60 protein-coding genes and 1 tRNA gene (2 of these 61 running past the window's edge) are annotated in these 52,966 nt (G+C 67.4%); 32 read left to right on the top strand and 29 right to left on the bottom strand.

Going from position 1 to position 52,966, the window contains the following annotated elements; translation table 11 throughout:
- Positions 1-10, bottom strand: partial view of a glutamine-hydrolyzing carbamoyl-phosphate synthase small subunit gene (gene carA / locus AC1DS0_RS17535; RefSeq protein WP_476815575.1) — the beginning only. 1,211 nt of this gene lie to the left of the window's left edge; 10 of the gene's 1,221 nt are visible here — the first part of the coding sequence; the start codon lies at positions 8-10; its stop codon lies off the left edge, out of view.
- 133 nt (positions 11-143) lie between these two features.
- Here carA and AC1DS0_RS17540 point away from each other — a divergent pair, with 133 nt between their 5' ends.
- Together AC1DS0_RS17540 and AC1DS0_RS17545 are read left to right on the top strand one after the other, a co-directional pair.
- Positions 144-605 (top strand): GatB/YqeY domain-containing protein, encoded by a 462-nt coding sequence (locus tag AC1DS0_RS17540; RefSeq protein ID WP_476815576.1) that lies wholly within the window; start codon positions 144-146, stop codon positions 603-605.
- A 58-nt stretch (positions 606-663) separates the two neighbouring features.
- Positions 664-1,161: a hypothetical protein gene (locus tag AC1DS0_RS17545; protein ID WP_476815577.1), complete on the top strand. Its 498-nt coding sequence runs from the start codon at positions 664-666 to the stop codon at positions 1,159-1,161.
- 66 nt (positions 1,162-1,227) lie between these two features.
- Here AC1DS0_RS17545 and AC1DS0_RS17550 read toward each other — a convergent pair whose 3' ends face one another.
- Complete coding sequence (locus AC1DS0_RS17550) at positions 1,228-1,644, bottom strand: NIPSNAP family protein (protein WP_476815578.1); 417 nt, start codon at positions 1,642-1,644, stop codon at positions 1,228-1,230.
- A gap of 76 nt (positions 1,645-1,720) precedes the next feature.
- On the bottom strand, positions 1,721-2,638 hold the full coding sequence (locus tag AC1DS0_RS17555) for a LysR substrate-binding domain-containing protein (RefSeq protein WP_476815579.1): 918 nt from the start codon (positions 2,636-2,638) through the stop codon (positions 1,721-1,723).
- A gap of 126 nt (positions 2,639-2,764) precedes the next feature.
- Here AC1DS0_RS17555 and dnaG point away from each other — a divergent pair, with 126 nt between their 5' ends.
- Together dnaG and rpoD are read left to right on the top strand one after the other, a co-directional pair.
- Complete coding sequence (gene dnaG, locus AC1DS0_RS17560; RefSeq protein ID WP_476815580.1) at positions 2,765-4,660, top strand: DNA primase; 1,896 nt, start codon at positions 2,765-2,767, stop codon at positions 4,658-4,660.
- Between the two features lie 190 nt (positions 4,661-4,850).
- Positions 4,851-6,866, top strand: a complete 2,016-nt coding sequence (gene rpoD / locus AC1DS0_RS17565; protein ID WP_476815581.1) for an RNA polymerase sigma factor RpoD — start codon at positions 4,851-4,853, stop codon at positions 6,864-6,866.
- Between the two features lie 50 nt (positions 6,867-6,916).
- Here rpoD and gcvA read toward each other — a convergent pair whose 3' ends face one another.
- The gene (gene gcvA / locus AC1DS0_RS17570; protein WP_476815582.1) at positions 6,917-7,810 is read right to left on the bottom strand and encodes a transcriptional regulator GcvA; all 894 of its coding nucleotides are present in this window, start codon (positions 7,808-7,810) and stop codon (positions 6,917-6,919) included.
- A 221-nt stretch (positions 7,811-8,031) separates the two neighbouring features.
- Between gcvA and AC1DS0_RS17575 the strand changes: the two genes are divergently transcribed.
- Positions 8,032-9,219 (top strand): aminotransferase class V-fold PLP-dependent enzyme, encoded by a 1,188-nt coding sequence (locus AC1DS0_RS17575; protein WP_476815583.1) that lies wholly within the window; start codon positions 8,032-8,034, stop codon positions 9,217-9,219.
- A gap of 15 nt (positions 9,220-9,234) precedes the next feature.
- Here the strand turns inward: AC1DS0_RS17575 and AC1DS0_RS17580 are convergent, their stop codons facing one another.
- Entirely contained in the window at positions 9,235-9,480 is a 246-nt protein-coding gene (locus AC1DS0_RS17580) for a DUF2798 domain-containing protein (protein ID WP_476815584.1), read from the bottom strand.
- Between the two features lie 226 nt (positions 9,481-9,706).
- On the opposite strand from AC1DS0_RS17580, the gene AC1DS0_RS17585 reads away from it, so the two are divergent.
- From AC1DS0_RS17585 to AC1DS0_RS17595, 3 genes are all read left to right on the top strand, one after another.
- Complete coding sequence (locus AC1DS0_RS17585; protein ID WP_476815585.1) at positions 9,707-9,982, top strand: hypothetical protein; 276 nt, start codon at positions 9,707-9,709, stop codon at positions 9,980-9,982.
- Between the two features lie 64 nt (positions 9,983-10,046).
- Positions 10,047-10,658, top strand: coding sequence for a LysE family translocator (locus AC1DS0_RS17590; RefSeq protein ID WP_476815586.1), 612 nt, complete (start codon positions 10,047-10,049; stop codon positions 10,656-10,658).
- Positions 10,658-11,083, top strand: coding sequence for a secondary thiamine-phosphate synthase enzyme YjbQ (locus AC1DS0_RS17595; RefSeq protein WP_476815587.1), 426 nt, complete (start codon positions 10,658-10,660; stop codon positions 11,081-11,083). The genes AC1DS0_RS17590 and AC1DS0_RS17595 overlap by 1 nt, the downstream gene beginning before the upstream one ends.
- A gap of 4 nt (positions 11,084-11,087) precedes the next feature.
- On the opposite strand, the gene AC1DS0_RS17600 is transcribed toward AC1DS0_RS17595, so the two are convergent.
- The 3 genes from AC1DS0_RS17600 to AC1DS0_RS17610 form a co-directional block, all read right to left on the bottom strand.
- Complete coding sequence (locus AC1DS0_RS17600; RefSeq protein WP_476815588.1) at positions 11,088-11,651, bottom strand: TetR/AcrR family transcriptional regulator; 564 nt, start codon at positions 11,649-11,651, stop codon at positions 11,088-11,090.
- A complete protein-coding gene (locus tag AC1DS0_RS17605; RefSeq protein WP_476815589.1) occupies positions 11,648-12,019 on the bottom strand; it encodes a hypothetical protein in 372 nt (123 codons plus the stop codon). Before AC1DS0_RS17605 ends, AC1DS0_RS17600 begins: the two co-directional genes overlap by 4 nt.
- 143 nt (positions 12,020-12,162) lie before the next feature.
- On the bottom strand, positions 12,163-12,477 hold the full coding sequence (locus tag AC1DS0_RS17610) for a hypothetical protein (RefSeq protein WP_476815590.1): 315 nt from the start codon (positions 12,475-12,477) through the stop codon (positions 12,163-12,165).
- Between the two features lie 227 nt (positions 12,478-12,704).
- On the opposite strand from AC1DS0_RS17610, the gene AC1DS0_RS17615 reads away from it, so the two are divergent.
- The gene (locus tag AC1DS0_RS17615; RefSeq protein ID WP_326875161.1) at positions 12,705-12,992 is read left to right on the top strand and encodes an HlyU family transcriptional regulator; all 288 of its coding nucleotides are present in this window, start codon (positions 12,705-12,707) and stop codon (positions 12,990-12,992) included.
- A gap of 272 nt (positions 12,993-13,264) precedes the next feature.
- On the top strand, positions 13,265-14,479 hold the full coding sequence (locus AC1DS0_RS17620) for a putative bifunctional diguanylate cyclase/phosphodiesterase (RefSeq protein WP_476815591.1): 1,215 nt from the start codon (positions 13,265-13,267) through the stop codon (positions 14,477-14,479).
- 1 nt (position 14,480) lies between these two features.
- Here the strand turns inward: AC1DS0_RS17620 and AC1DS0_RS17625 are convergent, their stop codons facing one another.
- Positions 14,481-15,497: a 2-dehydropantoate 2-reductase gene (locus AC1DS0_RS17625; protein WP_476815592.1), complete on the bottom strand. Its 1,017-nt coding sequence runs from the start codon at positions 15,495-15,497 to the stop codon at positions 14,481-14,483.
- Between the two features lie 183 nt (positions 15,498-15,680).
- Between AC1DS0_RS17625 and AC1DS0_RS17630 the strand changes: the two genes are divergently transcribed.
- On the top strand, positions 15,681-16,904 hold the full coding sequence (locus AC1DS0_RS17630) for an MFS transporter (protein ID WP_476815593.1): 1,224 nt from the start codon (positions 15,681-15,683) through the stop codon (positions 16,902-16,904).
- 132 nt (positions 16,905-17,036) lie between these two features.
- Here the strand turns inward: AC1DS0_RS17630 and AC1DS0_RS17635 are convergent, their stop codons facing one another.
- The gene (locus AC1DS0_RS17635; RefSeq protein WP_476815594.1) at positions 17,037-17,459 is read right to left on the bottom strand and encodes a VOC family protein; all 423 of its coding nucleotides are present in this window, start codon (positions 17,457-17,459) and stop codon (positions 17,037-17,039) included.
- 82 nt (positions 17,460-17,541) lie between these two features.
- Between AC1DS0_RS17635 and AC1DS0_RS17640 the strand changes: the two genes are divergently transcribed.
- From AC1DS0_RS17640 to mbfA, 5 genes are all read left to right on the top strand, one after another.
- On the top strand, positions 17,542-17,904 hold the full coding sequence (locus AC1DS0_RS17640) for a hypothetical protein (RefSeq protein ID WP_476815595.1): 363 nt from the start codon (positions 17,542-17,544) through the stop codon (positions 17,902-17,904).
- Complete coding sequence (locus AC1DS0_RS17645) at positions 17,897-18,301, top strand: acyl-CoA thioesterase (RefSeq protein ID WP_152012401.1); 405 nt, start codon at positions 17,897-17,899, stop codon at positions 18,299-18,301. The genes AC1DS0_RS17640 and AC1DS0_RS17645 overlap by 8 nt, the downstream gene beginning before the upstream one ends.
- Before the next feature lie 189 nt (positions 18,302-18,490).
- Positions 18,491-18,673, top strand: a complete 183-nt coding sequence (locus tag AC1DS0_RS17650) for a hypothetical protein (protein ID WP_476815596.1) — start codon at positions 18,491-18,493, stop codon at positions 18,671-18,673.
- Positions 18,660-21,059 (top strand): methyl-accepting chemotaxis protein, encoded by a 2,400-nt coding sequence (locus AC1DS0_RS17655; protein WP_476815597.1) that lies wholly within the window; start codon positions 18,660-18,662, stop codon positions 21,057-21,059. The genes AC1DS0_RS17650 and AC1DS0_RS17655 overlap by 14 nt, the downstream gene beginning before the upstream one ends.
- A 132-nt stretch (positions 21,060-21,191) precedes the next feature.
- On the top strand, positions 21,192-22,184 hold the full coding sequence (gene mbfA, locus AC1DS0_RS17660) for an iron exporter MbfA (protein ID WP_476815598.1): 993 nt from the start codon (positions 21,192-21,194) through the stop codon (positions 22,182-22,184).
- Between the two features lie 16 nt (positions 22,185-22,200).
- Here the strand turns inward: mbfA and AC1DS0_RS17665 are convergent.
- From AC1DS0_RS17665 to AC1DS0_RS17685, 5 genes are all read right to left on the bottom strand, one after another.
- A tRNA-Ile gene (locus tag AC1DS0_RS17665) sits at positions 22,201-22,276 on the bottom strand.
- A 70-nt stretch (positions 22,277-22,346) separates the two neighbouring features.
- Entirely contained in the window at positions 22,347-22,625 is a 279-nt protein-coding gene (locus tag AC1DS0_RS17670; protein ID WP_476815599.1) for a GNAT family N-acetyltransferase, read from the bottom strand.
- Between the two features lie 126 nt (positions 22,626-22,751).
- Positions 22,752-23,351, bottom strand: coding sequence for an NAD(P)H:quinone oxidoreductase (gene wrbA / locus AC1DS0_RS17675; protein WP_476815600.1), 600 nt, complete (start codon positions 23,349-23,351; stop codon positions 22,752-22,754).
- A gap of 100 nt (positions 23,352-23,451) precedes the next feature.
- Positions 23,452-24,078, bottom strand: a complete 627-nt coding sequence (gene ycaC, locus AC1DS0_RS17680) for an isochorismate family cysteine hydrolase YcaC (RefSeq protein WP_476815601.1) — start codon at positions 24,076-24,078, stop codon at positions 23,452-23,454.
- Between the two features lie 62 nt (positions 24,079-24,140).
- Entirely contained in the window at positions 24,141-25,007 is an 867-nt protein-coding gene (locus AC1DS0_RS17685; RefSeq protein ID WP_476815602.1) for a pirin family protein, read from the bottom strand.
- A 125-nt stretch (positions 25,008-25,132) separates the two neighbouring features.
- On the opposite strand from AC1DS0_RS17685, the gene AC1DS0_RS17690 reads away from it, so the two are divergent.
- On the top strand, positions 25,133-26,044 hold the full coding sequence (locus AC1DS0_RS17690; protein WP_476815603.1) for a LysR family transcriptional regulator: 912 nt from the start codon (positions 25,133-25,135) through the stop codon (positions 26,042-26,044).
- A gap of 59 nt (positions 26,045-26,103) precedes the next feature.
- On the opposite strand, the gene AC1DS0_RS17695 is transcribed toward AC1DS0_RS17690, so the two are convergent.
- From AC1DS0_RS17695 to AC1DS0_RS17710, 4 genes are all read right to left on the bottom strand, one after another.
- Positions 26,104-26,550, bottom strand: a complete 447-nt coding sequence (locus tag AC1DS0_RS17695) for a hypothetical protein (RefSeq protein ID WP_476815604.1) — start codon at positions 26,548-26,550, stop codon at positions 26,104-26,106.
- A gap of 77 nt (positions 26,551-26,627) precedes the next feature.
- Positions 26,628-27,647: an amino acid ABC transporter substrate-binding protein gene (locus tag AC1DS0_RS17700; RefSeq protein WP_476815605.1), complete on the bottom strand. Its 1,020-nt coding sequence runs from the start codon at positions 27,645-27,647 to the stop codon at positions 26,628-26,630.
- Between the two features lie 91 nt (positions 27,648-27,738).
- The gene (metC, locus tag AC1DS0_RS17705) at positions 27,739-28,923 is read right to left on the bottom strand and encodes a cystathionine beta-lyase (RefSeq protein WP_476815606.1); all 1,185 of its coding nucleotides are present in this window, start codon (positions 28,921-28,923) and stop codon (positions 27,739-27,741) included.
- A gap of 92 nt (positions 28,924-29,015) precedes the next feature.
- Positions 29,016-29,891: a LysR substrate-binding domain-containing protein gene (locus tag AC1DS0_RS17710; protein WP_476815607.1), complete on the bottom strand. Its 876-nt coding sequence runs from the start codon at positions 29,889-29,891 to the stop codon at positions 29,016-29,018.
- Positions 29,892-30,270: 379 nt separating this feature from the next.
- Between AC1DS0_RS17710 and AC1DS0_RS17715 the strand changes: the two genes are divergently transcribed.
- The 12 genes from AC1DS0_RS17715 to AC1DS0_RS17770 all read left to right on the top strand — a co-directional run bounded on the left by AC1DS0_RS17715 (position 30,271) and on the right by AC1DS0_RS17770 (position 41,775).
- On the top strand, positions 30,271-31,725 hold the full coding sequence (locus AC1DS0_RS17715) for a methyl-accepting chemotaxis protein (RefSeq protein ID WP_476815608.1): 1,455 nt from the start codon (positions 30,271-30,273) through the stop codon (positions 31,723-31,725).
- 69 nt (positions 31,726-31,794) lie between these two features.
- Positions 31,795-32,262 carry a response regulator gene (locus tag AC1DS0_RS17720; protein ID WP_476815609.1) on the top strand — a complete coding sequence of 156 codons (468 nt, stop codon included), beginning with the start codon at positions 31,795-31,797 and terminating at the stop codon, positions 32,260-32,262.
- A gap of 116 nt (positions 32,263-32,378) precedes the next feature.
- The gene (locus AC1DS0_RS17725; RefSeq protein WP_159650080.1) at positions 32,379-32,660 is read left to right on the top strand and encodes an STAS domain-containing protein; all 282 of its coding nucleotides are present in this window, start codon (positions 32,379-32,381) and stop codon (positions 32,658-32,660) included.
- A 7-nt stretch (positions 32,661-32,667) separates the two neighbouring features.
- Entirely contained in the window at positions 32,668-33,027 is a 360-nt protein-coding gene (locus tag AC1DS0_RS17730) for a response regulator (protein ID WP_152012417.1), read from the top strand.
- 8 nt (positions 33,028-33,035) lie between these two features.
- Positions 33,036-35,321 (top strand): chemotaxis protein CheA, encoded by a 2,286-nt coding sequence (locus AC1DS0_RS17735; protein WP_476815610.1) that lies wholly within the window; start codon positions 33,036-33,038, stop codon positions 35,319-35,321.
- Between the two features lie 3 nt (positions 35,322-35,324).
- Positions 35,325-35,828 carry a chemotaxis protein CheW gene (locus tag AC1DS0_RS17740; RefSeq protein ID WP_057190852.1) on the top strand — a complete coding sequence of 168 codons (504 nt, stop codon included), beginning with the start codon at positions 35,325-35,327 and terminating at the stop codon, positions 35,826-35,828.
- An 81-nt stretch (positions 35,829-35,909) separates the two neighbouring features.
- A complete protein-coding gene (locus tag AC1DS0_RS17745; RefSeq protein WP_476815611.1) occupies positions 35,910-37,856 on the top strand; it encodes a methyl-accepting chemotaxis protein in 1,947 nt (648 codons plus the stop codon).
- Between the two features lie 21 nt (positions 37,857-37,877).
- Positions 37,878-38,729 carry a CheR family methyltransferase gene (locus tag AC1DS0_RS17750; RefSeq protein ID WP_476815612.1) on the top strand — a complete coding sequence of 284 codons (852 nt, stop codon included), beginning with the start codon at positions 37,878-37,880 and terminating at the stop codon, positions 38,727-38,729.
- Entirely contained in the window at positions 38,726-39,319 is a 594-nt protein-coding gene (locus tag AC1DS0_RS17755) for a chemoreceptor glutamine deamidase CheD (protein WP_476815613.1), read from the top strand. The genes AC1DS0_RS17750 and AC1DS0_RS17755 overlap by 4 nt, the downstream gene beginning before the upstream one ends.
- Entirely contained in the window at positions 39,319-40,428 is a 1,110-nt protein-coding gene (gene cheB / locus AC1DS0_RS17760) for a chemotaxis-specific protein-glutamate methyltransferase CheB (RefSeq protein WP_476815614.1), read from the top strand. Before AC1DS0_RS17755 ends, cheB begins: the two co-directional genes overlap by 1 nt.
- A gap of 113 nt (positions 40,429-40,541) precedes the next feature.
- Positions 40,542-40,928 (top strand): response regulator, encoded by a 387-nt coding sequence (locus AC1DS0_RS17765; protein WP_057190857.1) that lies wholly within the window; start codon positions 40,542-40,544, stop codon positions 40,926-40,928.
- 289 nt (positions 40,929-41,217) lie between these two features.
- Positions 41,218-41,775, top strand: coding sequence for a glutathione peroxidase (locus AC1DS0_RS17770; protein WP_476815615.1), 558 nt, complete (start codon positions 41,218-41,220; stop codon positions 41,773-41,775).
- Positions 41,776-41,913: 138 nt separating this feature from the next.
- Here the strand turns inward: AC1DS0_RS17770 and AC1DS0_RS17775 are convergent, their stop codons facing one another.
- The 7 genes from AC1DS0_RS17775 to fliK form a co-directional block, all read right to left on the bottom strand.
- Positions 41,914-42,177, bottom strand: a complete 264-nt coding sequence (locus tag AC1DS0_RS17775; protein WP_476815616.1) for a hypothetical protein — start codon at positions 42,175-42,177, stop codon at positions 41,914-41,916.
- A 121-nt stretch (positions 42,178-42,298) separates the two neighbouring features.
- Positions 42,299-43,714, bottom strand: coding sequence for a mannose-1-phosphate guanylyltransferase/mannose-6-phosphate isomerase (locus AC1DS0_RS17780; protein ID WP_476815617.1), 1,416 nt, complete (start codon positions 43,712-43,714; stop codon positions 42,299-42,301).
- A gap of 104 nt (positions 43,715-43,818) precedes the next feature.
- Positions 43,819-44,364 (bottom strand): molybdopterin adenylyltransferase, encoded by a 546-nt coding sequence (gene mog, locus AC1DS0_RS17785; RefSeq protein WP_476815618.1) that lies wholly within the window; start codon positions 44,362-44,364, stop codon positions 43,819-43,821.
- Positions 44,365-44,373: 9 nt separating this feature from the next.
- The gene (locus tag AC1DS0_RS17790; protein ID WP_476815619.1) at positions 44,374-45,381 is read right to left on the bottom strand and encodes an NAD-dependent epimerase; all 1,008 of its coding nucleotides are present in this window, start codon (positions 45,379-45,381) and stop codon (positions 44,374-44,376) included.
- A 61-nt stretch (positions 45,382-45,442) separates the two neighbouring features.
- Positions 45,443-46,570, bottom strand: a complete 1,128-nt coding sequence (locus AC1DS0_RS17795) for a GNAT family N-acetyltransferase (RefSeq protein ID WP_476815620.1) — start codon at positions 46,568-46,570, stop codon at positions 45,443-45,445.
- Positions 46,567-46,845, bottom strand: a complete 279-nt coding sequence (locus AC1DS0_RS17800; protein ID WP_476815621.1) for an EscU/YscU/HrcU family type III secretion system export apparatus switch protein — start codon at positions 46,843-46,845, stop codon at positions 46,567-46,569. Before AC1DS0_RS17800 ends, AC1DS0_RS17795 begins: the two co-directional genes overlap by 4 nt.
- The gene (fliK, locus tag AC1DS0_RS17805) at positions 46,842-48,380 is read right to left on the bottom strand and encodes a flagellar hook-length control protein FliK (RefSeq protein WP_476815622.1); all 1,539 of its coding nucleotides are present in this window, start codon (positions 48,378-48,380) and stop codon (positions 46,842-46,844) included. The genes AC1DS0_RS17800 and fliK overlap by 4 nt, the downstream gene beginning before the upstream one ends.
- 119 nt (positions 48,381-48,499) lie before the next feature.
- Between fliK and AC1DS0_RS17810 the strand changes: the two genes are divergently transcribed.
- Entirely contained in the window at positions 48,500-49,510 is a 1,011-nt protein-coding gene (locus AC1DS0_RS17810; RefSeq protein WP_476815623.1) for an aldo/keto reductase, read from the top strand.
- Positions 49,511-49,713: 203 nt separating this feature from the next.
- Here AC1DS0_RS17810 and AC1DS0_RS17815 read toward each other — a convergent pair whose 3' ends face one another.
- On the bottom strand, positions 49,714-50,124 hold the full coding sequence (locus AC1DS0_RS17815) for a DUF2000 family protein (protein WP_476815624.1): 411 nt from the start codon (positions 50,122-50,124) through the stop codon (positions 49,714-49,716).
- On the opposite strand from AC1DS0_RS17815, the gene AC1DS0_RS17820 reads away from it, so the two are divergent.
- Entirely contained in the window at positions 50,123-51,007 is an 885-nt protein-coding gene (locus tag AC1DS0_RS17820) for an AraC family transcriptional regulator (protein WP_476815625.1), read from the top strand. The genes AC1DS0_RS17815 and AC1DS0_RS17820 overlap by 2 nt on opposite strands.
- Before the next feature lie 7 nt (positions 51,008-51,014).
- Here AC1DS0_RS17820 and AC1DS0_RS17825 read toward each other — a convergent pair whose 3' ends face one another.
- Together AC1DS0_RS17825 and AC1DS0_RS17830 are read right to left on the bottom strand one after the other, a co-directional pair.
- Entirely contained in the window at positions 51,015-51,338 is a 324-nt protein-coding gene (locus tag AC1DS0_RS17825; protein ID WP_476815626.1) for a hypothetical protein, read from the bottom strand.
- A gap of 276 nt (positions 51,339-51,614) precedes the next feature.
- On the bottom strand, positions 51,615-52,223 hold the full coding sequence (locus tag AC1DS0_RS17830; protein WP_476815627.1) for a TetR/AcrR family transcriptional regulator: 609 nt from the start codon (positions 52,221-52,223) through the stop codon (positions 51,615-51,617).
- Between the two features lie 100 nt (positions 52,224-52,323).
- Here AC1DS0_RS17830 and AC1DS0_RS17835 point away from each other — a divergent pair, with 100 nt between their 5' ends.
- Positions 52,324-52,966: the 5' portion of an SDR family NAD(P)-dependent oxidoreductase gene (locus AC1DS0_RS17835; RefSeq protein ID WP_476815628.1), read on the top strand. It continues 98 nt past the right edge of the window; only the first 643 of its 741 coding nucleotides appear in the window; its start codon is at positions 52,324-52,326; its stop codon lies beyond the right edge, outside the window.

Genomic DNA, 52,966 nt, shown 5'->3' on the forward strand with positions numbered 1-52,966 from the left:
GAGCGGTCATGTCTATGTCTCGTCCAGGCCGCTGGAAGCTGCGGCAAGCGTGAAGGCTGCGCGAAATGGCGCTGCCGGTCTGGAGCGCGAGCCTTAATCAGGCGGCCGCGCCCCGTCAATGAATGAAGAAGGTTCGTAACATCATGTCCACTCTGCGCGAGCAGTTCACAGCCGACCTCAAGACCGCGATGAAGGCCGGCGAGAAGGGCAAGGTCGCCGCCATCCGCCTGGTCCAGGCCGCGCTGAAGGACAAGGACATCGAGGCGCGCGGGGCCGGCAAAGGCGAGGCCACGCCGGACGAGATTCTCGCCTTGCTGCAGAAAATGATCAAGCAGCGCCAGGAATCGATCACGATCTTCGACGCCAATGGCCGCCCCGAGCTCGCCGACGGCGAGCGTGCCGAGGTCGCGGTGATCTCGTCCTATCTGCCCAAGCAGATGAGCGACGAGGAGATCAAGGCGGCGATCGAGGAGGTCATCGCCGAGACCGGCGCATCCGCCGTCAAGGACATGGGCAAGGTCATCGGCGCGCTGCGCGCCGCCTATGCCGGCCAGATGGACTTCGCCAAGGTCTCCCCTATGGTGAAGCAGTTGCTGGGCGGCTGATCCGCGGGCGGCATTTTCGCCAGATCGACGGGCAGCGTTTCGGCAAAGGAGGTGTCCGATGTCGAAACGATCGATCGTTGTCGTCGCGCTCGGCCTCGCCATGCAAGGCCCGGCTGCGCTCGCCCAGTCGGAGGGCTGGGGCACCGGCTACCAGATGGGCACGTCCTATGCCGGGGTGAGCGGCGCCGACGGGACGCGGCTCACCTTCTATTGCGGCGATGCGGCGGCGGCCCGGGCCAATCCGGCGATCGCGAGCGGCCCCTATCTGATGGCCGTCCTGCCCAAGACGCAGCTCAAGGACGCCTTGCCGTCGGCGATCGAGATCGTGGCCGACGGCAAGGCGACGCGCGTGCCGGTCACGGCCCAGGCGGGTATCGACGAGGTCGAGCTGACCTGGAAACCCGACGGCAGTTTCGGCGCCGTGCAGATGAAGCCGGTTGTGGCAGCCTTGCGCGATGCGAAGCGGATCGAATTGCGGGCGGGCGACGCCGCCGTCCTGCTGCCGACCGAAGGCGTGGCGAAGGCCCTGGCGGACGACCCGCTGCAGTGCCCTTAGATCATCGCGCGTCCGAATGGATGCGATCACGATGATCTATCTGCGATGCTGCGGGGCGCAGGCTGTTCAGGGCGAATAGCTCGTGCGCTGCATCACCCGCTCCTCGATCCCGCCGACCAGGCGGCCGTGCTCGGCGGAGGTGCGGTCCTTGATCGCAGACCATTCCGCGTCCTGCATGAAGCGAGCCCAGCTCTGGCGCATGGTCGCTTCGTCGGGCCAGCGCAGGACGTAGATGAATTCCGTGCGGTCCTTGGTTCTGGCCTCCCACATCGCGGCGATGTCGAAGCCATAGGTCTTCATGATGCGGGCGGCGTGGTCGCGGAAGCGGGCGTGAAAGGCCTCCTTGTTGCTTTCGAAGATCTCGTAGATGCGCAATTGCTCGATCATGGTCGCTCGCTCGGTTGCCGAGGTCGGGATGGCGAAAGGGGCGGCCGCGGTCAGGGCCGCGGTGATCAGGCCCCATCGTCGCAAGCGGTGTGGCATGGCGAAGACACTCCTGCTGTTGCTGTCGAGGAGAGGCTGCCAGCCGCGATCTCTACGGTAAAATATATTGTTCGTACTAGTTTGATATCTGCTGCATATCGCGAGCCACCTGCCTGAGCACGGCGAGGAAGTTGTCGCGCGCCAGCGAATGACGCGTCGCGTCCCAGGCGGCGATCAGCTCGATATGGGTCATCTGCAGTGGCGCCTCGACGGTGATCGGCCGGAAGACGACCCCGGCGCGCGGCATCAGCGCCAAGGAAGCTGGGATCAGCGCGACGCCGAGCCCGCTCGCGACCAGGCTGGCGATGGTCTGCATCTGGCGCGCTTCCTGGACGATGCGCGGCGAGAAGCCGGCGAGCCGGCAGAGCCCGATGATCTGGTCGTGGAAGCCGATGCCGAGCTGGCGCGGCGTGCCGATGAAGTCGGTGCCGGCGAGGGCGGCGAGGGGAATGGTCTCGCCTGCGGCGAGGGCGTGGTCATCCGGCAGCGCAGCCAGGATCGGCTCGCGCAGCAGGGTTTCGCTGGCAAGCTGGGCGACCATGATGCCGGGCTGGCGCATCAGGCCGATATCGGCCTCGCCGGCGGTGATCGCCGTGAGCTGCTCGCCCGTGGTCGCCTCGCGCAGGGTAAGCTCGATGCCGGGGAATTCGGCGCGAAAGCGGCGCAGTGCCAAAGGCAGCAGGTCATGGGCGGTACCGACGAAGCTGATCGCGAGCCGGCCGGCCTGGCCCGCGGCGACGGCCTGTGCTTCGCGGATGCCATCCTCGATCTGAGCGAGGACGCGCCGGGCGCTGACGAGGAAGGTCGCGCCGGCGAGCGTCAGCGCCACGCTGCGGTTGCTACGCTCGAACAGAGATAAGCCGAGCGCATCCTCGAGCTTGCGGATTGCCTGACTGAGCGGCGGCTGCGCCATGTGCAGCCGCTCGGCCGCGCGGTGGAAGTTCAATTCCTCGGCGACGGCGATGAACTGGCGCAGCAGCCGCGTCTCGATCATCGGGCGCGCTCCTGCCTCGCTTCGCCAGCATGGCTGGCTAGCATGTGCTGTGGATTGCGCCAATAAACGGGGGAGTGTTGCGATCGGCGATTGGCAGAGCCCTCCCGCATCGCCAGATAGGAAGCCATGAAGTTCCCGCCCTCCGTCCTTGAGGAGATCAAGGCGCGGCTGCCAGTCTCGGCGGTCGTGGGCAAGCGCGTGCGCCTCGCCAAGGCCGGCCGCGAATGGAAGGGGCTTTCGCCCTTCAACGCCGAGAAGACGCCGTCCTTCTTCGTCAACGACCAGAAGGGTTCCTTCTTCGATTTCTCTTCCGGCAAGAACGGCGACATCTTCAAGTTCGTGATGGAGACCGAAGGGCTCTCCTTCCCGGAGGCGGTCGAGAAGCTCGCCTTAGAGGCCGGCGTCATCTTGCCGAAAGTCTCCGTCGAGGCGCAGGTACAGGAAGAGAAGCGCAAGGGGCTGTACGAGGTCGTCGAGCTGGCGGCGCGCTTCTTCGAGGCTGAGCTGCAATCGGAGCGCGGCGGGCTGGCGCGGCGCTATTTGTCAGGGCGCGGGCTGGAAGGCCAGGCACGCCAGCTCTTCCGCATGGGTTATGCCCCTCCGGACCGCTTCGCGCTGCGCGACCATCTCGCCGGCAAGGGCGTCGGCGCCGATGCGATGATGGAAACGGGGCTCCTGGTGCATGGCGAGGAGATCGCCGTGCCCTATGACCGCTTCCGCGACCGGATCATGTTCCCGATCCATGATGCGCGGGGCCGGGTGATCGCCTTCGGTGGCCGGGCGATGAGCGCCGATGTCCCCGCGAAATATCTGAACTCGCCGGAGACGCCGCTCTTCCACAAGGGCGGGCTGCTGTTCAACCATCACAATGCCCGCAAGGCGGCGCACGACACCGGCCAGGTGATCGTGGTCGAAGGCTATGTCGACGTCATCGCCATGACGCTTGCCGGCTTCCCGCAGGTGGTGGCGCCGCTCGGCACGGCACTGACCGAGGACCAGCTTTCGCTGCTTTGGCGCATGGCCGGCGAGCCGGTGATCTGCCTCGATGGCGACAAGGCCGGCCGCAAGGCGGCGGGCCGGGCGATCGATCTTGCCTTGCCGATGCTGGAGCCGGGGCGCTCGCTCTCCTTCGCGCTGCTGCCGGAGGGCCAAGACCCCGATGATCTCGCCCGCACGGGCGGCAAGCCCGCGGTCGCGGAGGTAATCGGTTCGGCCAAGCCGCTGGTCGACATGCTCTGGGCCCGCGAGTTCGAGGCGAGCCAGCTCGACACGCCGGAGCGGCGCGCCGCCTTCGAGCGCAGGCTGAAGGAGCCGCTCGGCCTGATTCGCGACGAGGCGACGCGCCGGCATTATCGCCGCGAGATCGACGAGCGGCTCGGCCAGCTCTTCGCGCCGCCGCAGCAGGAGCGGTTCGAGGGCCGGCGCCAGAGCGGGTTCGGCGGCGGCAATGCGCGCGGTGGTGGGCGCGGCTTTCCGCGTGGTCCCGAACGGCCGCCGCTGTCGCTGGTGCGGCCGAGCCCGCAACTCGCCGGTTCGCAGATGATGCAGCGCCGGCACGGCGAGAACACGCGTGAGGCGTTCATCCTGCTGGCTCTTGCGAGCCATCCGGACCTCGTCATGCGCTGCGTTGACGAGATCGCCGAGCTTGCGCTCGACGGGACTGCGGCCGAGCGTTTCCGCCAGGCGCTCGTCGAGGCGGCCTTCGATGGCAGCTTCGACCAGGAGGCGTTCGGGCGCAGGCTGGAGCAGACCCGCGTGGCGGAAGCGAGGGCGGCGCTGCTCGCCGTCACCCAGCCGGCCGAGCGGCTGAAACTCGCGCAAACGGCTGATCCTGAATCGGTTTTTGATTCGATTCGTCAGGCTCTCGTCTTGCATCATCGCGCACGAACGCTACATAGCGAGCTGAAGGCAGCCGAACGCGCATTGGCTGACGAACCAACGGAAGCCAATTTCGCCTGGATGAAGGACGTCAAGGCTCGCCTCGAGACGATCGAGGGGACCGAGGCGAATCCGGAGAAGTGACCAGGCCGGCCCGTTGCTTTCGTCGGCAGATTCGAGGACGGCTTTGAGGATGGTGCACGATTCATCAACGATGGTCGGTGCTATCTACGGCGGATGAGTTGGGTGGGTGCGCGGCAGCGATGGCTGCCGCGGCGCCCTTTTATGCGTCGGAGCCAGAGCACCGGCGCGCAAGATGGTGGAGCGCTGATTGATGGCGACCAAAGTGAGCGAGCGGGACAAGTCCGAAGCGGGTTCCCCGGAAGCGCCCCCGAGCACGGACAGCCCGCTCCTCGATCTCACCGATCAGGCCGTCAAGCGGATGATCAAGCTCGCCAAGAAGCGCGGCTATGTCACCTATGACGAACTGAACGAGGTCCTGCCTTCGGAAGAGTTCTCCTCCGAGCAGATCGAGGACGTGCTCGGCCAGCTCAGCGAGCAGGGCATCAACGTCGTCGACAACGAGGATCCGGAAGCGGCCGGCGAAGAGCGCGCGGCCCGCGGCAAGGACGGCGAAGAGGACGAGGCCGAGGGCGGCGATATGGTCGAGGCGCAGCGCTCGGCGCTGCCGGTCGAGACCAAGCGCAATCTCGAGCCGACCGAGCGCACCGACGATCCGGTCCGCATGTATCTGCGCGAGATGGGCTCGGTCGAATTGCTCTCGCGCGAGGGCGAGATCGCGATCGCCAAGCGCATCGAGGCCGGCCGCGAGGCGATGATCGCCGGGCTCTGCGAGAGCCCGCTGACCTTCCAGGCGATCATCATCTGGCGCGACGAGTTGATGGAGGGCAAGGTCCTCCTGCGCGACATCATCGACCTCGAAGCGACCTATGCCGGCCCCGACGGGAAGAACCCCGAGCAGATGGCGGCCGAGGGCGAAGAGGGAGCCGAGGCGGCCGAAGAGGCTGCGCCCGAGGGCGAGACCCCGCCCGAAGGCATGGACGACGACGACATGGAGAACAACGTGTCGCTCTCGGCCATGGAAGCCGAGCTGAAGCCGCGCGTGCTCGAAACCTTCGACTCGATCGCCAGCAACTACACCAAGCTGCGCCGCCTGCAGGACCAGGATATCGCCGGCCGGCTGGAGAACGCCAAGCTCTCGCCGTCGCAGGACCGCAAGTACAAGAAGCTGAAGGACGACATCATCGTTGCGGTGAAGTCGCTCTCGCTCAACAACAACCGCATCGAGGCGCTGGTCGAGCAGCTCTACGACATCAACAAGCGCCTGATTTCTCATGAAACGAGACTTCTTCGCCTCGCCGAGAGCTATGGCGTCGGCCGCGAGGACTTCCTGAAGCAGCATATCGGCGGCGAGCTCGACCCGAAATGGGTGCTGCGGGTCTCCAAGCTCGGCTCGCGTGGCTGGAGGGAGTTCGTCGCGCAGGAGAAGGACCGGATCAAGGATCTGCGCGAGGACATCCATACGATGGCCTCGGAGACCGGCCTGGAGATCCAGGAGTTCCGCAAGATCGTGCTGATGGTCCAGAAGGGCGAGCGCGAGGCCCGGCAGGCGAAGAAGGAGATGATCGAGGCGAACCTGCGTCTCGTGATCTCGATCGCCAAGAAGTACACGAACCGCGGCCTGCAGTTCCTCGACCTGATCCAGGAGGGGAACATCGGCCTGATGAAGGCGGTCGACAAGTTCGAGTACCGCCGGGGCTACAAGTTCTCGACCTACGCGACCTGGTGGATCCGGCAGGCGATCACCCGCTCGATCGCCGACCAGGCCCGCACCATCCGCATCCCGGTGCACATGATCGAGACGATCAACAAGATCGTCCGGACCTCGCGTCAGATGCTGCACGAGATCGGCCGCGAGCCGACCCCGGAGGAATTGGCCGAGAAGCTGGCCATGCCGCTGGAGAAGGTGCGCAAGGTCCTGAAGATCGCCAAGGAGCCGATCTCGCTGGAGACCCCGATCGGCGACGAAGAGGATTCGCACCTCGGCGACTTCATCGAGGACAAGAACGCGATCCTGCCGATCGACGCGGCGATCCAGAGCAACCTTCGTGAAACAACGACGCGAGTTCTCGCGTCGTTGACCCCGCGCGAAGAAAGAGTGCTGCGCATGCGCTTCGGCATCGGCATGAACACCGACCACACCCTGGAAGAGGTCGGCCAGCAGTTCAGCGTCACCCGCGAGCGCATCCGCCAGATCGAGGCGAAGGCGCTGCGCAAGCTCAAGCATCCGAGCCGCAGCCGGAAGCTCAGGAGCTTCCTGGACAACTGAGGCGAAGTTCGAACGGGGCGCTTCAGCGCCCCGTTTCATTTTGGCGGGACCTATCCGGCCTCAGCGATTTCACGTCTGAGCCAGTTCGCGAACATCGTCGCAGCCGGTTTGCCTGCGCCGCTGCCGGGCAGCACTGCCCAGTATCCAAGCCCCGGAGCGGTGGCAAAGCCCGGCAATGGCGCGAGCAACGCGCCACGTCGGAGATGGTCCGCGACCAGAAGGCTCCGGCCCATCGCGACGCCCTGACCATTGAGCGCGGCCTGCAGGACGATGTTGTAGTCCGTCAGCTGCAGCCGGCGGGCGGCGGCGAGGTCGATAGCGGCATGCCGGGACCAGGCCTCCCATTCGGTGGGGCGATGGCTGGTCAGCAGGGTATGGGCGAGAATGTCGTCGGGTTTGGCGAGTGGCTGACGCGCTGCCAGCTCCGGGCTCATGACGGGCATGAGCCGTTCGGTGGCCAGCAACTCGCAGCGCAAGCCTGGCCACTCGCCCACGCCGTAGCGAATGGCAATATCAGCCTCTCCGGCCCCGAGGTTGGCCTGGTTCAGCGTCGGGTCGAGAACAAGTTCGACCTGCGGATACGCGGCGCGGAAATCGTCGAGGCGAGACACCAGCCAGTTGGCGGCGAAGGATGGCAGCAGGCTCACCGTCAACACCTGGCGGGTGGCGTGCGAGCGGACCTCGCGGGTTCCGTCGGCGACCAGGGCGAAGGCCTGCGATATGCAGTCGAGATAGCGTACGCCTGCCGTGGTCAAGGCGATGCTGCGACCCCTGCGCTCGAACAGCAGGGTTCCCAGCGCCTCTTCCAGGGTCCGGACGTGATGGCTGACGGCACTTTGCGTGATCAGCAATTCCTCGCCGGCACGACGGAAGCTGAGGAGACGGCCCACGGCTTCGAAGGCGCGCAGCGCATGGAGCGGCGGCAGGACGGGCGAGGAGCGCATGTCGTCGGTGTCCGATCATCGGGTGCAAAGCCTTAGAGCAGGCTCCACCCATGAGCCAGATCGATCGCAGCGCGGGGCGTTTCGAATTGGTCAGCCGTGAACGGTGCTGTCATCGTCGGGATCGAGAGGATTTCGACCATGATGATCGCCGACCATTCGCGACTGCTCGCCCTTCCTGCTGCCGGCGGCCTCGCCGCGGGCCAGCTGATACGGGTTCGGTGATGAGCAGCCTCGATATCGAAGCGCTCCGCGCCGAAACGCCGGGCTGCGCGACCAGCATCCACTTCAACCATGCGGGCGCCTCGCTGATGTCGGCAGCGACGCTTGCCGCGGTGACCGAGCAACTCCGGCGCGAGGCGCTGTATGGCCCGCATGAGGCCAGCGTCGCGGTCCAGGGCAGGCTGGATCAGGCGCGCGCCGATGCCGCCCGCCTTCTCAACGCCACGCCCGCGGAGATCGCCTTCGCGCCCAGCGGTTCCACCGGCTGGGGGCTTGCCTTCGCCGCACTGTCGCCGTTGCGCGCCGGCGACCGCATTCTGGTCGGGCGCCAGGAATGGGGCGGCAACCTCGCTACGATGCAGCGCGCGGCGACGCGGTCCGGAGCGCGGATCGAGGTGATCCCCTGCCGTGAGGACGGTTCGGTCGACCCGGAGGCGCTCGCAGGCATGATCGACGAGCGCGTCCGCCTCGTCGCCCTGACCTGGCTGCCGGCCAATGGCGGCCTGATCAACGACGCTGCGGCAGTCGGCCGGGTGACGCGTGCGACTGGCATCCCCTATTTCGTCGATGCCGGGCAGGCGCTCGGCCAGATTCCCGTCGATGTCGAGGCGATCGGCTGCGACGTGCTCAAGGGCGCCGGACGCAAGCATCTGCGCGGCCCGCGCGGGACCGCGATCCTCTATGTCCGGGCTCCTTTCCGGGAACGGCTCGACACGGTGTTCTCGGATGTCCTGTCCGCGCCATGGACGGGACAGGGACCCGCATTGCGCGGCGATGCACGGATCTTCGAGACGAGCGAGTACGCGGTCGCCCTGCTGCTGGGGCTCGGCGTCGCGCTGCATGAGGCGCTGGCGCTCGGCGTGCCCGCGATCCGGGAGCAGATCGACCTGACGGCGAAGCGGTTGCGGGCCGAGCTCGCGGCCATTGAGGGCGTCGCCATACACGATCTTGGGCAGCAACGGTCCGGGCTGGTGTCCTTCACCGTCGATGACCTCGACGTCAACGCGGTCAAAAACCGGCTTGCGAGCGCCGGGATCTCGGTCGGGGCGAACGGGCCCGCCTACACGCCGTTCGACATGGAGGCACGCAAGCTCGCCGGCATCGTGCGTGCCTCCGTCAGCTATCTCACGAGCGAGCAGGACATCGAGCGCCTGCTCGCCGCGGTCCACGAGATCGCGCGGACGTGTTGAGCGCGTCGCCCGGGCTCACCCCGCCGGCGCGACGAGCATCGTGGTGAGCCGGCGCGCCATCGGCAGCGCCAGCAGCAGCACCGGGAAGGCGATCAGCCAGGACAGGCCCCAGGCGCCGGGCCAGCCCTGGAGGAAGGCCGGTGTCGGGCCGAGCACGCGCAAGGTCGAGATGCCCGAGACGATCAGCGTCATCAGGCCCGACAGGATCAAGGGGGTGACGAGCGCGCCGTAGCGCGCCGGCAGTTTGCGGGAATGGTTCATGAGAACATCCGTAAGGACAGGCCGCGCCGTCATGGCTTCATTGCATCCCGGCGGCACGAGGCCGTGGTGGATGCGTTGCCTGACGTGAGACGCTTACGGCCGTCCCTTAGGGACGCAGTGCCGCCCATACGGTTCGTTTACGCCCGAGGCAAGCAGAATCGGCCCTGGCCGCCACAGTTCTGCTAAGGTGAGCCTCATTATCGAGGCTTCCTTTGGAGGAGCAGAGATGGCCGGTATCCCGAGCGCCGATGAGATCGAAGCCGCCAAGGCGGCGCTGCAGGCCAATCTTCCGCCGCAGGCGAAGAAGCAGGAAGAGGAAGGCTCAGGCGCCGGAGAGATCGTCGAGGGCGTCCTCGATATCGCCAGCAACGTCTCGATCGAGGCGGTCGGCGTTGCGGTCAAGGCCGTCGGGACCGTGATCGAAGGCGCCGGGACCGCCGTGGTCGCGACCGGCGAAGTCGTCGTTACCGTCATCGGCGGCATCTTCGAGGGGCTGGGCTAGCAAGCTCCCGGCAGCCGGGATATCGATGCGGCTCCGGCAGCGTCGCTGGAGCTGGAGTGAAGCTGTGTCCCTCGAATTCCTGCTGACCTCGCTGATCATCGTCGCTTCGCCCGGGACGGGCGCGATCTACACCATCGCCACCGGGTTGACGCGCGGGGCCAAGGCCAGCCTGCTCGCCTCCTTCGCCTGCACGCTCGGCATCGTGCCGCATCTGATCGCCGCGATGATGGGCCTTGCGGCACTGCTGCATGCCAGCGCGCTTGCCTTCTCGATCGTCAAATATGCCGGCGTCGCCTATCTGCTCTGGATGGCCTGGCAGACGCTGAAGGAGCAGGGCGCCCTCAGCGTCGAGGCTGCGGCCGACGAGCGTTCGGCCTGGCGCGTGCTGGTCGACGGTCTCGCGCTCAACGTGCTCAATCCGAAGCTGTCGATCTTCTTCGTCGCCTTCCTGCCGCAGTTCATCGCCGCGAACGAGGCGAGCCCGATGGCGCGCATGCTCGAACTCTCGGGCGTGTTCATGGCGATGACCTTCGTCGTCTTCGCGCTCTACGGCCTGTTCGCAGCGGCGATGCGCGACAAGGTGGTGAGCCGGCCGGCGGTGATGGCCTGGCTGCGGCGCACCTTCGCGGCGGCCTTCGTCGCGCTCGGCGCCAAGCTCGCGCTGACCGAGCGGTAATGGCTGGCAAACAGACCCGCCTCGCGATCGAGACGCGCGGAGCGGGGCTCTATGAATTCACCGACGCGGTCGCCCGCTTCGTGCGCGAGGCGGCGGTCGATACCGGCCTGCTGACGCTGTTCGTGCGCCACACCTCCTGCTCGCTCCTGATCCAGGAGAATGCCGATCCGGATGTGCAGCGTGACTTGTCCGCCTTCTTCGCCCGGCTCGTGCCACCGGCGGACGATCCGGCCATGGCCTATCTCACCCATCGCGCCGAAGGTCCGGACGATATGCCGGCCCATATCAAGGCGGCGGTATTGCCGGTCTCGCTGTCGATCCCGGTCAGCGGCGGCCGGCTCGTGCTCGGCACCTGGCAAGGCATCTACCTGTTCGAGCACCGGACCAGCCCGCATCGGCGCGAGGTCGTGCTGCATCTCGCCTGAGCCGTCAGCTACTGGCGGGGCGGTGCAAAAGCCGCATGAAGGTGCCGTAGCAGTCATGCAGATCCTGGGGCGACAGGCCGAGATCGAGCTGCTGGAAGCCGATGAAGGCGGCGTATTCGATACGGGCCAAAGCGAGGGCCTCCTGCGGCGCGAAGCGCCCGCTCTCGCCATGGAGCTTCTCCAGATAGCCGACGCGCTCGCGGTCGACCTCGGCACAGGTCGCGGCAACGCCCGGATCGAGCTGGGCGAGCCGGCGCATGCCCTGCTCGACACGAAAGTCGAGCGCGAGCGCCATCCTGTCCAGCGCGATCAGGCGGTGCTGTGTCGCTTCGACTCCGTCGGCCGCCTGCATCAGGCGAAGGGTGTGAGTCTCGCGCCAATGCGCGGCGAGCACGGCGAGATAGGTCTCGATCGCCGGGAAATGCGCATAGAACGAGCCTTTGGTCTTGCCGGCGCGGCGGCAGAGGGCCTCGATGGTAAGCCCGGCCGGTCCCTGCTCGGCGAGGGCGTCGAGGCCGAGCGCGAGCCAGTCGTTCAGGCGGAAGCGGCGCGGGGAAGGGGACGTCACTGCCACAGGCCGATCGTGCCGCTCACCGTGATCGCCGCGAACAGGGCCCATTGCGGGAAATGCGCGATGTGCAGGCGGAACAGCCCGATCATGCCGAGGCTCCAGAGACAGAACAGCGCAGCGCCAGCGGTGGCGAAGAGCGCGAGGTCGCGGCTGCCCTGGCCGGTCGCGACGAGGCCGAAGGCGAGTGCCAGCGCGGCGAGCACGATCGTCACCAGATGCCAGCAATAATACATGGTGAATTTCGGTACCGCGTGCAGCCGCTCTGTCGCCAGCAGTGGCGCTGCGATCTCCCGGCCGCCGAGAATGATGTGGATCAGGGTGGTGACCGCCGCGAGTGCGGCGGCAAGGGCGAGCCATGTGTTCATGTCAACTTCCATAATAGTACCATACCGTATGGTATTATTATGAAGAAGAGCAAGCCCCGCGAGGGGACCTGTGACGAAATTCGGGGAAGGGCGGGCGACGCGCCGGGACGAACTCCAGGACCAGGCCGCCTGAAGTGGGCGGGTCACCGCCCGGCGTAGTACTCCGGCTCCGGCGGCGGCTCCCAGGATTGGCCGGTGGCGATCAGGCAGCTGACGCCGTCGGGCAAGGTCGCGAACAGGGTGAAGGAACCGTTCGGGGCAGCAAAGAGCTCGATCACACTGCCATTCGCTGCGAGGCCGTAGCCGATCCGGCGTTCGCCATAGAGTTCATGCAGCTGGCTCGTCGCCATCCTACGCTCGGCGCAAGGAACGCCCGCACGTGCCTGAGCCTGAACTGCGCCGGGCGACAATGGCAATGCCAGCAGGATCGGCAGGCAGAATTTGAGGAAGCGCATCATGGCAGCTCCTGCGACAGAGCGGGCCAAGGCGGGCACGAAGGGTGGACGGGCTCGGCTTTTCCGCCCTGTCTGACTAGGACATGGTGACGCAGGCGCCGCTGCGCCAGAGGCGAGGAGCGCGATGGAGGATTCCTCGGGTACGGAGGTCCGCCGCCCTTCGCATGCCGGGGCTCTTGGCCAAGCAGGCCGCATCTGCGCTATACAGCGCCGGTCACACGGAGCGCGTCATGTCTTTCCTCAAATCCCTGTTCGGCCGCAAGGATGCCAAGCCGGCTACGCCCGCCGGGCCGCTGAAGACCATCGAGTACAAGGGCTTCACCATCCACGCCACGCCGTTTCCGGAGGGGGGACAGCAGCAATTGTCCGGGGTGATCGAGAAGGAGATCGACGGCGAGGTGAAGAGCCATCGCTTCATCCGGGCTGACCGCTTCCCGGGCGCCGACGAGGCGGCCGACTTCGCCATCGTCAAGGCCCGGCAGCTGATCGACGAACAGGGTGAACGCCTGTTCAAATAGGATTTCGGGTAATTCCTGTTTTAATCATGGAAGTTGTTTCAAATTTCATTGGATCAGTATTGGTTTAAAATTTTAAACATGCGCATCCATTACGTTTTCCTTGGGGCATTGCGCAAATTTGAATCAATTTATACGAGGGTTGCCGCTGTTTTCCGCCGTCATGGGAGTCGTTATTGCGCTGCGGCATCGGATTCGCCTTCGCCATTTAAAACTTTATTCGGTTTTTCCGGCTTTGATGCCATTACGTTGTTCGCCGTATCGAGATCCCTTGCATGCCTCCCAATCCCCCCGGCAGCCAGAAGCCGGACGAGCCTGCGAGTGTGCAGGGCGCCGCCGCTGATGACAGCTGGTTCCGGGAGGTCGTGGCGCAATTGCCGCTCGCGCTCTACGCGACGGATGCCGACGGACGCGTGACCTATTTCAATCAGGCGGCTGCCCGGCTCGTCGGGCGGCAGCCCCAGCTCGGGCAGGACCGCTGGTGCATCGCCTATCGTCTCTTCCAGATGGACGGTTCGCCGCTGGCGCATGAGGACTGCCCGCTGGCCGTGGCGCTGCGCGAGAGGCGCGTGGTCCGTGGCATCGAGGCGCTGGCCGAGCGGCCCGATGGCAGCCGCGTGCGCTTCATGCCGCTGCCGACGCCGCTCTACGATGCGCAAGGCAAGCTCACCGGCGCGGTCAACGTGATGGTCGACGTCAGCAGCGGGCCGCAAACCGGCGTCGATGCGGCTGCGTCTGCCCATCACCTTGCCGAAGATCTCGCAGCCGCGATCGCGCAGAAGCAACTGCATCTGCACTACCAGCCGGTCTTCTCGGCGGCCGGCAATCTGACGGGCTTCGAGGCGCTGGCGCGCTGGGTCCATCCCGAGCGTGGCGTGATCCCGCCTTCCGAGTTCATCCCGGCGGCGGAGGAGAGCGGGCTGATCCTGCCGCTGGCGCGCGAGCTGCTGTGCCAAGCCTGCACCGAGGCGGCGAGCTGGGCAAAGCCGCTGCGCATCGCCGTCAACGTCTCGCCGCTGCAGTTCCGCCATGGCGACCTGCCGGCGCTGATCGACGAGATCCTGGTCGAGACGGGTCTGGAGCCGGAGCGGCTCGAGCTCGAGATCACCGAAGGGGTGATGATCACCGATTTCGACCGCACCATGCTGGTGCTGCACCGGATCAAGGCGCTGGGCGTGCGCATCGCGCTCGACGATTTCGGCACGGGCTATTCCTCGCTCTCCTATCTCCACATGTTCCCGCTCTCGACGCTGAAGATCGACCGCAGCTTCGTCGCCAATCTCGGCGTCGCCTCGGAGGCGGCGGCGATCACGCGCGCCGTCATCGCGCTCGGCCATGCGCTCGACATCGAGGTGGTGGCCGAGGGCGTCGAGACGCGCGAGCAGCTCGACTTCCTGATCGACGAAGGCTGCAACTACATGCAGGGCTATATGCTCGGCCGCCCGCTGCCGGCCGAGCAATATGCCGACCTCACCGGCCGCAAAGGCTGAGCTAGTCCCGACCGGCGCGCGCCGACAACTCCGCCAGCAAGGCCTCGCCGCTCCAGCGCACACTGTCGGATTCCGCCGCCTTGATCAGCGATATCAGGCGCGCATTGACCGGCGCCCGCCGCCCGAGCCGCTCGGCCAGCCTGACCACCTCGCCATTGATCCAGTCGACCTCTGTCCTGCGCCCGGCGGCGAGATCGTCGGCCATGGAGGAGCGCGCCGACGGATCGACCGCCAGCATCTTGCGGGCGAGCCGCGCGAAGAGCGCATCAGGCAGGCGCAGCAGCGCCGGGATCCAGGCGGCCGGTAGTGGCGTCAGCCGAGCTGGCTGTATCCCCGCCTGCTTCAGCAAGGCTAGCGCTTCGGCCTGCGCCAGCGCCAGGCAGCGGCGATAGGCGCGCTGCGCCAGTTCCTGCTGCAAGGGCAGGGCGGAGAGCGCGTTGACGGCGTTGTTGAGGTTGAGGAGCAGCTTGGCCCATTGCACCGGCGGCATGTCGCGGTGCCGGCGCAAGGCGAAACCGGCGCTCGTGAAACCGGTGAGGAATGGCGCGAACGCGGCTGCGTCCTCAACCTCGAGCTCGCCTTCCGAGGCCTGATGGAAGGCGCCGGGACCGCGCCTGATGACATTGAACGGCACCATCCCGGCGAGCACGCTGCGGCCGGGCAGGGCGGCGTGCAGTGTATCGGCATTGCCGATGCCGTTCTGGAAGCTGATCACCACGGCGTTCGGTGCAGCCAGGTCGGCAAGCTCGGCCGCGGCTTGCGCGGTCGCGCCCGACTTCACGGTGACGAGGATGAGGTCGGCCGCCGCGGCGGCATCCGGCTCGGTCGAGAAGGCGATCGTCTCTGGCGCAACGCACCAGTCGCGGCCGTCATAATGCGTCAGCGTCAGGCCGTGCTGCCGGAGTTCCTCGCCAACGCTAGGGCGGCCGATGAAATCGACGTCAGCGCCGCCGGCAGCGAGCCGCCCGCCGAGATAGCAGCCGATCGCGCCGGCGCCGTAGATGCAGATCCTGGCCATTGCGCCTCCAGCAGGATGCCGAGCATGCCTGCCCTGCAAGGCGATGCAAATAGCTCGGGGCATGCGGGATGACCCCACATCCGCGCCGCATCGGCCCGCCGCCCATGCGCTTGTGGCGAACAGGCGTGCTGCCTAATGCTCGAGCAGAGAGAAAATCGTTCTCCGCTGATCCGGCGAGGAAACATGAACGCCCAGGATGCGCGCTATGCGCCGGATTCTGCCTATGCCTGGATGAGGCTGGGGCTTGCCCTGCTGGTCGGGACGATCGCCTGCGTCGGTTCCTGGTCGGCGGTCGTGGTGGTGACGGCGGTTCAGCAGGAATTTGGCGTCCTGCGCGCCGACGCCTCGCTGCCCTATACCTGCGCCATGATCGGCTTCGGCATCGGCAACATCGCCATGGGCCGGCTCGCCGACCGCACCGGCATCGCTGCGCCGATCGTGCTGGGGGCGCTGCTGCTCGGTAGCGGTTATGCGCTCGCCTCGGTCGCCGGCTCGCTCTGGCAGTTCGCGCTGGCGCATGGCTTCCTGATCGGCCTCGGGGCCGCCACCGGCTTCTCGCCGCTGATCGCCGATCTCTCGCACTGGTTCCGGCGCTATCGTGGTCTCGCCGTCGTGTTCGGCGCGTCGGGCAGCTATTTCGCCGGCATGTTCTGGCCGCAGCTGATCAACTGGGGCGTCCAGACCCATGGCCTGCGCACCACGCATCTGTGGCTCGGCATCGCCTGTCTCGTGGTGATGCTGCCTCTGGCGCTGTTCTTCCGGCGCCGGCCGAATGCGGCGAGCATCGCGGCGGCCGAGGCGACGAGCGCCGGCGCGCGCGGCAGCCTCGGGCTGTCGCCGAACCAGCTGCAGCTGCTGCTGGTCGTGGCCGGCTTCTGCTGCTGCGTCGCGATGTCGATGCCGCAGGTCCATATCGTCGCCTATTGCAGCGACCTCGGCTACGGCGTCGCCCGCGGCGCCGAGATGCTGAGCGTGATGATGGCGCTCGGCATCGTCAGCCGGATCTCGTCCGGCTTCGTTGCCGACAGAATCGGCGGCACGATGACGCTCGTCCTGTCCTCGCTGATGCAGGGCATGGCGCTCTTCCTCTACCTCTGGTTCGACGGGCTGAGCTCGCTCTTCATCGTCACCGGCATCTTCGGTCTGTTCCAGGGCGGGATCGTACCGATGTACGCGGTGATCATCCGCGACTACATGCCGCCGCGCGAGGCCGGCATGCGCATCGGCGTCGTCATGTCGGCGACGATCTTCGGCATGGCGTTCGGCGGCTGGGTCTCGGGGCTGATCTTCGACGCGACCTCGTCCTACCGGCTCGCCTTCCTCAACGGCCTCGCCTGGAACCTGATCAACCTCTCGATCGTCTGCTGGCTGATGCTGAAGGCGCGGCCGAAGCTGGCGACGGCTTAGTATCTTCAGCCCTCATCCTGAGGAGCGCTCCAACGGAGTGCGTCTCGAAGGGTGCTCCAGTTGGCTCCGGAGCCTCTTGAAGCATCCCTCGAGATGCCGCTTCGCGGCTCCTCAGGATGAGGGCTTCATTTATCAGCTCGGCTTGTCGCCCGGCCGATACGTCCCGAAGCACCAGACGTGGCCTTCCGGGTCCTTGCAGATGAAGTCGCGGCTGCCATAGGGCTGGTCGGTCGGCTCCATGCAGATTTCCGCTCCTGCGGCACGGGCGCGCTCGCAGAGCTCATCGATATCCGTCGTCGCGATATAGGGCGAGGCGGTGGTGCCGCCGAGCTCGGCTGGACGCGAGACCAGCTTGCCGAACGCGTTGTTCTCGGATGAGCCAAGCATGACGAAGCTCTCGCCCAGGCGCAGCTCGCCATGGAGCAGGGTCTTGCCGTCGTCGGAATAATAGGCGGCGTGCTTCTCGAAGCCGAAGGCCTCGATCAGCCAGTCATAGATGCGCGGCGCGTTCGCATAGCGCAGCGAGATGCAGATCATCGGCGGCTGGACGGTCATCGCATTCCTCCTGTCCGTCATCGCGGCTTGACGCAGCATGCGGGCGCGCCAAGCTGGGCTCAAGATCGGGCGGGACGAAACCATGCTGCAATTCGAGCGCCGTCACGAGCGGCTGGTCCCGATCCGGCGCTTCGCCCTGCGCCTGGGCCGGGCGGTGCTGCTCTGGCTGGCGCTGACCGTCGTCGGGCTCGCCATCGGCATGATCGGTTACGCCGCCAGCGAAGGCATGAGTGGGATCGATGCCTTCGTCAATGCGGCGATGATTCTCTCTGGCATGGGGCCGGTCACCGAACTCAAGACCGAAGCCGGCAAGCTCTTCGCCGGCGTCTATGCGATCTTCTCGGGCCTGTTTGTGGTGATCGCCACCGGCTTCGTGCTGGCGCCGATCCTGCATCGTGTGCTCCACTCCTTCCATATCGAAGAGGGGAAGGCCAACGATGACTGAGCCTGGTGTGAAACCCGCCGAAGAGCCCTGCGGCACCTTGACCGTGCGCACCATCGCCATGCCGGCGGACACCAACGCCAATGGCGACATCTTCGGCGGCTGGGTGATGTCGCGCATGGACCAGGCCGGCGGGATCGCCGGGGTCGACCGGGCGCAGGGCCGCGTGGTCACGGTCGCGGTCGAGGCGATGACCTTCATCCGCCCGGTCAAGGTCGGCGACGTGCTCAGCGTCTACACCTCGGTGAAGTCGGTCGGTCGGACCTCGATGAAGATCCAGGTCGAGGCTTGGGCCAAGCGCTTCCGCACCACGCTGCACGAGAAGGTCACCGATGCGACCTTCACCTTCGTCGCGATCGACGACGAGGGCAGGCCACGCCCGGTACCGTCGGCGGGGTGAAGCCGGAGGCAAAACCCTAACGAGACGTGAACCAGCCCCATCGCCGAGTGATTCAGAAGAATCCGGCAACTTAAGCGTTCTTTAAGCGGACCTCCGCAATTCTGCCGGCGATCGGTCCATCGGGACCGCTCTGCAAGGGGCTGGGAGGTCCTGCATGATCGGCCGCCGTCATCCGTCGGCGCATGAAGCTTGGCTCGCGCCGTCGCCGCAACAGGGCGCCGCGCCGACGAGCCGCTGTCGCTCATCATCGAGATCATTTCCATTCCGCGGCTGACCGTCGTCGGCTGCCTGCCCCATGTCCGCGTCCGATCCCGGCCAGCGCCGCGCTGCCGGGGATGCCTTCAGGAGTACCGCGTCAATGTCGAAGACTGAAAAGCCTGCGCGCCAGAAGGGCTCGCGCATCGGGATCGCAGCGCGGATCTATGCCGCGCTCGGCGTCCTGACGGTGTTGACGATCGCGGCCTCGCTGGTCGCCTGGTTCTCCTATGGCAGGGTCGGCAGCACGGTCGCCGAGATGGTCGAGCGCAAGATGCCGGTGGTCGAGCTGGCGCTCGAACTGTCGCAGGCCGCCACTGCCTCGACTGCGCTGGCCCCGCGCTTCATGGAGGTCCAGACCGTACGCGAGCGTGCGGCGCTGACTGGCGAATTCGACAAGGTCGAGGCCCGGCAGTTCGATCTCGTCCGCAAGATCGGCGAGCAGGGCAATGTCGACAACAAGAAGGCGCAGACCGCGCTTGACGGTCTCTCGCGGCAGATCAACGACATCAACGACCTGACCGGCGAGCGCCTGCGCAACGCCTCCGAGAGCGCCGCCGCGCTGGAGAAGCTCGGGACGGCCTATGAGGCCTTCGTCAAGGCCGCCAGCGGCGAGGCCGAGCAGGCCAAGTTCGCGGTGACCTTCGGTCTCGACGATCTCGCCGCGCTCTCCGGCGAGGCGCTGACCGGCGCGGTCAAGACGCTGATGGACCGCGACTTCGCGATCTTCGACCTGGCCCGCACCCTCCAGGCCAATGTCAACGAGATGGTCGGCGTTCTCCGCGAGATCGCGCAGATCAACGACAAGGAGAAGCTGAGCCTCGCCCGCGAGCGCTTCAACGGCATCGCCTATCGCCTCCGGACGCTGCTCGCAGACGCCGAGAAAATCACCTCCAACAAGGCGCGGGCCAAGACGGTCGAGGATCTGATCGCGATCGGCGAAGGCAGCGACGGGCTGGTCGACATTCGCAACCGCGACATCACCACCCGCGAGGGAATCAATCGCGGCCTCAAGGAGGTCGACCAGGCTGCGGCGCAGCTGCGCCGCGAGGTCGATGCCCTGGTGCAGGGCGCGCGCGGCGAGGCGCAGGCGGCCGTCGGCTCGACGAAAGAGCTGATCGAGACCAGCAAGCTCTGGCTCGGCATGATCGGCCTCGGTTCGCTTCTCGTCGCGCTGGCGCTGTCGCTGCTCTATGTCCGGCGCCAGATCGTCGGCCGCCTCAACAAGCTCTGGGCCGCGACCAAGGCGATCGCCGACGGTCAGCTCGAGACGGTCGTCGACACGAAAGGCAATGACGAAATCGCCGACATCTCGAAGAGCGTGCTGCTCTTCCGCGACAATGCGGTGGCGTTGCGCGCCGCCGAACTCGCCAAGGTCGAGGATGAGGAGCGCGCCCAGGAGCAGCGCCGCCAGATGATGGCCGAGCTCGGCGAAGCCTTCGGCGTCGTCGTCGCCGCAGCGGCGCAGGGCGATTTCAGCCGCCGGGTCGACGCCACCTTCGCCGATGCCGAGCTCAATGCGCTGGCGGGTTCCGTCAACGAGCTGCTCGAGACCGTCCAGACCGGCCTGTCCGAGACCTGCGAGGTGCTCGGCCAGCTTTCTGACGGTCGCCTGGTCGCCCGCGTCGAGGGCCGCTACCAGGGCGCCTTCGCTGAATTGAAGAACGGCACCAACAGTCTCGCCGGCGAGTTCGAGAGCACGCTGGCACGCCTCTCGGAGACCGTCTCTGCGGTGCGCAGCGCGACCAGCGAGATCCTCGACGGCGTCACCGACCTCGCCGAGCGCACCAGCGAGGAGAGCAACGCCGTCTCGGTCGCGACCAACCAGCTCGGCGCCTTCGCCAGCAATGTCCAGAAAACCGCCAAGGACGCCGCCGCCGCCGTCGGCATGGCCCAGAGCGCCGAGGAGCGCGCCCAGCAGGGCGAGCAGGTCGTCGCCTCGGCATTGGAGGCGATGCAGCGCATCCGCACCTCCTCCAGCAAGATCTCGGAGGTGATCTCGATGATCGACGAGATCGCCTTCCAGACCAACCTCCTGGCGCTGAATGCGGCGGTGGAAGCGGCCCGCGCCGGCGATGCCGGCAAGGGCTTCGCGGTGGTCGCCAGCGAGGTGCGCAGCCTCGCCAAGCGCTCGGCCGATGCCTCGAACGACGTCAAGAAGCTGGTCGAGGCCGCCCATGGCGACGTCAAGGTCGGCGTCGGCCTGGTCGAGCAGAGCTCTGCCGTGTTCGGCAGCATCCTGACCTCGGTCAACGATCTCTCGGCGCTGATGAACGGCATCTCGCAGACCGCCCGCGGCCAGGCGAGCGACGTCTCGACGATCAACAAGGAGATCGACGGCATCGGCACCATGGCGCATCAGAACGCGGCGCTGGTCGAGGAGACCAATGCCGCGCTCGCCCTCACCGACGAGCAGACCCGTTCGCTCACCGAGCACATCTCGCGCTTCAGCTTCCGCGAGAGCGGGGCGGAGCACGATCACGAGCAGGCGCGGGCAGCCTGACCGCGCGAAACGCACAAGATATCGCCGGACATTACGACGCCCTCCGCCGCAAGGCGGGGGGCGTTGCGTTTGGCGCGGCTTGCGGGAGCATAGTGCGATCTATATTTTAGAATCATTCTAAAGGAGATTGCGATGCTATCCCGGTTCCTGCCCGCCGGCCTGAGTGGCCGGCGCCGCTTCGACAGCCTGAGTGAGCGCGAGATCCTGGCGCTGGCGATCGCCTCTGAAGAGGAGGATGGCCGCATCTACGCCGTCTATGCCGAGAAGCTGCGCAAGGACTATCCGGCTTCGGCGGCAGTGTTCGACGGCATGGCGGGCGAGGAGGACGAGCATCGCCGTCGCCTGCTCGAGGATCATCGGCGCCGTTTCGGCGAGGTGGTGGTGCCGATCCGGCGCGAGCATGTCGCCGATTTCTACCAGCGGCGGCCGGTCTGGCTGGTCGAGACGCTCGGGCTCGAGCGCATCCGCGAGGAGGCGGCGGCGATGGAGCGCCAGGCGCGCGACTTCTATGTCGCCGCCGCCGGCCGCAGCACGGATGCGCAGACGCGCAGCCTGCTCGGCGACCTGGCGCGAGCGGAGGCGGGCCACGAGAGCAAGGCGGAGGAACTCGCCGAGGACCATCTCAAGGGCGAGGCCGCTTCGACGGAGGACGCCGCCGCGCACCGGCAATTCCTGCTGACCTGGGTGCAGCCGGGCCTCGCCGGGCTGATGGACGGCTCGGTCTCGACGCTGGCGCCGATCTTCGCGACGGCCTTCGCCACGCAGAATCCGTGGACGACCTTCCTGGTCGGCCTCTCGGCCTCGATCGGCGCCGGTATCTCGATGGGCTTCACCGAGGCTGCGCATGACGACGGCAAGCTTTCCGGCCGGGGCTCGCCCTGGAAACGCGGGCTGGCGTCGGGCGTGATGACCGCGCTCGGCGGCCTCGGCCATGCCTTGCCCTATCTGATCCCGTCCTTCTGGACGGCGACGGCGATCGCGCTGGTGGTGGTCTTCATCGAGCTCTGGGCGATCGTCTGGATCCAGAACCGCTACATGGAAACGCCCTTCGCCCGCGCGGCCTTCCAGGTCGTGCTCGGTGGCGCGCTGGTGCTGGCGGCCGGTATCCTGATCGGCGGTGCGTGAGGGCGCTTTTGAAGAGTGGTGGGCCGGGCCGGACTCGAACCGGCACCGGCGCTGTTATGAGCAGCGAGCTCTAACCATTGAGCTACCGGCCCGCGGCAGGCCTAGCATCCGCCGGGCGCAGCGGCAACGGCCCGGCGAGCCGTAAGGCGAGGCCGCAATCCTCTATCCCGCGACGATGTCGTCATACTCCGGATGGCGGCTGACCCAGCCCGCCATGAAGGAGCAGCGCGGCACGACCTTGCGGCCCGAGGCGCGGATCTGCTCGAAGACGCCCTTGGCCAGGCGCGAGCCGATGCCCTGGCCGGACAAGGCCTGCGGCACCTCGGTATGGGTCAGCACGACGCGGTCGCCATCGAGTTTGTAATAGGCGAGGGCGAGTTCGCCGCCGATCGCGAGTTCGAAACGGTTTTGGTCGGGGCGGTCGACGACGCCGGTATCCATCTGACGATCCTCTTTGGCTGCGTTGCCGCCGTTGCGGTTGCCAGCATATCGGCAGTCTGTTCAGCAGGGTGGTCCAAGGCAAGGCGGCCCGGTGGCGATCCCGGGCCGCGGGGTCGGTTGGGGGCGTCAGCCGGCCAGCTTGGCGGCGATGCCGGCGACATGCTTGCCCTGATAGCGGGCGCCGGCGAGTTCGTTCTCTGACGGCTGGCGCGAGCCGTCGCCGGCAGCGATGGTGCTGGCGCCATAGGGCGAGCCGCCGGTGATCTCGCTCAGCGTCATCTGGCCCTGGAAGCTGTAGGGCAGGCCGACGATGACCATGCCCTGATGCAGCAGCACGGTATGGGTCGAGAGGATCGTGCTCTCCTGGCCGCCATGCTGGGTCGCGGTCGAGGTGAAGACGCTGCCGACCTTGCCGATCAGCTTGCCCTGGAACCAGAGGCCGCCGGTCTGGTCGAGGAAGTTCTTCATCTGCGCCGGCATGTTGCCGAAGCGGGTGGGCACGCCGAGGATGATCGCGTCGTAATCGGGCAGTTCGTCGACCGTGGCGATCGGCGCCGCCTGGTCGAGCTTGAAGCCGGATTTGCGGGCGACCTCCTCGGGGACGAGCTCGGGCACGCGCTTGATCACCGCCTCGGCGCCGGCCTCGCGCACCCCTTCGGCGACGGCCTGCGCCATCGTCTCGATATGGCCGTAGCTGGAATAGTAGAGAACCAGAACCTTCGTCATCGGGATCATCCTCTTGTCACGGGAGGCCGCCGGAGCGAGGGAGCTCCGGCAGCCCAAGTTGAGCCTGCTAAGACAGTTGTCCAGTCACGAACGTGACGGTTCAGCCGCGCTGCGAGACGGCGGTGTAGCTGGTGATCAGGTTGCGATAGTCGGGGATGTGGTTCGAGAAGAGCGCTCCCAGCCCCTCGACATCGTTGCGCCAGTCGCGATGCAACTCGCAGGCGACACCGAACCAGGTCATCAACTGGGCACCGGCATCCGACATGCGCTGCCAGGCCGACTGGCGGGTGATCTCGTTGAAGGTGCCGGATGCATCGGTGACGACGAAGACGTCGAAGCCGGCCTCGATCGCGGCCAACGCCGGGAAGGCGACGCAGACCTCGGTGACGACGCCGGCGATGATGAGCTGCTTGCGCCCGGTCGCCTTCACCGCCTTGACGAAGTCCTCGTTGTCCCAGGCGTTGATCTGGCCCGGGCGCGGGATGAACGGCGCATCCGGGAAGGTCTGCTTGAGCTCGGGAACGAGCGGGCCGTTCGGGCCATCCTCGAAACTGGTGGTCAGGATCGTCGGCAGCTTGAAGTATTTGGCGAGGTCGGCCAGCGCCAGCACGTTGTTCTTGAACTTGTCCGGGTCGATGTCGCGGACCAGCGAGAGCAGGCCGGCCTGGTGGTCGACCAGCAGGACGGCGGCCTTGTCCTTGTCGAGGCGGGTATAGGGCTTGGTCATGGTCTTTCTCCTTCGAGAGGGATGTCCGGCATCGCGGCGGCGGACGGCGCCGATGCTGGTTTTCAGGCCGGGATTTTGCCGAAGCGGCCGCTCTGGAAATCGGCCATGGCCTGGCGGATCTCCTCGCGGGTGTTCATGACGAAGGGGCCGTGCATCGCGACGGGCTCGTCGATCGGCTCGCCGCTGAGGACGAGCACAGTCGCGTCGGTCTCGACCTCGATCGTCGCTTCGCCACCGGTACGGTCGAACAGCACGAACTGGGCCTCGCGGGCCTTGTCGGCGCCATTGATCAGGACGTTGCCACGCAGGACGACGATGCCGAGCGTACGCCCTTCCGGCAAAGCGAGCGAGGTTTGCCCGTCGCGCTTCAGGCGGAGATCCCAGATGCCGATCGGGGTGAAGGTCCGGGCCGGGCCGGCATGGCCCCGGAAGTCGCCGGCGATGACACGCAGTGTGCCGGCGCCATCTGGAAGCGCGACCGCAGGAATGTCCCTGTCGAGCAGGGTCTGGTAGGCGGGGGCGGCGCTCTTGTCCTTCGCCGGCAGATTGACCCAGAGCTGCACCATGTCGAGCGTGCCGCCCAAGCGGGTGAAGGCCTGCGAATGGAACTCCTCGTGTAGGATGCCGGAGGCGGCGGTCATCCACTGCACGTCGCCGGGGCCGATCAGGCCGCCCTGGCCGGTGGAGTCGCGGTGCTCGACCTCGCCCTGGTAGACGATGGTGACCGTCTCGAAGCCGCGATGCGGGTGGACGCCGACGCCGCGCGGCTTCTCCGCCGGAGCGAACTCAGCCGGGCCGGCATGGTCGAGCAGCAGGAAGGGGCTGACATGCTCGCCCTGGGTGGCGTGCGAGAACATCGAGCGGACGGGAAAGCCGTCGCCGACCCAATGGGCGGCGGGGCTGCTGTAGATGCCGCGAACCTGTCGCATGGCCTGATCTCCTCGGATGCGCTGGTGCGGCGCCGTGTTGTCCACAAGATTATGAGTGAGACAGTGAGCGCAGTAGCCGGCATAATCCCGCCACTCTGTCCCATCTATAGGACAATGATGGCGCGATGCGGGATCTGAACGACCTCTATTTCTTCGCCCAGGTGGTCGAGCATCAGGGCTTCGCCGCCGCCGCTCGCGCCATGGGCATGCCGCGCTCGCGATTGAGCCGGCGCCTCGCATTGCTGGAGGAGCGGCTCGGGGTGCGGCTGGTGCAGCGCTCGACCCGGCGCTTCGCGGTGACCGAGATCGGGCGGGAATATCACCGGCACTGCCTTGCCATGCTGGTCGAGGCCGAGGCGGCACAGGAGGCGATCGACCGGGTCCGGGCCGCGCCGCAGGGCGTGGTACGCGTCGCCTGTCCCTCGGCCGTGCTCTATTTCCAGGTCGGGGCGATGATCGCCCGCTTCCTCGCTGCCTGCCCGAAGGTCGAGGTGCAACTGGAGAGCACCAACCGCCGCGTCGACGTGATCCGCGAGGGCTTCGACATCGCGATCAGGGTGCGCTTTCCGCCATTGGAGGAAAGCGAGCTGGTGATGAAGGTGCTGACTGAGAGCCGGCAATGCCTGGTGGCGGCGCCGCAACTGCTCGAGGGGGTCGGGCGCGCCCTCGTCCCGGCGGATGTCGGCACATTGCCGAGCCTGTCATGGGGTGGGACGCAGCAGAGCCATGAATGGCGGCTGCAGGGGCCTGATGGCGCCGAGGCCAGCATCCGCCATCAGCCCCGTTTCGTCACCGAGGACATGGTGGCGCTGCGCCATGCCGCGTTGCAGGGCGTCGGCGTGGTGCAGATGCCGACCATGGTGGTGATCGAAGACATCAGGGCGGGCAGGCTGGTGCATGTCCTGCCGGACTGGGCGCCGCGGGCCGGCATCATCCATGCGGTGTTCCCGTCGCGGCGCGGCTTGCTGCCCTCCGTCAGGGCGCTGCTCGATTTTCTCGCGACGGAGTATGCGCGGCTGGACGCCGAGAGCCGCTAAACGAGAGCGGCCGAGCATCTGCCCGGCCGCATCGAGTGCCTTGCTGTCGGCGGTCTCGCCTACTTGAACGCGATCACCACGCCGTCGGCGCCGATCGTGGCCTGCAGGCCCTGGCGACGGGTGTCGAGGCTGAGGGTCACGCCCTTGTCGTTCTTGAGCCAGACGCGGCCCTGGCCGGCGCGGCCAACCGCCCAGCCTTCCTTGAGCTGGACATAGGGACCCGCCAGGTCGTTGCGTGTGGTCAGGCCGTAGACGCGCCCGCTGGCGACGACGCGCGCGGCGCCGATGCCGCCGATGCCGAGCCCGCCGACCGAGATCGGATAGGAGCGGCCGCGATAGGTGAAGGTGCCGCCGCCGAGTTCGCCCGAGGCGATGAAGGCGACGGAAATCTGCTCGATCTTGACCGTGCCGGTCTGCGGGCCGAGCGTGCGGGGCTGGGCCACGGCGGTGCCGGTGACGAGGGCAAGCGCAGCAGCGCCGACGAAGAGGGATTTGATGGCGGGCACGGTCAGTACTCCTTGGTGATGCAACGGAGTCTACAACTGCCGGGAAGCCCGGCAGTTCCGTGCGCCCACCGCGCCGCCTACCGGAATGGCGGGCTGTACTGGATGCCACCCTTGCTCCAGAGCTCGTTCGGGCCGCGCGCCAGCTGCAGGCGCGAGCTCTTGCCGAGATGGCGCTCGAAGCTCTCGCCGTAATTGCCGACGGCCGAGATGATGCGCATGACCCAGTCATTGGTGACGCCCATCGCCTCGCCCATCTTGCCATCGAGGCCGAGGAAGCGCTTCACCTCGGGGTTCGAGGATTTCAGCATCTCCTGGACATTGGCCTTGCTGATACCGAGCTCCTCGGCGTTGATCAGCGCGAGCACGGTCCAGCGCACCAGGTTGAACCAGGTCTCGTCACCGGTACGGACCCAGGGACCGAGCGGCTCCTTCGAGACGACTTCCGGCAGGATGACGTGATCGTCGAGGTCCTGCAGCTTCATCCGGACGGCGGAGAGCGCCGAGATGTCGGTGGTGTAGGCATCGCAGCGGCCGGATTCGTAGGCCTTGAGTGCTTCTTCCGACGTGCCGAAGGCGGCAGCCTCGTATTTCACTCCGAGCTTGCGGAAATAGTCGGCGAGGTTGAGTTCGCTGGTCGTGCCCTGGGCGACGCAGACCGAGGCGCCGCCGAGCTGGGCGGCGGAGGAGACGCCGAGCTTCTTCGAGACCATGAAGCCCTGGCCGTCATAATAATTGACGGTGGTGAAGGTGACGCCCTGGCCGGCATTGCGCGACAGCGTCCAGGTGGTGGTACGCGGCAGCACGTCGATCTCGCCGGCCTGCAGCGCGATCAAGCGGTCTTTCGAGGTCAGCGAGACGAAGCCGGCCTTCTCGGTGTCGTTGAAGATCACCGCGGCGAGCGCCCGGCAGATGTCGATGTCGAAGCCACCCCAGCGGCCGTTGGCGTCCTGCGTCGAGAAGCCAGCGACGCCGGGGCTGGTACCGCAGATGATCTTGCCGCGGTCCCGGATCATCTGGAGCGTGTCGGCGGAGGCGGGCGCGGCGAAACCAGCGGCGAGCGCCAGCGCGGCGACGAGACTTAGCAAGGTCCGTTTCATCATAGATCCCCTGTTGTTGTTTTCAGGCAAAGCTCTCCCGTCGCGGCGGAGGCGCTGCCCCGCCGCGTTCGTCGTCTTTCGTCGTCCTGCCTCAGGCGACCTTGGCGGCCGCCGGCTGTTCCAGCGCGATAAGCAGCGTGTCGAGATCGTTCCAGAGGTCGTCCGGGTCCTCGAGGCCGATGCTGATGCGCAGCGACGGCCCCTGATGCGGCCAGGGCACGACAGTGCGGTCGCCCTCGGGCGCCAGCGGCGCAATCAGGCTGCGCGTGCCGCCCCAGGAGGCGCCGATGGCAAAGATCTTGAGCGCAGAAAGCGCCTTTTCCAGCAGAGCGTGCGGCACCGGCTTCAGGACGACGCTGAACACGCCCGACGAGCGGCCCATGTCGCGCTTCCAGAATTCATGGCCGGGGCAGGAGGGCAGGGCCGGGTGCAGCACGGTCTCGACCGCCGGCGAGCGGGTCAGGCGCCGGGCGAAGTCCTCGGAGACCTTGCCCATATGGGCAAGGCGCAGCGCCAGGGTTTCCAGGCCGCGCAGGGCAAGCTGGCATTCGTCGGGCGAGACGCCGACGCCGAAGCCGCGCAGCGTCTCCTTCAGTGTCTCGCGCAAGCCGAGGTCGGCGACGGTGATCGAGCCGAGCAGCAGGTCGGAATGGCCGCCGACATATTTGGTCAGTGCCTCGCAGGCGAAATCGACGCCAAAGGCGAGCGGCTTGAAGATCAGGGGCGTCGCCCAGGTGTTGTCGCAGCCGACTAGCGCGCCCTTGGCCTTCGCCGCCTTCACGATGGCAGGGATGTCCTGCACCTCCATCGTATTGGAGCCCGGCGACTCGACCCAGACCAGCTTGACCGTGTCGTCGATCAGATCGGCGATACCAGCGCCGATCAGTGGATCGTAGACGCCGTACTCGATGCCGCGCGGCTTCAGGTAGTCCTCGCAGAAGCTGCGCACCGGCTGGTAGACCTGATCGGGGATCAGCACCTTGTCGCCCGGCAGCAGCACCGAGAGCAGGACGATGGTGACCGCCGCCTGGCCGGAAGGGACCAGGACCGTGCGCACGCCGCCATGCAGCGCGGTCAGCTGTGCTTCGAGCGTGCGGTGCGTCGGGGTGCCGTGCAGGCCGTAGGTATAACCGTCGAAGCCGCGATGCTTGCGGGCGAAGAAGCTCGCCGCGTCGGGATAGACGATGGTCGAGGCGCGGTGCGTCGGCACGGTAAGGCTGGCATAGCCCTCTTCGTTGACGGCGGGGTGGTGAACGCTGCGGGTCGCGTCATGCATGGGAAGAGGTCCTTTCGTGGGAGAAAGGTTCCTTCCGCGCGGCCTTGCCGGCAATCAGGCAAAACTCATGGCTTGATGCCTGGATGTTATGGTCAGCGAACTTCCATCAGGCAGTCGATGAAATCGCGCACCAGCTGTGATTTCGGCCGGTCGAGCGGCAGGATCAGCAGGCTGCGGCTCTGCACCTCCGGCTCGAACGGGCGCAGCACTAGCCGGGTCGGATCGGCACCGGCGACCGCATAGGGGCTGACCAGGCCGACGCCGACGCCTTCCGCGACGAGGGCGCAGACGGTCGCGGCGTAGATGGTCTCGACGACGATACGTGGCCGGACACCGGCTTCCATGAAGATGCGGTCGAGCCGCTGGCGGGCACGATCCTCCGGCACATAAGCGACGAACGGCAGGTCGTGCAGATCGGCCGGGCCGATCAGCTCCTTCTCGGCAAGCGGATGGCCGAGCGGCAGGGCGCATAGCACGCGCGGCTGGACGAAGAGCTGATGAAGGACGCCGGAGACGTCGATCTCGTCGGCGGCGAGGCCGATATCGAAGGCGCCGGAGGCGACGCCGTCGCGGACATCGCGCGAGGGCAGCACCATCAGCGTCACCGCGATCTCCGGGCGCCTGTCGCGGAAACGGCGCACCGCCCGCGGCACCAGCGACGAGCCCAGCGCCGAGAGCGAGCCGACGCGCAATTGGCCGGCACCATGGTCGCGGATACGGGCGGCGGTGGCGCGCAGCGTGTCCATGCCGAGGAAGGAGGCCTGGACCTGGGCATAGAACAGTTTGCCCTCGGGCGTCGCGACGATGCGGTTGCGGATGCGGTCGAACAGCAGGAAGCCGAGCGACTTCTCCAGCTCGGCGATGGCGCGGCTGACGCCGGGCTGGGTGACGCCGAGCAGCTCGGCGGCGCGCGAGATCGTGCCGGCCTTCATCACCGCGGCGAAGGTTTCGAGCTGTCGGCTGTTCAAGCGGCGTCCGCCCCGGGGCTGTCGTTCGGCGCCAGCCTAGCCGCGGCGCCGAGCCGAGGGAACCGGGGCGTTGCTTGGCGGGAAGATCGCAGCTTCAAGGCAAGTGAGTGAAAGGTTTGTTCGCGGCTGCGGGAGAGCGCAAGCCCTCCCCCCGCTTGCGGTGGGGAGGGTTGGGTGGGGGGCAGTGCCGCTTGGCGCAACATGAAAGAACAGCCGAGCCCCGCTTTCCGTCCCCCCATCCCTAACCCTTCCCCACCGCAAGCGGGGGGAAGGGAATGCGCTCTGCCTTCGCTCGATTGCTCGGATTGCCGCTTAACCGCGGATTTACCCTGTTCCTTTAGGTTCTGCGGGCATAACTCCGAGAAGGAAGCGCCAAGCGATGCTTGCCCAGGCCCTGAAGCTGCCTGATCCTGCCAATGAGGATGCTCCGGGGGCGGAAGCGGCAGCGCGGGCCGTACGCGAGATCGCCGAACGCTTTGGCAAGCTCAGCGCCGAGATCACCGATATTTCCGGGCGTGTCGGCGACGTCAACGCCGAGCTCGACCGGCAGACCGATGGTTTGCACCGCGTCGTCGCCTCGGTCGAGCAGGTCTCGCGCTCGAACCAGGCGATCCAGCAGGCGGCCGATACCGCCCAGCAGGCGGCCTCCGTGGTCAAGAGCGGGCTGGAGCGGGTCACCGGCGCGGTCCGCCAGGGGCTGAATGCGGCACAGAACGACATCGCCGAATTGTCGGACGGTGCGCAATCGATCTCGCAGGCGCTGAACGAAGCCGTCGGCCGCGCCCACAAGGCGCGCGAGGCCAGCGAGGCGATCCAGACGATCACGCGCGAGATCCAGCTGCTCTCGATCAATGCCGGCGTCGAGGCGGCGCGCAGCGGTGCGGCAGGCCGCGGCTTTGCGGTGATCGCCGCGGCGGTGAAGCAGCTCGCCGAACAGACACGCGATGCGACGGCTGCCAGCGCCAAGCAACTCGACGCGCTGGTCGCGACCGTCGACCAACTGGCCAAGCAGAGCTTAGCGAATGCACAGGCGGCACGGCGCGCCAGCGACGAGAGCCAGGGCATTTCGCAACAGATCGGCGAGCTCGACCATTTCGGCCGCTCGGTGGTCGGGCTGATCGGCGAGATCGACTCGATCTCGGCGCCGGCGCGCGAGAACGCGATCGCCTTCGCGCAGGTCGGCGGCGAGCTGAGAGGGCTGGTGAACGGGGTCGATCAGTCCGGCCGCAATCTCGAGGTCGCGGCCCGGCGCGGGGCGTCGCTGGTCTCGACCAGCGAGGCGGTCCTCGGCGCGATCGCAAACTCGGGCGTGCGCACGCCGCAATCGGACATGATCGAGATCGCGCTCGAGGCGTCGGCGGCGATCGCCGGCCTGTTCGAGCAGGCGCTGGCGACGGGCCAGGCCAGCCAGGCCGACCTGTTCGACGAGGCCTACAGGCCGATTCCCGGCAGCGATCCCCAGCAATTCCTCAGCCGCTTCACCGAGCTGACCGACCGGCTGCTGCCTTCGGTGCAGGAGAAGATGCTGTCCGCGAGCAAGCGGATCGTCTTCTGCGCGGCTGTCGACCGCAACGGCTACCTGCCGACGCACAACCGCAAATATTCGCAGCCGCAGGGACACGACCCGGTCTGGAACAACGCCAATTGCCGCAACCGGCGTATCTTCAACGATCGCACCGGCCTTGCCGCGGCGCGCAACCAGAAACCGTTCCTGCTGCAGACCTATCGGCGCGACATGGGCGGCGGCAATTTCCTGGTGATGGAGGATCTGTCGGCGCCGATCGTCGTCAGGGGCCGGCACTGGGGCGGGGTCCGGTTCGGGCTCAGCGTCTGAGGGAGTAGGGCGGAGTCTTAACCGCCGCGTGCAAGTGTCTTAGTCGCGTACGGGTTTCGAGTTGCGGACATGCATATCGCGCCATCCTTCCCCAATCTCTCGGTGCTGCTGATCGACCCCAGCCCGCACTATCGGCGCATCATCCGCACCATGCTCTACCAGGCGCAGCTGCAGCGCGTGTTCGAGGCGGCCGATCTTTCCACGGCGGCGACGACCTTCATCCAGAAGCAGCCCAACATCGTCATGCTCGACTGGGACCTGCCAGACGGCGACAGCGTTAAGTGCCTGGCCTCGATCCGCTCCTTCAAGACCTCGCCCTTCGCCAAGGCGCCGGTGCTGGTGATGATGGAAAAGCCCGACCGGCGCGCCGTGGTGCAGGCTGCCAAGCTCGGTGCGCACGAGATCATCATCAAGCCGATCTCGCCGAACAATCTCTGGCTGCACCTCTCGGGCATCATCAATATACCCCGCAAGTACAAGGAAGCGAACGGCAGCATCTCGCTGGTGCCGCGCGCGATCAGCAACAGTCTGTTCTGAGGTTGAACGAAGCTGCCGCGGAACGGTCACAATCCTTGCCGCGAGCCGGGGCGGTTAGCGAAATTTTTACCAATCCCGAAGATGCTTCCGAGTCAATAAACACAGGGCGCGCCGCCGTGGTCATCACCGTCTCCCTTCCGCCTTTCCTCGGCCGATCAGAGGCTGCTGCTTTCCGTAATCAGCTCCTCGTCGCGTTGGAGCAGAAGGAGAGCATCGCGGTCGAATGCGCCGAGGCCGGGCCGTTCCCGAGCGTGTGGATCCAGCTCCTGCATTCGGCTGCCAGCAGCGCCAAGGCGCGCGGCCTCAGCGTCACGCTCAAGGCGGCCTCGGACGAGTGCCGCCAGTCTTTTCAAGCGATCGGGTTCGACCCGGCGCAAAGCGCTCTCGTTCTGGAGTGATCCCGCGATGAAGATTCTCGCGATCGACGATACCAAGACTCTGCTCAGCCTGCTCAGCATGACGTTGCGGAATGCCGGCCACGAGGTGGCGGAGGCGGAGAACGGCGAAGAGGGGCTGGCTCGCTTCGACCAGTTCAAGCCCGACCTTGTCATCACCGATCTCAACATGCCGATCATGGACGGCATCGAGTTCACGCGCGCCTGCCGCGCGCGTCCGGCCGGCCAGAACACCCCGATCATCGTGCTGACCACCGAGAACGGCGCCGAGATCAAGGCGGAAGGCCGCCGGGCCGGCGCCAGCGCCTGGATGGTCAAGCCGTTCGAGCCAAACACCCTGCTCGGCCTCGTCGCGCGCTACCAGAACTGAGGCGGCCTATGGATCCCCTGGCGGAACTCAAGCAGACCTTCTTCCAGGAGTGCGAGGAGCTCCTCGGCGCGCTGGAGCAGAAACTCCAGGCGCTCGACGAAGGCTCGACCGATTCCGAGGACGTCAACGCCGCCTTCCGCGCCATCCACTCGATCAAGGGTGGTGCCGGCGCCTTCGGCTGCACCGAGCTCGTCGGCTTCGCCCATGTTTTCGAGGCGGCGCTCGACCATCTCCGCTCGGGCCGCGTCGCGCTGGCGGATGCGCCCTTCACCCTGTTCCTGCGCTGCTCGGATGCCGTCGCGGATCTGGTCGCCGCTGCCCGCAACGACGAGGTTGCGCCGGTTCGCCCCGACCTTCTCGCTGCGCTCGAACAGGTCGGCCAGGCCAAGGCTGCTCCTGTCGCGCCTCCAGCTGCTCCCGCGGCTCCTGCGGCCGATGCCCCCGTCGGCATCGCTGCGCTCGGCAACCTGCTCGCCATGGTCGACGCCAAGATGGGCGCTCCCGCAGCGCCAGCCGCGGCCAATGACGGCTGGGACGATGACGAGCCCGTCGCCGCCCAGCCCGTTCGCAAGCCCGGTCACGACGTCCGTATCAAGATCACGCCGGAAGCCGACCTGTTCCGCCGTGTGATCGAGCCGCGCGTCGCGATCGGCATCCTGCCGGCGGAGGAGATCGTCTCGGTCGCCTGCGACCTCAGCCATGTGCCGGCGCTCGAGACGCTCGACGTCACCGACTGCCATATGCGCTTCACGGTGATGATGCGCACCGAGCTCAGCGCCGACGAGATCGTCGCGAAGTTCGACTTCACCCTCGCCAACGAGGAGTTCGAGGTCGAGGTTCTGCCGGAGGCGGAAGCTGCGCCGGAGCCCGTGGCCGCGGCGGCTCCTGCTGCCGCTCCCGAAGTGCCCCAGAATGTCGCCGCCGACCTGTCGGCGATCCTTGCCCGGCTCGGGCCGGCAGCCGACGCCGCGCCGCAGCCCGATATCCAGCCCGCCGCTGCTCCGGTTGCTGCTGCGCCTGCAATCGCGACTGCTCCGGCGGCGGCACGCGCGGCTGCGCGGCCTGTCTCCAACGAGGCCGCCGCGCGCCAGCGCCAGGCGGTCAGCGTCCGCGTCGATCTCGATCGCATCGACCGGCTGATGAACCTGGTCGGCGAGATCGTCATCACCCAGTCGATGCTGGTCGAATGCGTGCGCTCGCTACCCTATGACGTCTACGCCAAGACCGCCGAGGGGATCCTGACTCTATCGCGCCAGACGCGTGAGTTGCAGGACCATGTCATGGCGGTGCGCGCCCAGCCGGTGAAGGCGGTGTTCCAGCGCATGCCGCGCCTGGTGCGCGAGCTCGCCCAGACGCTTGGCAAGGAAGTGAAGCTCGTCCTCGAAGGCGAGAACACCGAGGTCGACAAGACGATCATCGAGGAACTGGCCGATCCGCTCACCCACATGATCCGCAACTCGATGGATCACGGCGTCGAGACGCCGGAGGAGCGCATCGCCGCCGGCAAGAACCCGGAAGGCACGATCAGGCTGATCGCAGAGCATCGCGCCGGCCGCATCGTCATCTCGGTGACCGATGACGGGCGCGGCATCGGTCGCGACCGGCTGCTGGCCAAGGCGAAATCCCGCGGTCTCGTCGGTGCCGACGAGAAGCTTGCGCCGGAAGAGATCGACCAGCTGATCTTCGCCGCCGGCCTGTCGACGGCGGACGCCGTCAGCGACATCTCGGGCCGCGGCGTCGGCATGGACGTGGTGCGCAGGAATGTCGAATCGCTCGGCGGCCGTATCAGCGTCGATTCCGAGCCCGGCCGCGGCTGCAAGTTCACGCTCGCTTTGCCGCTGACGCTCGCCGTGCTCGAAGGCATGGTGATCCGCTGCGGCGACGACCGCTACGTCATCCCGATCGCCAGCGTGATCGAGACGCAGCACCTCGCCAACACGCCGATCGAACACCTGACCTTCGGCCAGGAAGTGCTGCGCTGGCGCGGCGAAATTACGCCGCTCCACCGGCTCGGGGCCGTGATGGGCTCGGCCGGCACGCGCGACGAGAACATCATCATCATCGCGGAGACCGAGCGCGGCGGCAATGTCGGCATCGCCGTCGACGAGATTGTCGGGCAGCAGCAGGTCGTGGTGAAGAGCCTCGAGTCGAATTACGGCACGGTCAACGGCGCCTCCGCCGCGACCATTCTGGGCGACGGCCTCGTCGCGCTCATTCTCGATGTCGACTCGATGTTGCGCTTGGCCGCATCGGGTGTCCGCCAACCCGTTCCCGAACTCAAACTGGCTGGATGAACCATGTCCCTGCAGCTCAGCGAAAAGCACTTCACCTCGGCGCAGCCTGAGTCCGCAGCGCGCCGGATCGTCACCTTCCGGGTCGGCGACCGCACCTTCGGCATCGATGTCGGCATGGTCCGCGAGATCAAGGGCTGGCAGGCGACGACGCCGCTGCCGCATGCGGCCCCGCATGTGCGCGGTGTCCTCAACCTGCGCGGCGTGATCCTGGCGGTCTACGATCTGCGCACCGCGATCGGCCTCGGCTCCACCGAAGCCACTGCGACCCATGTGATCGTCGTCGTCGATGTCGAGGACAAGACCGCTGGCCTGCTGGTCGACTCGGTTTCGGACATCGTCGATGTGCCGGTCAGCGCAGTCAGGCCGGCGCCGGATCTGGAGCGCGACGAGCATGGGCTGATCGAAGGCCTCGTCCTGCTCGACACCGAGATCGTCGCTTTGCTCGACCTCGCCGCGGTGATCCGCGACGGCGGTGACAATCAGGACAAGCAACTGCGCGTCGCCTGAGCGTCCATCGGCCTTGCCCGGTAAGCGCCCAGCCGGAATGCCGAATGATGGCCAGGAACGCCTGAGAGACAAAAAGAACCGATGACTCAGCTGGGCGCCTTCTCGAAACTCTCGGTCAAGCTGCCGGCTCTGTTCGCTGGCGGCGCCGCCGTTTCGGGCGGGCTCGTCGCATTCGCGGTCCAGCAGAGCGCGGCTGCCCGGCTTGGCGCCCTCGGTCTGTCCAGCCCGCAGGTCGAGGTGGCCCTGTCGGGTTTCGCAAGCACGGCCTTGCCGTTCGGTGTCGCCGGCGTCGCTCTTGCCGCCGGTCTCGGCTGGCTCGTGGCCCGTTCGCTGGCGCGGCCGATGATGGCGATGCGCGAAGGCATGGAGAAGCTCTCGGAGGGCGCACCCGGCGCCGCGCCGGAGCTCGCCCGCCGCGACGAGATCGGCCAGCTCTCGCGGGCTCTGCGCCAGGTGCAGGAAAGCTCGGTCGAGGCCGGGCGGATTCGGGCGGCCCTCGACGGCTGCCGCACCGCGATCATGGTCTGCGATGCGAACGGTCGGATCGTCTACGTCAACAAGTCGCTGCTCAAATTCTTCAGCGAGGCGCAGGAGGATTTCCGCGCTGCCTTCCCCGGCGTCTCGGCCAAGGACATGCTCGGCAAGGTGCTGGAGCTGTTCGCCGGCCCGCAAGGCATTCCCGAAGCGCGCGCGATGCGCGTCGCGCTCGGCCGGCGCATGGTCGGCCTGACGCTGACGATCACGACGCAGCCCGATGGCCAGAGGCTCGGCTCGACGATCGAATGGCGCGAGCTGACCGAGGAGTTGCGGGCCGCCGACGAGGTCGCGGCCGTCGTCGCCGCCGCGGCGGAGGGCGATTTCTCCCGGCGCGTCCCGCTTGCCGGCAAGCCCGAGGCGCTGCAGCGCATCGCCACGGGCGTCAACGAGATCAACGCGATCGTCGAGGCCGCTACCGACGAGTTCGCCGCCGTGCTGGCCGGCCTCAGCGAGGGGGACCTGACGGGCCGTATCGATGGCGCCTATGACGGGCGGCTCGGCGAGCTGAAGGCCGGGCTCAACCAGACATTGGCGCGGCTGACGCAGACCGTTTCCGGCATCCAGTTGGCAGCCGCCCATGTCGCGGCGACGGCCGTCGAGATCAAGGCGGGCGCGGTCGATCTGGCCGGGCGCACCGAGCAATCGGCCGCGGGCCTCGAAGAGACGGCCGAGACCACCGGCCAGCTCGCGGCCTCGATCACGCAGAGCGCCGGCCGCTCGCGCGCCGCGACCGAGCTTGCCGGCGAGGCGATGGCGGTTGCCGGCAGCGGGCAGCAGGTCGTCGCCGAGACGATCGCGGCGATCGGGCAGATGGAGCAGTCCTCGGCGCGGATCGCCGAGATCGTCACCGTGATCGACGGCATCGCCTTCCAGACCAACCTGCTGGCGCTGAACGCCGCGGTCGAAGCTGCCCGCGCCGGTGAGGCCGGGAAGGGCTTCGCCGTGGTTGCGAGCGAGGTGCGCACTTTGGCGCAACGCTCGGCCACGGCCGCCAAGGACATCAAGGGCGTGATCGCCAACTCCAACGCGCAAGTCGCCGAAGGCGTGCGCCTGGTGCGCCGGACCGGCGAGACGCTCGGCAAGATCGTCACGGCGGTCGAGCAGGTCTCAGCGACGGTGTCGGAGATCTCGCAGGCGAGTGCCGGCCAGGCCGGCGACATTGCCGCGATGAGCCGTTCCGTCGCGGCGATGGACGAGGCGACGCAGCAGAACGCGGCGCTGGCCGAGCAGAGCGCTGGCGCCGCAGCGAGCCTCGCCGAGCAGACACAGGCGCTGCGCGAGCTCGCCGACGTCTTCCGCTTCGAGCGGCCGATGGCTCATGCACGATCGCTGCAGGCAGAATCGCTCGGCCTGCGCCAGCCCGCCGGCGTCCAGACCGAGCCGCGGCGCCAGCCGGGCCGCCAGGACCATCATCGTTCCACCGACCGCCCCGCCACTCCGCGCCGCCGTGTCGCCGGTGGCGGCCGGATGGATGAGTGGGTCGAGTCCTAAGCCGCGCCACAGAGTCAGAGCATGCTTGCCCCGCAACCTGTCCAGTCAGACACCACGCTCAGCCGGGACGATATGGCCCTGGTGGCCAAGCTGGTCTACGAGCACGCCGGCATCGTCATCCGCGAGCATAAGGAGGCGATGGCGCGCGGCCGGCTGGCGCGGCGCGTCAAGGTGCTCGGCCTCGGTTCGATCGCGGAATATTGCGCTTATCTGCGCACGCCGTCGGCGAGCGACGAGATTCCCGAGCTGATCAACGCGGTCACCACCAACCACACCGCCTTCTTCCGCGAGCGCCACCATTTCGACCATCTGCGCAAGGACGTGCTGCCGCGCCTGATCCAGGAGCGGGCAGGGCGGCGCGGGCGCATCCGGATCTGGTCGGCGGCCTGCTCATCGGGCGAGGAGCCCTACAGCGCCGCCGCAATCTCGCGCGACGTGATCGGCCATCGCAGCGACCTCGACTTCAAGATCCTCGCGACCGACATCGACACCGACATCCTCGACCGGGCCGCGGCGGGGCAATATCCGGCCGAGCAGTTCGACCGGCTGCCGGCGGACTTACGCCCTCTGCTCAGGCTGGAAAGCCAGAGTTCCCGCGGCGAGGCCCGCATCGCCGAGGATCTGAAGCGGCTTATCGCCTTCAAGCGGCTCAACCTGATCGAGCGCTGGCCGATGAAGGGGCCGTTCGACGTGATCTTCTGCCGCAACGTCTTCATCTACTTCGATACGCCGACCAAGGCCGCGATCCTCGACCGCTATGTCGCCCTGCTGCAGCCGGGCGGCTTCCTCTATCTCGGCCATTCCGAATCCCTGCCGCAGCCGCATCCCCAGCTCAGGCTGATCGGCCGCACCATCTACGAGCGCACACCATGAGCCTGACCCGATCCTCGCGGCGCTATTTCGATCCGCGCTTCGAAGCGACCATCATCACGGTCGCGCCGGGTGAGCACGAGATCACCTCGGCCAAGGACGAGATCGTCGCCACCGTGCTCGGCTCCTGCGTCTCGGTCTGCATGCGCGACCCGCAGATCGGCGTCGGCGGGCTCAACCATTTCCTGCTGCCGAAGAATAATGGCGGTACCGACACCAGCGCCGGCGAGCGCTATGGCGACACTGCAATGGAAGTGCTGATCAACGGGCTGCTCAAGCGCGGAGCCAGGCGCGGCCAGCTCGAGGCCAAGGTCTTCGGCGGCGCGCGCGTGCTCTCCGGCGCCACCATGCTGGCGATCGGCGAGGGCAACATCATCTTCGTCAATGAGTTCCTCGCCCGCGAGGGCATTCCGGTGGTATCCAGGGATGTCGGCGGCACCCGTTCGCGCCGCATCCACTACCAGCCCGCGACCGGGCGCGCCTGGGTCCAGCACGTCCAGCAGGCGGCGCGCGATCCCGAGCGCGAGCAGGAGATGGCCTACCTCAACCGCCTCAAGACCCAGCCGGTGGCTGGTGAAGTGGAGATCTGGTGATGAGCCCGCTGACCTCGTCCGCCGGCCCGGTGAAGGTCCTCGTCGTCGACGATTCCGTGCTAATGCAGAAGTTGATGACGCAAATCATCAACTCGACGCCCGGCTTCCAGGTGATCGGCGTCGCCGGCAGCGCCGAGGAGGGCTGGGATGCGATCCAGGACCTGCGGCCCGACATCCTGACGCTCGATCTCGAACTGCCCGGCCGGCACGGCCTCAAGCTGCTGGCGCGGGTGCTGAAGCAGGACCCGCTGCCGGTGCTGATCGTCTCGGCGTTCGGCGGGCCGGGTGCCGACAACACCATCCAGGCGCTGGAGCTCGGCGCGATCGACTTCATCGAGAAGCCGGACGGGTCAACGCATACGCTCGAAGGCTTCATGAAGCATGTCGCCGCGGCGCTGCAGCGCGCCTCGGCCAGCCGGCGCCTGATGGCGGCTGCGAAGGAAATGGTCACGCAGCAGCGGCCACAGAGCGCTCCGGCCCGACCCGTCGCGGTGCATATGCCAGCCAATCACGGCAAGGTCTCGCTGATCGCGATCGGCGCCTCGACCGGCGGCGTGCCGGCGGTGCAGACCGTGATGCGCGATGCCGCGCATTTGCGCGTGCCGATCGCCGTGGTGCAGCACATGCCGGCGGGCTACACCGCCAAGTTCGCCGCGCGGCTCTCGGCCGCGACCGGGCTCGACGTGCGCGAGGCGGCCGATGGCGAGCGGCTTCGGCCAGGCATGGCGGTCGTGGCGCCGGGCGGCCCGAAGCATCTCGAGATCGAGGAGCGCCGCGGCGAACTGATCTGCCATCTCAAGGAAGCGCCGCTGGTCAGCGGGCACTGCCCCTCGGTCGACGTGATGTTCCATTCGGTCGCCCGCGCGCTCGGGGCGCAGGCGCTCGGCGTGCTGCTCACCGGTATGGGCCGCGATGGTGCTGACGGTTTGTTAGCCATGCGCAAAGCCGGCGCTGCGACGTTAATCCAAAGTGGCGAGACCTGTGTGGTAAACGGGATGCCGAAAGCCGCGTTCGAGTTGGGCGCCGCCGAACGGGTCGTACCGCTCGACCAGATCGGAGGCGCCATCGCGGGACTGCTGGGCGAACGCCCGCAGCAGCGCACCGCATAGATCATCGCGCGTCCGAACGGACGCGGTCACGATGATCTATCGCATTGTTATCGCATCGGATTTTTCCGAAAAGTGGATTCCACTTTTCGGTCCGATGCATAAGGAGAGTTGCCATGTCAAAGGCGAGAAGCGACTACCGCATCCTCGTGGTCGACGACCAGAAGAGCATGCGTGGCCTTGCCACCTATTTCCTCAAGCAGATCGAGTTCCAGGACATCGACGAGGCGGAGAACGCCCGCGAGGCCCTGATGAAGATGCAGACCAAGCGCTATGATCTGCTGCTGCTCGACTGGAACATGGACGGGATGAGCGGCATCGACCTTCTGCGCGCCATCCGCTCGGTGCCGGAGCTTAACCAGATCAAGATCATCATGGCGACTTCGGAGCGCTCGGTCGACAAGATGGACGAGGCGACCAGCAACGGTGCCGACCATTATGTCGTGAAGCCCTATGAGCTGCGCGATCTCGAAGTGCGCGTGAAGAAGGTGCTGGCCTGCTGAGCGGCCAGCGACCTCGGCGAATGATCGACGCCCCGGCCCGTGCCGGGGCGTTTTTCGTTGACGAGGATCGGCCGCGTAAGCCCTCCCCCCCACTTGCGGTGGGGAGGGTTGGGTGGGGGGCAGTGCCGCTGGCGCTTCGCTGAAAGACGTCCCGCGGCCTGCTTTCCAGCCCCCCATCCCTAACCCTTCCCCACCGCAGGCGGGGGGAAGGGAAAAGACCGCTCGCGGATATCTTACTTTGCGAGTAGGCTCCGCCGGCCGTAGCCTCGCAACATCGCGGAGCTTGCCCATGCGTTTCCATCGCCGCCAGATCCTCGCCTTGCTCGCGCTCGCACCGGCTGCCCCGGCGCTCGCCGCGCAGGGCGAAGCCAATGCCTACGCCTTTAGCTTCGACCGGGCGGAAGGCGGGCGCATCCCGCTCTCGGCCTATCGCGGCAAGCCGATCCTGATCGTCAACACGGCGACGCAATGCGGGCTGGCCGGGCAGTTCGCCGGACTGGAGCAGCTCTGGGAACGCTATCGCGAGCGCGGCCTGATCCTGATCGCGGTGCCGAGCAATGATTTCGGCGGGCAAGAGCCGCTCGATGGCGCGGCGATCGCCGAAGCGGTCCGCCAGAGCCATGGCGCGAACTATCCGATCACCCAGAAGAATGTGGTGCGCGGCCCGGATGCGCATCCGTTCTATCGCTGGGCCGCCAATCAGCGCCCGAGCGAATTGCCGAGCTGGAACTTCCACAAATACCTGATCGGCCGCGACGGCAGCCTGGTTGGCAGCTTCAGCTCGCGGCTGGACCCGCTCTCGCCGGAGCTGATCCGCGCGATCGGGCAGGAATTGGAGAAAAGCTGAGTTCGGACAGCAGGGCAGGTTGATCCGGTATGGAGCGTGCGGTCATCCTGGCCGCAGCGAAGCGCTCTTGCTGAGAACGGGTGTAGCCTCGCTGCGCGCTTAGATGCCCCTCGATGCGGACGCGCTCGATCCGCGGCGTCAGATCGAAATGCCGCATTTGCTCATCTGCTCGTTCCTGTAGCCGATGGCTGCCTTGCTGGTGCCGGCTGGCGCCCTGAATTTGCCGTGCCTGTTCTGCGTGGCGTAGGTCGCAAAGACCGATGCGTAGCATTTGCGGTCCGAAAAACCGCGCTTCTTGGCGCTTGCGATCCCGGTTTTATAGGCGGATCTGGCCGCCTCGGCTGGTATGGTGGCGATGAGGAAGACCGCGATTGCGGCCAGCAGCGCGGAGCGCTTGATCATCGGGAATCCCCTTAAGGCCAGAGCGAGGCAAAATCGCCGGCTCGGCGAGGCTATGGCGTTCTGTTCTCGCCGTATCCCCCCAAATGGGGAACAGTCACGTCAATCGGGGCCGCACACGGTCTCAACTGCGCGCGTAGATGTCCTCGATGCGGACGATGTCATCCTCGCCCGTGTAACTGCCGACCTGGACCTCGATCAGCTCCAGGCCGATCTTGCCGGGATTCTTCAGCCGGTGCGTGCAGCCGATCGGCAGGTAGACCGACTCGTTCTCGTGGACGAAGCGGACGGTGTCGTCGAGCGTGACCTCGGCGGTGCCGCGAACCACGACCCAGTGCTCGGCGCGGTGGAAATGCTTCTGCAGGCTGAGCTGGCCGCCTTCCTTGACGTGGATGTGCTTGACCTGGAAGCGGGCGCCGATGTCGATGCGCTGATACCAGCCCCAGGGCCGGTAGATGCGCAAATGCTCGCTGGCCTCCGGGCGCCCATCAGCCTTCATCTGCTCGACGAGGGTCTTGACCTTGCCGGCCGCTGCCATCGAGGCGACGAGCACGGCGTCGCGGGTCGAGACCACGACGACGTCGTCGAGCCCGACCACGGTCGTCAGCACCTCCTCGCTGCGGATCAGCGAGCGGCGGGTGTCGAGTGCCACCGCCGGACCCTCCAGCACGTTGCCGTCGCCGTCCTGCGGCTTGATCGCATGGATCGAATCCCAGGAGCCGACGTCCGACCAGTCGAAGGAGGCGGCGAGCATGCCGGCATGGGCGGTGCGCTCCATCACGGCATAGTCGATCGAGATCTTGGTGGCCTTGCCGAAGCTCTCGGGATCGAGCCGCAGGAAGTCGAGGTCGCGCGTGGCCTTCTCGACCGCGGCTTCGGCCGCCGAGAGCACGGTGGGGGCATGGCGCGAGAGCTCGTCGCGCATGGTCTTGGCCGAGAACAGGAAATTGCCGCTGTTCCAGAGATAGCCTTCGGCGACGTATTTTTCGGCGACATCGAGCTTCGGCTTCTCGACGAAGCGGGAGAGGCGGCTGGCGCCAGGCTCGGGCAGGGCCTCGCCGGGAGCGAGATAGCCATAGGCCGTCGAGGGATGCGTCGGCTTGATGCCGAGCGTCATGATCAGGCCGGTCGCGGCCAGGCGTGCGGCGCGCTTGCAGTCGTGGCGGAAGGCTTCGGCATCGCTCACGACATGGTCGGAGGCGAGCGCGACGCAGACCGCCTCGGGGTCGCGCTTGCCGGCCATGACCGTGCCGACCGCGATGGCCGCGGCGGAATCGCGCCGCTCGGGCTCCAGCACGATCTCGCCCTTGATGCCGAGCGCCAGCATCTGCTCGGCGACGATGAAGCGGAAATCATTGTTGGTGATGACGATCGGCGCGCCGAAGGCCGGATCGACGAGGCGCTGCAGCGTCGCCTGGAAGGTCGAGAGGCCATCATCCAGCAGCGCGATGAACTGCTTCGGCATGGTGTCGCGCGAGAGCGGCCAGAGGCGGGTGCCGGAGCCGCCGGCCATGACGAGGGGAACGATCTTTGCAGTCATATCGAACTTCCGGCGGGAACTGGTCCGTCTAGTCCTACAGCAGTGAAGCTACCATCCGATAAACGCTCATAAGGAGAGGCGGGTGGTATCGGTCGAGGTATTGTTCACCCTTTCGGCTTCTGCCCCGGCCGGAACGCGACGATGATCGCCGGGTCGGTCTCGAGATAAGGGCCCTCGATCAGGTCGATGCAGTAGGGGATCGCCGGCATCACCGCGTCCAGGCATTCGGCGATGGCGCGCGGGCGGCCGGGCAGATTGACGATCAGCGACCTGCCGCGAATGCCGGCGAGCTGGCGCGAGAGGATCGCGGTCGGCACCTTGGCGAGGCTGACCTGGCGCATCAACTCACCGAAGCCGGGCATCAGCTTGTCGATCACATCTTCGGTCGCTTCCGGCGTGACGTCGCGCGGGGCCGGGCCGGTGCCGCCGGTGGTGACGATCAGGCAGCAGCCCTCCTTGTCGGCGAGCTCGGTCAGCGTCTGCGCGATGCCGGCGCGCTCGTCGGGGATGACGCGCGTGACCGCCTGCCAGGGGCTGGCCAATGCCTTGGCGAAGTAGTCGAGGATGGCCGGGCCGCCCTCGTCGGCATAGACGCCGGCCGAGGCGCGGTCGGAAACGGTGACGATGCCGATCTTCGCGAGGGATGCCATGGCTAGTCCTCAGAGGCGGTAGAAATCGCGATACCAGCGCACCATCCGCCCGATGCCGTCGGCGAGCGGCGTGTGCGGACGGAAGCCGACGGCCGCCTCCAGCGCCGAGACATCGGCAGCGGTGCGCAGCACGTCGCCGGGCTGGCGCGGCTTCATCTCCATCACCGCCTTCCTGCCGAGCGCCTGCTCGATCGTGGCGATGAACTCCATCAGCGGCACGGGGTCCGAGTTGCCGATATTGTAGAGCCGCCACGGGGCGGAGGAGGTCGCGGGACCGGGCTCGTCGCTCGACCAGGCCGGATCGGGTGCTGCGACGTTGTCGAGTACGCGCACCACACCTTCGACGATATCGTCGACATAGGTGAAGTCGCGCTCGTGCTTGCCTTCGTTGAAGACCTCGATCGGCTCGCCGGCCAGGATCTTCCGGGTGAAGATCATCGGCGCCATGTCGGGCCGGCCCCAGGGGCCGTAGACCGTGAAGAAGCGCAGGCCCGTGGTCGGCAGCCCATAGAGATGGCTGTAGGCATGGGCCATGCCCTCGTTCGCCTTCTTGGTCGCGGCATAGAGGCTGACCGGGTGGTCGACATTGTCCTCGACGCGGAAGGGCGTGCGGGTGTTGGCGCCATAGACCGAGCTCGACGAGGCGTAGACGAGGTGCTCGACGCCATTGCGGCGGCAGCCCTCCAGCACATGGCCGAAGCCGGCGAGGTTGGAATCGAGATAGGCCTGCGGGTTCTCGATCGAGAAGCGCACGCCCGCCTGGGCGCCGAGATGGACGACGCGCTCGAAACGCCCTTCGGCAAAGAGCCTGGCCATGCCGTCGCGATCGGCGAGATCGAGCTTTTCGAAGCTGAAGCGATTGTGGCCGTCGAGGCGGGCGAGCCGTGCCTGTTTCAGGGCGGGATCGTAATAGTCGTTGAGATTGTCGGTGCCGACGACCTCGTCGCCGCGCTCGAGCAGAACTCGGGCTGTCTCGTTGCCGATGAAGCCGGCCGCCCCCGTCACCAGAACGCGCATGATCCTCCTCGCGCCAGTCGCGGCGTCAGGGTTACGTCTATCGAGCAGCTTGCTGTCCCGGTCAACGCGGGCTGCGGTCGCGCCAGTGTCTTAGCCGCATGCGCGCTGCCGCGGCGAGCTTGGGCAGGGCGGCGGAGTGGCCGGCGAGCGCGACGATCGCATTCGCCATCTCCTGCCGCTCGCCCCAGGGATAGGCAGACGGATCGACCCGGTCGCCGGCGCCGCTGTCGAGCCGGAAGGGGTGGTTCGCGGCGAAATCGGCGCGCAGCATCGCGATGGCGAGCGCCCGCCCGGGCGAGAGCCGGGCCTTGCCCTCGTCATAGGCGATCTTGAGGAAATGCGACTGGCCGGCGAGGTCGAGCAGCAGGCCGCCGGCGATGGGCTGGTCGTCCAGCCGGAGCAGGTCGATGCGGATGGCGTCGGCGGCGGCGAAGTTCCTGACGATCTCGCGGATATAGGCGCTGTGCTGCGGCAGGCTGGCGAGTGCGGTGCCGCCACGGCCTTTCCAGCCGGCGGCTTCCAGAGCCAGGAACGCCTCCAGCGCGACGACGGCGTCAGCGCCGCGATGGCGCTGGTAAGCGAGGGCGCCGGCCTTCTCCAGCTGGCGATGCTGCTGCATCCGCTTCTTGTAGCCCTGGCCGAGGGCGCGGCGCAGATAGCGCTCCGCATCGTCGCCGGGCTCGGGGGCCAGCATCGGCCGTTGCCAGCGCTCGAAGGTTGCGATGCTGCCGCCGGTTGCGGCCAGCGCGGCTTCGAGCGCGGCGAAGATGCCGCCCGACATGGGCAGCAGCGGCAGTTTCAGGACCTTCGGGAGGTCGGATGCGTCGATGATGGCCAGGATCAGGGCAGCGGCGGCGTCATTCGCGCGCTCGCGATCGAGCACCGGGGCCGAGGAGACCTCATAGAGCGGTACCAGTGGCGCTTCGAGGACAGTGGTGAGACCCGTGCGGAGGCTGCGGGTGCGGCGCAGCGCCCAGAGGCCGAGCAGGCGTTCGTCGTCTTGCTCCTGTGCTGCGAGCACGACGATGTCGTCGCTTGCGATGCCGAAGCTCACGGCGGCTGCGACGGCTGCCGGAGCCATATGCAGATTGGGCGCCTCGGCGCGCCGGCAGAGATCGGCGAAGGCTTCGGCGTAAGCAGCGCCATAGGTCCCGGCCGGCAGGCGGCGGACCGCGATCGAAGCGGTCATGGGCGCGATGGGCCACCACGGCGACGTAGGCCGAGCACGAAGGCGATCACCTGTGCGGTGGCGAGATAGAGCTCCTCGGGGATGCTGTCTTCGAGCTCGACCGCCGAGAGCGCCTGCGCCAGGGCTGCGTTCTGCTCGATGGCGATGTCGTGCTCGCGCGCGGTCTCGACGATCTTCTGCGCGACGACGCCATGGCCCTTGGCGGTGACGCGCGGCGCGCCCTGGCCGTCATATTCGAGCGCGACGGCGAGCGGCAGCGGCTGCGATTGGCTCATGAGCGGCGGTCCAGGAACTGGCCGGCCGCCGCCTTGGCTTGCTGGGGGTGGCCAGTGAAGACCTCGAACTCGGCGCTGTCGAAGCGGGACCGGAGCAGCGAGGTCTCCAGATCGGGCGTCGCCTGGCGCAGCAGGCGGCTGGTGTCCTCGCGCTCGGCCCAGAAGGAGACGCCGATGGCGCGACCCTGCAAGGTGACCACGCCTTGGAGCGCGCCGAGCGGCTCGACATCGATTGCGAAGCGCACGCGCCAGAGCGGGGCATCGGGCGTCGCCGAGCCGGATTGCGGCGGGTCGCGCTCGATCTCCAGCGGCAGCACGGCGGTGCCGCTCGGCAAAGCGAGCGGGATTTCGGTGAGCCAGCGCGCCGGCGGCTGCTGGTCGAGCCGCGCGGCTTCCTGCGGCAGCGAGGCGTATTGGGCGAGCGCGATGCGATCGAGCGCCGCTTCGGCCTGGCCGAACAGGGCCTGTGCGATCGCGGCAGGGCGGGCGGCGCTGGTGAGGCTCGGCTCGGCGGCCGGCTGCGGCGTCAGCAGGCCGTCGCGCGGCGGGGCAGGACGGCTCTTGGCCTGTGTCGATGCGGCGGTGTCCTGCTCCGGCGTGTTCCGGGTGGCCGGGCGCCCGGGCTGCGGCGCAGCTTCGCTAGCGGCTTCGCCGGGCAGCGGTAATTTCGCTGCCGTCGCGCCTTCGACGGCCGGTTTCAGCAGGTCGCGCAGGCTCTGCAGCGCCGCCTTCAGGTCGGTCTGCGGTGTCGGTGCTTCTCCTGCTGCCTGCCTGGCTTCGAGGAAAACACCAGAACGGGCGATGGCAGCCTTCAGCGTCTCGGCTGTGACGGGCCGGGCCTCGGCGGTCGGCAGACGTTGGGCGAGGATCTGGTCGACCAGCGTCATCAATGGCTTCGGCAAGGTCAGCGCGACCGAGCCCTGCGCCAGGCTGCCGAGATTGGCGAAGAGCGGGGCGAGGCTGTCCTGCCGCCCGAGCGCCGCGCCGAGCAGGGGGCCGGCGATCGCGCGAGGCGAGGCGGGCGCAGTCTGCGGGGCGACTGGCGCCGTGCTGGTGGCGGTTGTGCGGCCGGCCTGCAAGGCAAGGGCGGCCGTCGATTGCTGCGCGGTAGCGGGGGGAACGCTTGCGGAGGTCGCCGTCTGTGCTTGCTGCGGCGTTGACGGCGTGGTGCCGGCCGTCTGTTGCGCGGGCGCTGCCGGAGCGTTCGGGCTATTTGCTGGAGCCGGGCGAACGCCCACCAGCGTCGCCTGCAACGGAGCTCCCGGCTCTGCGGGCGCGGCGAGCTTTAGCATCAGGCTGGCGCCCGGTTGCAGCGCCGCCTGCCTGGCCTCGGGGCCGGCGAGCACGAGCGCGACCTTGACGCCGTTGACCAGGGCTGTGGCGCTGCCATCAGGGTCGAGCGCGACGAGCTTGGCTTCGACCGTCTTGCCGGCGGCAAGGCCGCCATTACCGGTCATCGTCGCGAGCAGGGTCGCGAGATTCTGGCTCTTGATGAGCGCCGCGAGTTGCGCCGGATCAGACGGGATGGCTGCCATCCAAGAAGCCTGGCACGAAATGTTAAGGATTCTCTTGCGCCGGGCAGCGTTGCGTCAGCCGCGCTGGTGCGAGCGCCGGCTCTGCGGCAGGTTTGCCCGCCCGTTCTGGAGAGATCGTCATGGATTATCGCGCGCTTGGTCGTTCCGGCCTCAAGGTCTCGCCGCTCTGTCTGGGAACGATGATGTTTGGCGCGCAGACCGAGGAAGCCGATGCGCTAGGGATCATCGACAGCGCAGCCGAGGCTGGCATCAACTTCATCGACACCGCTGACGTCTATGCCGAGGGGCGCTCGGAGGAGATCACCGGCCGCGCCATTGCCGGCAATCGCCAAAGCTGGGTGCTGGCGACCAAGGCGGCGAACGCGATGGGCGAGGGGCCGAACCAGCGCGGGCTCTCGCGCAAATGGCTGCTGGAGGCCTGCGATGCCAGCCTGAAACGGCTCGGCACCGACTTCATCGACATCTACTATCTGCACAAGGAAGATCACGAGACGCCGCTGGCTGAGACGATCAGGGCGATCGGCGACCTCGTGCGGGCCGGTAAGATCCGCTATTTCGGCGTCTCGAACTATCGCGGCTGGCGCGTCGCCGAGATTTGCCGGCTCTGCGACGAGCTCGGCATCGACCGGCCGGTGGTCAGCCAGCCCTATTACAACGCGATGAACCGCATGCCCGAGGTCGAGCACCTGCCGGCCTGCGGCTATTACGAGCTCGGCGTCGCCAGCTATTCGCCTTTGGCGCGCGGCGTGCTGACGGCGAAATACGAGCCCGGCCAGGCGCCACCGGAAGGCACGCGGGCAGGGCGCGCCGACAAGCGCCTGATGCAGACGGAATGGCGCGAGGAATCGCTGATCATCGCCCGCGCGATCCGCGACCATGCCGCGGCGCGGGGCCTGACGCCCGTGCAGTTCGCGGTCCGCTGGGTGCTCAACAACAAGCTGCTGACCGCGGCCGTGGCGGGCCCGCGCACCATGGAGCAATGGCAGGGCTATCTCTCGGCACTGTCGGCCAATTTCACCGCCGAGGATGAGGCGCTGGTCGATTCACTGGTGCCGGCGGGCCATCCCTCGACGCCGGGCTACAGCGATCCGGCCTACCCGCTGGAGGGGCGGCTGGCGCGGACGGTGTGAGGCGTTGCCGCTCTGGCGTGGAAACGCGGCGTCATTCCGGGGCAGGCCGCAGGCCTGAGCCCGGAACCCAGAACCGATGTCCTCTCAGAGAAGGTGCCCGACCTCGCCTGCCGAAACGGGCAGGGCATAGGTTCTGGGTTCCAGGCTCTTCGCTGCGCGAAGCCCCGGAAAGACGTTGAGGTTCTGGTGGCAATCGGGCCACCTCAAGGATGCAGCTTCAGCCCCTTGATCGCCTTGTCGACCGCCTTGCGCTCGCCATGGAGCGCGATGCCGACGAGGTCGAGCGCATCCGTCGCGACGGCCTGGACCGCGGCACGGTTGGCCTCGTCATGGCCGGTCGCGAACAGCTCTCTCGTGTAGAGCGAGGGCGTCAGGCCGGCTTCGCCGGCCCGCCGCAGCACACGGGTGAGGTCGGCCGAGGTCGCGGCGAAGATCAGGATCGGCTGGCGCACCAGCGGGCCATAGACCTTGCCTGAGCCGTCGCGGTAAGCTTGCCCGCCGAGTTCCGGCGCAGTGGCGACCAGGCCGCCCGACAGGAAGGCGGTGACATTGAGCTTCTGCCAGGCGGCGAGCTCTTCATGGACGATGATGGCAATCTTGGTGTCGAAGCGCATGCCGACAGCGATAGAGCCCGGCCAGCCTGCCGGTCTTGAACGTTTGTGCGCGGTCGCCTCGCCCGGAGACTGGATCCGCACGGCGCCGGACGGGGAGGGCGTTGAGCGGATCGAGGCCTTCTTCAGCGGCCACGCCTATGACACGCACCGGCACGACACCTATGCGATCGGCTACACGATCAGCGGGGTGCAGAGCTTCGATTATCGCGGCGCGCAGCGGGATTCGACGCCGGGCGACCTGATCGTGCTACATCCCGACGAGATCCATAACGGCCGGGCCGGAATCGAGAGCGGCTTTCGCTATCGCATGGCCTATGTCGAGCCGGGCCTGATCATGGCGGCGCTCGCCGGGCGGGCCGGCGCGATGCCGTTCATTGGCAATGCCGTCTGCCGCGATGGCAGCCTGATGCGGGCGCTGGTCGGCCTGCTCGGCGATGTCGAGCATGGGCTGGAGCCGCTGGAGCGTGACGCGGCGGTCGGAGCGCTGGCCGAGGCGTTGCTCAAGCTCGATCCGTCCTGTGCGCCCACCGGGGCGGAGACGCCGGCGATGCGTGCCTGCGAGCGTGCCCGCGATTTCCTGAGCGAGAGCCGCGACGAGACGATCGATTCAACCATGCTGGAGGCGGTCACCGGGCTCGACCGCTATGCGCTCGCGCGGCAGTTCCGCCGCCGCTACGGCACCAGCCCGCATCATTATCTGGTGATGCGCCGGCTGGAGCGGGCAAGGCTGCTGATCCGGCAGGGCGAAGCGCTGGCCGAGGCGGCTGCCGCGAGTGGCTTCGCGGACCAGAGCCATATGACCCGGCATTTCCGCAAGGCCTATGGACAATCTCCCGGGCGCTGGCGGGCGATGCAGGTCGGAAGCAGGCCGGAGGCGGCCTGAGCGGCGCTCAGTTCATCACGCAGAAGCCACCGACGACCGTCTGCGAACGGCACCAGACACGCGCTTCCGCGGACTGCGTGCCGCGGAGATCGGCTGTCTCGACTGTGGCGGCGGTAGCGGGCGTCGCGATGCGGAGAGGCTCGCTTGCCGCTGCGTTCTGTGTCTGGCGGCTGCGCAGCGTCGGCGTCACCACGGCATGGGAGCCGTCACGCTGGCCCTGGCCAGCATGGGTGGTGGACGAACGGCCGCCACCGAAGCGGAACTTGGCGGCTTCGGCGCTCGCCGGCAACAAGGCGACAGCGAGGGCGGCGACGGCGAGACGACGGATCATGCCAAGCTCCATTGCGCCGCATGAGTTTGCCCGAGCACGCGTATCCTGCCCAGCAAAGCCTCAGCTCAGGCTGAGCAAGAGGTTAAGTTGCACAGAACCTTGCCGTCTTTCCGGGACTTCGCGCAGCGAAGGGCCCGGAACCCGGAACCGATGCCGGTCGTCATGAAGGAGCGGTCGTCGATGCGCTCTTGCTGCTCTTGTCTCGGTTCTGGGTTCCGGGCTCAGGCCGTCGGCCTGCCCCGGAAAGACGCTGTAGCTTCCTGCAAAGGAAACGCGTTAGGTCCGCACCCCCGTCAGTCTATCCCAGGCCGCCATGGCGCCCTGCGCCACCGCCTCGAGCTCGGCGCGGCTGGCGCCGTCGCGGGCGCGGATCGACATGCCCTGCTGCACCGTGCAGTAGAAGGCGGCGATGGCGGCCGGATCGCCCGCCTGCAGTTCGCCGCTGGCGAGTGCGCCACGCAGGCGCGCTTCCAGCATGCCCTGCATCTCGGTGCGGGCATCACGCAGCGCGCGTCCGGCCTCCTCGCTGGTACCGGCGGCGTGCACCACCGAGAGCACGACCATGCAGCCGGCCGGCTTGCCGGGGCGACTGAACAGCGCGGCGGAGCGCATCAGATAGATCTCGATCGCATCGCGCACTGTGGGCGCAGCGGCGATCGCAGCAGCGAGCTCGGCGCCGTCGCCTGACTCATAGAGCGCCATCGCCTCGCGATAGAGCGCCTCCTTGCTGCCGAAGCAGGCGTAGAGGCTCGGCGCATTGATGCCCATCGCCGCGGTGAGCTCGCTCATCGCGGCGCCCTGGAAGCCCTTCTCCCAGAACAGCAGCATGGCTTTCTGCAGGGCCGCAGCCCGGTCGAAGGCGCGTGGGCGGCCTCGTTCGGCCATGGTCGTCACCTTTCTGTATCGACCGATAAATAAATCGCTTGACGCTCCGGGGCAAGCGAGTCATCGATATATGTATCATTCATTACAGATATGGTGACCCATGACGAAACTGGCAGGCAGGAAGGCTCTGGTGACCGGCGGCAGCCGCGGCATCGGTGCGGCGACGGCGCTTCGGCTGGCGCAGGACGGAGCGGATGTGGCGCTGACCTACGAGCACGCCCGCGACAAGGCCGAGGCCGTGGCGGACCAGATCCGGGCGCTCGGACGCAAGGCCGTGGTGCTGCAGGCCGACAGTGCCGACCCGGCGGCGCTGACAGCGGCGGTCGACAAGGCGGCGGCCGAGCTCGGCGGGCTCGACATCCTCGTGAACAATGCCGGCATCTGGCACTATGGCGAGGTCGGGAGCTGGGGGCTCGACGAGATCGACAAGGTCATCGCCGTCAATGTCCGCGCCGTGGTCGTCGCCTCGCAGGCGGCGGCAAAGCATCTACCCGATGGCGGACGGATCATCACCACCGGATCCTGCCTGGCCGAGCGCGTGACGGAACCGGGCATCGCGCTCTATGCGATGAGCAAGGCGGCGCTGATCGGCTTCACCAAGGCTCTCGCCCGCGATCTCGGACCGCGCGGCATCACCGTCAACGTCGTCCATCCCGGCTCGACCGATACCGACATGAACCCGGCCGATGGCGACCACGCCGACGACCAGCGCGCCAAGATGGCGATCCCGCGCTATGGCAAGG

It is taken from the genome of Allobosea sp. P4_H5, from assembly GCF_056400825.1.

What these genes read in the sequence shown, in the direction of transcription:
- AC1DS0_RS17585 (WP_476815585.1), top strand. Translation starts at nt 9,707, where the DNA reads ATGGCCGGTATCCCGAGCGCCGATGAGATCGAAGCCGCCAAGGCGGCG.
- cheB (WP_476815614.1), top strand. Translation starts at nt 39,319, where the DNA reads ATGAGCCCGCTGACCTCGTCCGCCGGCCCGGTGAAGGTCCTCGTCGTC.
- AC1DS0_RS17645 (WP_152012401.1), top strand. Translation starts at nt 17,897, where the DNA reads ATGACTGAGCCTGGTGTGAAACCCGCCGAAGAGCCCTGCGGCACCTTG.
- AC1DS0_RS17765 (WP_057190857.1), top strand. Translation starts at nt 40,542, where the DNA reads ATGTCAAAGGCGAGAAGCGACTACCGCATCCTCGTGGTCGACGACCAG.
- AC1DS0_RS17770 (WP_476815615.1), top strand. Translation starts at nt 41,218, where the DNA reads ATGCGTTTCCATCGCCGCCAGATCCTCGCCTTGCTCGCGCTCGCACCG.
- AC1DS0_RS17720 (WP_476815609.1), top strand. Translation starts at nt 31,795, where the DNA reads ATGCATATCGCGCCATCCTTCCCCAATCTCTCGGTGCTGCTGATCGAC.
- AC1DS0_RS17655 (WP_476815597.1), top strand. Translation starts at nt 18,660, where the DNA reads ATGTCGAAGACTGAAAAGCCTGCGCGCCAGAAGGGCTCGCGCATCGGG.
- AC1DS0_RS17745 (WP_476815611.1), top strand. Translation starts at nt 35,910, where the DNA reads ATGACTCAGCTGGGCGCCTTCTCGAAACTCTCGGTCAAGCTGCCGGCT.
- rpoD (WP_476815581.1), top strand. Translation starts at nt 4,851, where the DNA reads ATGGCGACCAAAGTGAGCGAGCGGGACAAGTCCGAAGCGGGTTCCCCG.
- AC1DS0_RS17640 (WP_476815595.1), top strand. Translation starts at nt 17,542, where the DNA reads ATGCTGCAATTCGAGCGCCGTCACGAGCGGCTGGTCCCGATCCGGCGC.
- AC1DS0_RS17580 (WP_476815584.1), bottom strand. Translation starts at nt 9,480, where the DNA reads ATGAACCATTCCCGCAAACTGCCGGCGCGCTACGGCGCGCTCGTCACC.
- AC1DS0_RS17755 (WP_476815613.1), top strand. Translation starts at nt 38,726, where the DNA reads ATGAGCCTGACCCGATCCTCGCGGCGCTATTTCGATCCGCGCTTCGAA.
- AC1DS0_RS17620 (WP_476815591.1), top strand. Translation starts at nt 13,265, where the DNA reads ATGCCTCCCAATCCCCCCGGCAGCCAGAAGCCGGACGAGCCTGCGAGT.
- AC1DS0_RS17820 (WP_476815625.1), top strand. Translation starts at nt 50,123, where the DNA reads ATGCCGACAGCGATAGAGCCCGGCCAGCCTGCCGGTCTTGAACGTTTG.
- mbfA (WP_476815598.1), top strand. Translation starts at nt 21,192, where the DNA reads ATGCTATCCCGGTTCCTGCCCGCCGGCCTGAGTGGCCGGCGCCGCTTC.
- AC1DS0_RS17780 (WP_476815617.1), bottom strand. Translation starts at nt 43,714, where the DNA reads ATGACTGCAAAGATCGTTCCCCTCGTCATGGCCGGCGGCTCCGGCACC.
- AC1DS0_RS17815 (WP_476815624.1), bottom strand. Translation starts at nt 50,124, where the DNA reads ATGCGCTTCGACACCAAGATTGCCATCATCGTCCATGAAGAGCTCGCC.
- AC1DS0_RS17690 (WP_476815603.1), top strand. Translation starts at nt 25,133, where the DNA reads ATGCGGGATCTGAACGACCTCTATTTCTTCGCCCAGGTGGTCGAGCAT.
- AC1DS0_RS17825 (WP_476815626.1), bottom strand. Translation starts at nt 51,338, where the DNA reads ATGATCCGTCGTCTCGCCGTCGCCGCCCTCGCTGTCGCCTTGTTGCCG.
- AC1DS0_RS17730 (WP_152012417.1), top strand. Translation starts at nt 32,668, where the DNA reads ATGAAGATTCTCGCGATCGACGATACCAAGACTCTGCTCAGCCTGCTC.
- metC (WP_476815606.1), bottom strand. Translation starts at nt 28,923, where the DNA reads ATGCATGACGCGACCCGCAGCGTTCACCACCCCGCCGTCAACGAAGAG.
- AC1DS0_RS17575 (WP_476815583.1), top strand. Translation starts at nt 8,032, where the DNA reads ATGAGCAGCCTCGATATCGAAGCGCTCCGCGCCGAAACGCCGGGCTGC.
- AC1DS0_RS17605 (WP_476815589.1), bottom strand. Translation starts at nt 12,019, where the DNA reads ATGAACACATGGCTCGCCCTTGCCGCCGCACTCGCGGCGGTCACCACC.
- AC1DS0_RS17550 (WP_476815578.1), bottom strand. Translation starts at nt 1,644, where the DNA reads ATGCCACACCGCTTGCGACGATGGGGCCTGATCACCGCGGCCCTGACC.
- AC1DS0_RS17670 (WP_476815599.1), bottom strand. Translation starts at nt 22,625, where the DNA reads ATGGATACCGGCGTCGTCGACCGCCCCGACCAAAACCGTTTCGAACTC.
- AC1DS0_RS17795 (WP_476815620.1), bottom strand. Translation starts at nt 46,570, where the DNA reads ATGACCGCTTCGATCGCGGTCCGCCGCCTGCCGGCCGGGACCTATGGC.
- AC1DS0_RS17615 (WP_326875161.1), top strand. Translation starts at nt 12,705, where the DNA reads ATGTCTTTCCTCAAATCCCTGTTCGGCCGCAAGGATGCCAAGCCGGCT.
- AC1DS0_RS17630 (WP_476815593.1), top strand. Translation starts at nt 15,681, where the DNA reads ATGAACGCCCAGGATGCGCGCTATGCGCCGGATTCTGCCTATGCCTGG.
- AC1DS0_RS17790 (WP_476815619.1), bottom strand. Translation starts at nt 45,381, where the DNA reads ATGCGCGTTCTGGTGACGGGGGCGGCCGGCTTCATCGGCAACGAGACA.
- AC1DS0_RS17700 (WP_476815605.1), bottom strand. Translation starts at nt 27,647, where the DNA reads ATGAAACGGACCTTGCTAAGTCTCGTCGCCGCGCTGGCGCTCGCCGCT.
- ycaC (WP_476815601.1), bottom strand. Translation starts at nt 24,078, where the DNA reads ATGACCAAGCCCTATACCCGCCTCGACAAGGACAAGGCCGCCGTCCTG.
- AC1DS0_RS17625 (WP_476815592.1), bottom strand. Translation starts at nt 15,497, where the DNA reads ATGGCCAGGATCTGCATCTACGGCGCCGGCGCGATCGGCTGCTATCTC.
- AC1DS0_RS17545 (WP_476815577.1), top strand. Translation starts at nt 664, where the DNA reads ATGTCGAAACGATCGATCGTTGTCGTCGCGCTCGGCCTCGCCATGCAA.
- AC1DS0_RS17685 (WP_476815602.1), bottom strand. Translation starts at nt 25,007, where the DNA reads ATGCGACAGGTTCGCGGCATCTACAGCAGCCCCGCCGCCCATTGGGTC.
- AC1DS0_RS17830 (WP_476815627.1), bottom strand. Translation starts at nt 52,223, where the DNA reads ATGGCCGAACGAGGCCGCCCACGCGCCTTCGACCGGGCTGCGGCCCTG.
- dnaG (WP_476815580.1), top strand. Translation starts at nt 2,765, where the DNA reads ATGAAGTTCCCGCCCTCCGTCCTTGAGGAGATCAAGGCGCGGCTGCCA.
- AC1DS0_RS17775 (WP_476815616.1), bottom strand. Translation starts at nt 42,177, where the DNA reads ATGATCAAGCGCTCCGCGCTGCTGGCCGCAATCGCGGTCTTCCTCATC.
- AC1DS0_RS17735 (WP_476815610.1), top strand. Translation starts at nt 33,036, where the DNA reads ATGGATCCCCTGGCGGAACTCAAGCAGACCTTCTTCCAGGAGTGCGAG.
- wrbA (WP_476815600.1), bottom strand. Translation starts at nt 23,351, where the DNA reads ATGACGAAGGTTCTGGTTCTCTACTATTCCAGCTACGGCCATATCGAG.
- AC1DS0_RS17800 (WP_476815621.1), bottom strand. Translation starts at nt 46,845, where the DNA reads ATGAGCCAATCGCAGCCGCTGCCGCTCGCCGTCGCGCTCGAATATGAC.
- AC1DS0_RS17540 (WP_476815576.1), top strand. Translation starts at nt 144, where the DNA reads ATGTCCACTCTGCGCGAGCAGTTCACAGCCGACCTCAAGACCGCGATG.
- gcvA (WP_476815582.1), bottom strand. Translation starts at nt 7,810, where the DNA reads ATGCGCTCCTCGCCCGTCCTGCCGCCGCTCCATGCGCTGCGCGCCTTC.
- AC1DS0_RS17555 (WP_476815579.1), bottom strand. Translation starts at nt 2,638, where the DNA reads ATGATCGAGACGCGGCTGCTGCGCCAGTTCATCGCCGTCGCCGAGGAA.
- AC1DS0_RS17715 (WP_476815608.1), top strand. Translation starts at nt 30,271, where the DNA reads ATGCTTGCCCAGGCCCTGAAGCTGCCTGATCCTGCCAATGAGGATGCT.
- AC1DS0_RS17740 (WP_057190852.1), top strand. Translation starts at nt 35,325, where the DNA reads ATGTCCCTGCAGCTCAGCGAAAAGCACTTCACCTCGGCGCAGCCTGAG.
- mog (WP_476815618.1), bottom strand. Translation starts at nt 44,364, where the DNA reads ATGGCATCCCTCGCGAAGATCGGCATCGTCACCGTTTCCGACCGCGCC.
- fliK (WP_476815622.1), bottom strand. Translation starts at nt 48,380, where the DNA reads ATGGCAGCCATCCCGTCTGATCCGGCGCAACTCGCGGCGCTCATCAAG.
- AC1DS0_RS17635 (WP_476815594.1), bottom strand. Translation starts at nt 17,459, where the DNA reads ATGACCGTCCAGCCGCCGATGATCTGCATCTCGCTGCGCTATGCGAAC.
- AC1DS0_RS17595 (WP_476815587.1), top strand. Translation starts at nt 10,658, where the DNA reads ATGGCTGGCAAACAGACCCGCCTCGCGATCGAGACGCGCGGAGCGGGG.
- AC1DS0_RS17750 (WP_476815612.1), top strand. Translation starts at nt 37,878, where the DNA reads ATGCTTGCCCCGCAACCTGTCCAGTCAGACACCACGCTCAGCCGGGAC.
- AC1DS0_RS17810 (WP_476815623.1), top strand. Translation starts at nt 48,500, where the DNA reads ATGGATTATCGCGCGCTTGGTCGTTCCGGCCTCAAGGTCTCGCCGCTC.
- AC1DS0_RS17610 (WP_476815590.1), bottom strand. Translation starts at nt 12,477, where the DNA reads ATGATGCGCTTCCTCAAATTCTGCCTGCCGATCCTGCTGGCATTGCCA.